A 55,693-nucleotide genomic window follows, 5' to 3' on the forward strand; every position below is an offset into this window, starting at 1 on the left:
TATTGCTGCTTTATTAATTTATTTTGAAGCTGATGTTGGCGTATCTTCAATTGCACACCCAATGGTTTGGGGTGAAGCAGAAAGCGCTTTTCGTCACGCGTTGTTTCAGGTGTTAACCGTAATTACTACAACCGGTTTTGTGTCTGCAGATTTTAGTTTATGGACGCCCTTTCTTACCATATTTTTCTTCGGAATGTTCTTCTTAGGCGGTTCTGCGGGTTCAACTTCAGGTGGAGTAAAAGTAGTGAGACATATCATCATGATTCGAAACGGAATTACAGAATTTAAACGAACCTTGCATCCTAACGCTATTTTGCCGGTTCGCTATAACGGAAGAAGCATTAAAGGAGAAATCGTATTTAATATTCTTGGTTTCTTTATTTTATATATGCTGGCATTTATTATCGGTGCGATTGGTTTAGCCTCGTTAGGTTTAGATTTTCCTACTTCTATTGGTGGTGCCGCATCTTCGTTAGGTAATATTGGTCCGGCGTTTGGGGCTTTAAGTCCGGTGAATAATTTTGATGCTTTGCCTTCTCCCGGAAAATGGTGGTGCGCATTTTTAATGCTTATCGGTCGTTTAGAACTCTTTACAGTTTTAATTATTCTAACTCCTTTCTTCTGGCGAAATAGATAATCGATGAGGTTAATAGTTTACTTTTTGCTGTTTATTTCTTTGGGTTTACAAGCGCAAGAAGTTTCAGGAATTGTAAAAGATAGCCTTACGCAAGAAACTTTGCTTTATGTGAATATTACGTATTTACATTCAGATGAAGGAACTAGTACAGATCAACAAGGCGTTTTTCAGCTTCAACTTTCAGAAGAAAACAAAACAGATACTTTGTTGATTTCTTACGTAGGTTATCGGTCAAAATTAATTCCTGTACATCAATTAAATTCTACTTCCGAAGAGATTTTACTTCAGCAAGAACGAGCAGAAATAGAAACCGTTCAACTTCAAGTTAAGAAAGCAAAATATACTTCAGCAAGAAAAATAGGATTTAAGCGTAAAGGCGATTACCGTCATTCGAAAGCTTATGGTACTGAAGTTTGCGTCTGGATAAAAAATGAAGAACGCCGAGCAGGAAAACTTACCGAAGTACAATTGTTTTTTAAGAAGAACAAGGAGCAGAATAAGAAATGGAAAAGTTATCAAGCTTATTTTTTAGTGAAGTTTTATGCTTTTGATGTTGAAAAAAGAAAACCGGGAAATCTGTTAGTGGCAGAACCTATTTTAATTCAGCCTAAAAATAAACGTAACACTGTAAAAATTGAAGTTGAAGATTTAAATATTCTTTATCCGGTTGAAGGAATTTGCATAGGTGTCGAAACCATAAAACCGGAACACATAAAACCTACAGAATCGATGTTTTCAACCTATCCGTATCAAGTTTACGCGCATTCCAAAGAAGCTTTAACTTGGGGGAGTTTTCGAGGAAAACCTTGGAAGAAACAACGCAGGCGTTCTTATTTTAAGCCTAATATGTTTACCAATCCTTTAGTAAAATTAAAAGTGAAATATAGAAAGTAAATTTTAATCATAAAAAAAGCCTTATCATTTCGATAAGGCTTTTTCAGTATAAATAATTTATGAACTTATGCTAAAGCTTCTTTAATCTGAGCGATGGCATTTTTAATATCATCTTCGCTGGCAGCGTAAGAAATTCGGATACAATCCGGGTTACCGAAAGCTTCACCGGTTACAGTAGCAACTTGTGCTTCTTCTAGTAAATACATCGAAAGATCGGTGGCATTTTCAATTTTGTTTCCTTTAAACGTTTTTCCGAATAAAGCAGAAACATTAGGAAATACATAAAAAGCACCTTCGGGTTCGTTACATTTAAAGCCTTCAACTTCATTTAATAAATCTAAAATTAGCGTACGACGCTCTTTAAATTTATCGATCATGTATTGAATTTTGCTAACCGGTGCTTTTAGTGCAGTAATCGTTGCACGTTGCGCGATACAGTTGGCACCGCTGGTAATTTGTCCTTGAATTTTATTACACGCTCTCGCGATATATTCTGGAGCGCCAATATAACCAATTCGCCATCCCGTCATGGCAAATGCTTTAGAAACACCGTTTACAGTAACGGTACGATCATACATATCGTCAAATTGTGCCATAGAAGCGTGACCACCGGAAAAATTAATATGCTCGTAAATCTCATCACTCACTACAATAATTTGCGGATGCTTTTGTAAAACATCGGCTAGAGCTCTTAATTCTTCAGTGCTGTAAAGTGAACCGCTAGGATTACAAGGAGAACTAAACCAAAGCATTTTTGTTTGCGGTGTAATCGCTTCTTCTAATTGCTGCGGAGTCATTTTAAAGTCGTTCTCGATTGAAGTTTTAACTTCTACCGGAGTTCCTTCAGCAATTTTTACGATATCTCGGTAACTTACCCAGTAAGGGCAAGGTAAAATCACTTCATCTCCCGGGTTAAGCATCACCATCGCAACGTTTGCTAATGATTGTTTTGCACCGGTAGAAACTACGATTTGAGAAGGTTTGTAAGTTAATTTATTATCTCTTTCAAATTTCTCGATGATGGCTTCTTTCAATTCAACATAACCATCAACCGGCGTGTACGAATTGTAATTATCGTTGATCGCCTGGATCGCCGCTTCTTTAATAAAATCTGGTGTGTTAAAATCGGGTTCACCTAAACTTAAGCCAATAATTTTTTTTCCTTCAGCTCTTAATTCGCGTGCTTTTGCTGCCATAGCTAAAGTTGCAGAAGTTTCTAGCTTGTTAATTCTTTCCGAGAGTTCTTGGTGTTGCATGGGTTTTTTAGATAGGTTTTAGTTTAAACAGTAATTGCCGGTTTTGTTCCCATTTCTTTTAAATGCTTGAAATGAGCAATAATTGCGGCGCGGGTTGTTTTATATTCGTGGTAAGGAAGGTTACATTCCTTAGCCGTTTCTTTAACGATTTTTGAAATTTTTGAATAGTGAATATGACTAATATTCGGGAAAATATGATGTTCTACCTGATGGTTTAAACCACCGGTAAACCAGTTGACAATTCTATTTTTTGTTGAAAAATTTACTGTGGTAAACAATTGATGAATTGCCCAAGTGTTTTTCATTGAACCTTTATCGTCAGGGAGTGGCATTTGTGTATTTTCGACCACGTGCGCTAATTGAAAAACGATGCTCAAAATAAGTCCGGCAGTATAATGCATAATAAAAAAGCCGAGTAAGATCTTCCACCAAGCAATATTCATAATGATCATAGGGAGAATGATCCAAATGGCAATATAAAGTGCTTTCGTGATCGCTAATGTACTCCATTGTCTTATTGGGCTAGGCATTTTACCGTACGCGAGTTTTCTTTTTAAATACCTGCGGGTTTGTTTAAAATCGGTAGTAATTACCCAATTAAACGTAAGTAAACCGTATAAGAAAACAGAATAATAATGCTGAAATTTATGAAAACGTCTCCACTTTGAATGTTCGCTAAAACGAATTACACGACCGGCTTCTAAATCTTCATCGTGACCGTGAATATTAGTGTAGGTATGGTGAAGTACATTGTGCTGTACTTGCCAATTGTAAACATTACCGGCAAGAATATACATGCTGCCGCCCATAATTTTATTTACCCATTTTTTTGAAGAATACGATCCGTGATTGGCATCGTGCATTACATTCATCCCAACTCCGGCCATCCCGACTCCCATCACGATAGTTAACAAAAGCATCCACCATTGTGAAATGTCTAAGGTAAGCATTATAAAATACGGAGTAAGAAATAGGGAGAACATGATAATGGTCTTTAAATGAAGTTTCCAATTACCGGTTCTCTTTATATTATTTTCTTTAAAGTAACTATTTACTCGTTTATTTAAAGTTCTGAAGAATTTTGCAGAGTCTACTCTAGAAAATTTTATGGCAGATTGTGTCATTGTTATAGATTCCTTAAATGTGTTCAAAGTTAAAAATTAATCGCTATAATAAACGCCTTTCTATTCATAAAGATTCAATTATCTATTTTTAAAACGAATTTTATTCTATTTTTAGTACTTCAGCGTTCACTCTAAATAAATTTACGCAGTTATGTTGGCGGCAGTTTCACTATTCGTAATAATTACACTTTCAGCTTTGGTCACCAAAGTGGCTGCCATTGCATTAATGCATACCGGTTTATCTACCGAGATTGCTAAGTTTCAAGCGCGTTCTGCTTACACGGGTTCTGGTTATACTTCACAAGAAAGTGAAAAATTAATGAACCATCCCGTACGTAGAAAAATTGTGTATATGCTCATGCTTATTGGTAATGCGGGGATCATTACTACTTTATCTTCGTTAATGTTAACTTTTTTACTGCCAAATAATCGTAGTTCATTAGTCTATAGTTTAATATTTATTGTGGTGGCACTTTCAGCCTTATGGTTTGCAATTAAAAGTAAGGTGGTCGATCGTTGGTTGTCGAAAATGATCGATAGAGCTTTAAAAAAATATACCAATATCGATGTAAAGGATTATGCGGCAATTTTGCATTTATCGGGAGAATATCAAATTTCAGAATTACGTGTACGTAAAACCAGTTGGTTAGCCGGGAAGACATTATTAGAGTTAGATTTAAAAAGTGAAGGGATAAATGTGTTGGGTATTCAGCAGAAAAAAGGCGAATATATTGGTGCTCCGGGTGGTGACGATGTTATTAATGCCGGCGATGTAATTACAATGTATGGTAAAGCTGAAATCTTTAAAAATATCGATGCGAGAGACGATGATTTTCTTGGCGATTGGAACCATCAAAAAATTGTAGAATTAGAAAAGAACGAAGAAAATAAAAATCAATTTTAGCATTAGAGATATTCCTTTAATTTTGTCAAAAAATATTCCCTTGAAAGAAGTACTTAAATATTTTCCCGATTTAACTGAAGATCAACTCGAGAAGTTCACGAAGTTAAAAGACCTTTATAAAGATTGGAACCTAAAGATCAATGTGGTTTCGCGTAAAGATATCGACGAGATCTATTTGCGTCACGTTTTGCATTCGTTGGGTATTGCAAAAGTGCAGCAATTTCAACCGGGTTCTACGGTGATGGATGTAGGAACCGGAGGTGGTTTTCCCGGTATTCCGTTAGCGATTCTTTTTCCTGAAACACAATTTCATTTAGTAGATAGTATCGGTAAAAAGATTAAAGTGGTAAATGAAGTAAAAGAAGGCTTGGGGTTAGAAAATGTAAAAACTTCTAATTGTCGAGTTGAAGAAATTGATGAGCAATATGATTTTATTGTAAGTCGTGCCGTAGCTCAAATGGAAACTTTTGTGCGTTGGGTAAAAGGAAAAATTAAAAAGAAAAGTAACCATGAACTCAAAAACGGAATTTTGTACTTGAAAGGCGGAGATCTTTCTGAAGAGTTAGCGAAATATGAAACCGCTAAAATTTATAATTTATCAGATTATTTTGAAGAAGACTTTTTTGAAACCAAAAAAGTAGTGCATCTTCCGATGAAGTTTAAAGGTTAATTAAAGTAATAATCATTTCATTTGAATTCATAAAAAAAGCCTCACTAAATTGTGAGGCTTTTTTGTTTTTCTTCAGAAAAGAAATTAGTCCATAAACGGATATCTATAATCGGTTGCCGGTACAAAAGTTTCTTTAATTAAGCGTTGAGATACCCAACGTTGTAAGTTTAATTTAGAACCTGCTTTGTCGTTAGTTCCGCTGGCTCTTGCTCCACCAAAAGGTTGTCTTCCAACCACAGCTCCGGTACATTTATCGTTAATGTAGAAGTTACCTGCAGAATTTTGTAACATATCGGTTGCTTGTGCAGCAGCGTAGCGATCTTTAGAGAAAACCGCTCCGGTTAATGCGTAAGCACTTGTATTATCTACTTCGACTAAAGTTTCTTCCCACTTTTCATCTTCGTAAACATAGATAGTCACCACAGGACCGAATAACTCAGTTTCCATGGTCGTGTAGTGTGGGTCTGTAGTTACGATTACCGTTGGTTCAACAAAATAACCTACAGATTTATCGTAGTTACCACCAATAATAATTTCTGCTTTCTTATCTTTTTTAGCTTGGTCGATATACTTCGCTAATTTATCGAAAGAACGCTCGTGAATCACCGCATTGATAAAGTTGCTCATATCTTCAGGAGAACCCATTTTAAACGATGAAATATCTTCGATCAGTTCTTCTTTAATCTGAGGCCATAAGCTTTTTGGTAAATATATTCTCGAAGCAGCACTACATTTCTGCCCTTGATATTCAAAAGCACCTCTAGAAATTGCGGTAGAAACTTCTTTAGGGTTTGCAGAAGGGTGAGCAATGATAAAATCTTTACCACCGGTTTCTCCTACAATTCTAGGGTAAGTTTTATAAGTGTGAATGTTGTTTCCGATTTTTGCCCAAATATCTTTAAATACTTCGGTACTTCCGGTATAATGAATTCCGGCAAAATCTGGACTTTTTAAGATGACATCGGTAATCATTGCAGGATCACCCATAACCATATTAATCACACCATCTGGTACACCTGCTTCTTTAAATACTTGCATTAAAATTTCCGCAGAAAATACTTGGCTGTCGCTAGGTTTCCAGATTGCAACATTCCCCATTAATGCCGGTGCAGAAGGTAAGTTACCGGCAATTGCGGTAAAGTTAAACGGAGTTACAGCATAAACAAACCCTTCTAATGGTCTGTGTTCAACACGGTTCCAAGCAGTTTCGTCAGATTCTGGTTGGTCGTTGTAGATCTCAGACATGTATTCTACGTTAAAACGTAAGAAATCTGCAATCTCACAAGCTGAATCAATTTCTGCCTGATAAATATTTTTAGACTGCCCGATCATTGTCGCTGCATTTAATTTATAACGGTAAGGACCAGAAATTAAATCGGCAGCTTTTAAAAATACCGCAGCGCGTTGTTCCCACTCTAATTTAGCCCATTTTTTACGAGCTTCTAAAGCAACATCGATCGCTTTTTCGATATGTTTTTTTTCAGCTAAATGATAAACACCTAAGTTGTGTTTATGATCGTGTGGCGGATGCATCGTTGCCGTTTTTTTAGTTCTAATTTCTTCAGAACCTATATAAAGTGGCACATCTACATTTTTGTTATATAAATCTTTATAAGTGAGTAATACTTCTTCTCTTTCCGGGGTTCCGGGTGCGTAACTTTTAACGGGTTCGTTGTTAGCCGGCGGAACGTGAAAAAATCCTTTCCCCATAATGTATTTTGGTTTTTTATTGTTAATAATTGTTTGGATAAAGATAGATAAAATCTAAGAACTTAAAACTCACAAGAATGTAAGGTTTTATTAATTTCTGTTAAGTTTTATTAAGGCTGAAGTAGTTATGTTATTTTTGAATATATGTGTACAATATCTTTTATTCCTTCCGTAGAAAATTCAACAGAATTTATTTTTACTTCTAATCGAGATGAAGCAAGTAACCGACCAACTTTAGCACCTGAAGTTTATACTGAAAATGGCATTCAACTTCTTTATCCGAAAGATGAAATTGCCGGCGGAACTTGGATCGCTGTTAGTGAACAACAAAAATTAATTTGTTTAATGAATGGAGCTGAAAAAGCACATCAACGACAAAAAGATTACCGAAAGAGTAGAGGCGTGGTTCTGAAAGATCTACTCTTGGCTTCAGATTTTAATAAAGCGGTTGAAAATTATGATTTTGTCGGAATCGAGCCATTTACCATGATCTATGTTTCTTGGCAAGAGAAATTAGAGCTTCAGCAATTAAGTTGGAATGGCGATGAGGTGAAACTTTCTAATTTACCAGTAAAACCTCATATTTGGTCGGCATCGATGACGTACACTTCAGCAATGAAAAAAGAACGGCATGAGTGGTTTGACGATTTTATTTCAAAACAAAATTTAGTAGAAATAACTTCAGAAAAAGTTTGGCAATTTCATCACGAAGCCGGTAAAAATGATAAAAATAACGGATTTATTATCGATCGTGGTTTACTAAAAACAACGAGTATCACACAAGTGAAATTTGAGGAAAATGAAATTAAAATGAAGTTTGAAAACCTTTTAAAAGGTGAAACGACAACGAAACTTTTAGTTTAAAGCAAACGGAGCGCGTAATATTCATCATTTGTCTAAGTCTTTATGTTGAAGTTGTAAATGAATTAAAAAATGAAAAATGTTCTATTTCTAATTATAGTAAGTCTTATTTGTGTAAAATCTTATTCGCAATCGTTTAAAATTTTGGATGTAGAATCTCATAGGCCGATTTCGTATGCTAGTATTTTCTACAACGGTAAAGGACTTTATGCGAATGGTAATGGAGAATTTCGAATACCTAATAATATTGAAGATGACACTGTAATTAGAATTGAAGCAATGGGATTTGAGGCTTACGAATCGTTGGTCAGTAACTTAAAGCCTGAGGTTTACTTGTCGCCAAAAATTGATGAGTTAAATGAAGTTGTAATCGAAAAAACGAGAGAGACGACAGTAGTTAAAGAAGAAAAGACAACTAAGAATTTTGGTAGCTTTCCACTAAGAGTTGAGCAAGAGTTTGTTAGTGTGTTGTTTCCTAATGAAAAGATTAAAAATAGTTTCTTTAATAAGATTACGATCTTTTTTAATAAAAGCAGGGGTTTTAATCACAAAAGAAAAGAACTGCAGGAGAAGCGTTCTGCAATGCGTTTAAATATTTATAAGTACGATGCTAAAAGCGAGGCGGTATTCGGGAAATTATTTAGTAGTGATGTCTTTTTTGTAAATCGTTATCATAAAGATGAAATATCTGTTGATATAAATAGCTATATACCTTTTTACGAAGAAGGAATTGCAATTGGAGTTGAGTTTTTAGGCGAGGTAAATGAGCAAATGGAATTTGTCGAAGACGATGAGTTTGCTAGAGGACCAGCATTAACGGAAAGGCAGAGTGATGATTATGAAGCAGAATCTTTTCTTCGCTATTTTTTAGCTGAAAATCCAGCGTATAAATCTTTTTCAGAAATATTTAACGAGCATGGGTATGATATGCGTAATCTTCAATTACGATTGGAACTTGTAAAATAAATACGAGAAAAAATTTTAGTTTAAAGCAAACGGAGCGCTCAATTTAAATGAAGGAATATTTACTTTAAACTTTCTTGTTGAAGTAAAATTAATCATATCGTAGTAGCCGCTCATAGCTCCAAACGGAGAGGTAAGTTGGCAACCACTGGTGTAAGTATGAGATTCACCGGGTTTTAAAACCGGTTTTTTACCAATAACTCCTTCGCCTTTAACAATTAGATTTTTGTTTAAAGAGTCTTTGATCTTCCAAAAACGTGAATTGAGTTGTACAGAATCGTTGCTTTGATTTTCGATAGTGATTTGGTAACCAAAGGCAAAATGAATTTGGTAGTTTTTCAAGAAAGTACCTTGAAAACTAGTCTTTACAGAAATTTTTATTCCTCTGGTAACTTGTTGAATCATTTTAATAAACTGCAAAGGAAGCCAAAATAGCTAAGCCTGTTGTTGTGATTGCTAATATAGCAAATATAACATTTAAAAACACAAATTTAAAGAGGGTTTTTAAAATGCCTTGTTTGTAAAATCCTCTCAAAGCAAAAAATAGATAGACGGCGTAACTTAAAATAAATAAAACAGTTAACCAGTTTGAATTGAAAAGATAATGAAAAAATACGCTAAAACACATTAAGAAAAAGAGCATCGTTTGTGAGTGGAAAGCAAATACCAAATGTTCCATATACGTGTAATTTGTTCGGCAAAAGTAAGCCATAAAATAAACGTGAATACCGGTATAAAAAAGAAGATAATAAATGGTAATTTGCCTATTGCATAACTGGTAAATGAGCCGGGTTCTGTCATTACTTTGTCAACTGCGATCGCTCTTTTAAATAATCAGCGGTTGTAAAAATTGTCTTTATGGTCAAGCTCTTCTAGAGATTTTGAAATGCTTTTTTCAGAATTTAATTTATCGAATGCTAAGTAAATTTCAATTTTCTTGGTCGATCTTTCAGTAAAACCAAGCGTGTCTAATTCGTTTTCAGCAAGTAGTTTGATCTTTTTGTAATCTTCAATGGTAGCGTTGTTTTGATTGCCAACATCAATAAACACATCATCTCTGTTGTTGTTTAAAGAGAGACCGTAAAGTAAAAAGAAAATAATTGAAACGCTTAGGTAAAACCGAAAAGGGTTTGCGTATTTAGCTCGCTTACCTTTAATGTATTCTAAAGAAATTTTACCGGGCTTAAAAATGAGTACATTTAACGTACGGTAAATTCTAGAATCGTAAGAAAAAATACTTCCGAAGAATTCATTGAAAAAATCGTTGAAACTCAGTTTTTTATTCGAGTTTAACTGTCCGCAATAACTGCAATATTATCTTCTTTCTCAAGAGGAGTTTCACAGTTAAGGCATTGGTGGCTTCGATACTTTTTTACGAACCTAGATTTCTCCGTAAAAATTAATTGCTAATATTTCTGCTGTTAGCGCTTCCAACTCCAACAATACGATCATAGCGACCACCGACTTCACGGTAATAAGCTAAGATGGTATATTGGTTTTCGGTTTCGTCGAAATTACCACTATTAAAACCTTCATCGATACTTCCGTCGGGCATTAATAAAACGTATTTGTAGTTATAAAAACCTTGTTTAAATAAACGTTTACCTTCAAAAACATCGCGTTTAGAATTGTAAGGGAGTTTGGTAGATTCATCTAAATTAAAATTGTTGAAATTTCCGTAGATATGAATTTCGCCACCTTTTAGTTTTTCATAATTCGCTAAAGAAAAGTGTACCCAAGTATATTCAGCTTCGATCGTGGGATCTTCTCCTTGAATTGTATTTACTCGAAACTGACCGTTAATGTCGGGATCGTAGGTGTACGGATCATAAGAACGATTTTTGTTGGTAAATAAGTAAGTATTGTAAATATCCTTAAGTTCGATACTTCTAATATTCATCGTTGCGGCCCTTACATCTTTATTATCAAATTCTAGGTATTCGTTACCGCCCCAGAAAGCAGCTTCTTGATCGTAACGATAAACCAGTTCATTCCCTAAAGAATATTGAGGTTTAAGATTGTAAATCGAAGTTTGTAAATTGTTATTCTGAATAATAAGCGTTTTCAAATTTTGATCGGGGTTTCTAAAAATGATTTGATCAGAACCATCGACCGAAAAATAAACCACCTGTTTGGTGTCGATAAATTTAAGATTTCTCGAACGTTTAATTTCAGCTTTTACCAAGGCAATATCTTCGTAAACCATAAATTTTCTGGAGAAGACCAACTCTTTATCGTCGTTAAAAATTTTCAGCATATAATTACCACTAACCTTAAGTCTTCGGGTGTTTCTGTTAGGAATGTTTAAGGTGTAATGCGAATATATCTGTAGGGTATTAAAAGAGTTTTGATAATTTAAAATTCTCATATTATCAAAACCTTCCATATATTCATTCTTAGCTAAGTTGGAAGGTTGCCAGTTAAAATCGTAATGTTCGATGGTGTAGTAATAATCGGCTTCATCACCAATTAAATCATCAAAAGAAATGCTTAGTGTTTCTCCTAGAGCAATAATGGGAGTTCCACTAAATTGTGAATTTCCCTGAAATTGTATAGTTCTAATATAATCTGGCGGAGTGGTTTCTAAAGCCTGAGAAATACCTGAATATGCAATAAGAAGAAAACAAATATTGTTGAATAGATTTTTCATGAAATATAACTACTGAAATTTGGCCTAAATATAATTAAAAACTTTTCGTAAATACTATTTTGCTTAAAACTGAAGCGTCTTTATTTAGAATTGGTATAAATAAATAACTTCCATTTAACAAGGCTATAACATGAGGATTTAATTATTAAATTTGCAACCGCGAATATTAACTTATAACAGAATTATGTCAAAAGACATTAAAGTTAAAAAAGGTCTTAATTTGCGATTTAAGGGTGAAGCAGAGCAAACGCTTGTTGAAGCTCCGAGATCAAAGACCTTTGCTATTAAGCCTCCAGATTTTCACGCTGTTGTTCCTAAGCTTGTTTTAAAAGAAGGAGCTAAAGTACAAGCAGGTGAAGTAATCTTCTTTTCAAAGTATAACGAAGCTGTTAAATTTTCTTCTCCTGTTAGTGGGACAATCGTAGAAGTTGTTCGAGGAGCAAAACGTCGTGTTTTAGAAATTGTTATTGAAGCAGATGCTGTTAATTCTTATAAAGAATACGGTACTATGAGCGCTGAATCTTCAGATGCTGAAGCTGTGAAAACGAGAATTTTTGAGAGCGGTTGTGGTGCTTTTATTAAGCAACGTCCTTACGATATTATCGCTAATCCGGAAGATGCTCCTAAAGCAATTTATATTTCAGTTTACAATACAGCTCCTTTAGCTGCAGATCCTGAATTTATTTTACAAGATCAAAAAGCAGAATTTCAAGAAGGTATAAAAGCTTTAAAGAAGCTTACTGCTGGTAAGGTTTATTTGGCGGTAAATAAAAAGTCGTCAAATTTAAAAGATATTCAAGACGTAGAGATTTTAAATGTTTCTGGTCCGCATCCGGCAGGTAATGTTGGGGTTCATGTTCATGAAACTGAGCCAATTAATGGCGGAGATCGTGTTTGGACGGTAGGTCCTGAAGATGTTGCGATTATTGGTCGTTTGTTCTTGACTGGTAAATTCGATGCAAAACGTACGATCGCTGTAGTTGGAGCAGATGCAAAAGATAAAAAATACTTTAGAACGCTTTTAGGTACTAACGTTTCTGCGTTAGTAGGTGAAGTGAACGAGTCTGCATCTCGTATTATTTCTGGAGATATGTTAACCGGTCTAAGATTAACAAATAATCAGTTTGTTGGTTTTTACGATAACACGGTAACTGTAATTCCTGAAGGAAATAATTACAGAATGTTTGGTTGGTTACCATTTACATATAACAATATTCACTCGATGTCTAAGACTTCACTTTCTTGGATGTTCCCGAATAAGAAATATGATGTGAATACCAACTTAAACGGTGAAGAGAGAGCATTAGTAGTGACTGGAGAAATGGAAGAGGTAATGCCTTTAGATGTTTATCCAATGCAATTACTAAAAGCTTGTATGACTGGTGATATCGAAAAAATGGAGAATCTTGGTATATATGAAGTAATACCGGAAGATTTTGCGTTGGTAGATTATGTGAATACATCTAAAATTGAGGCGCAAGAAATTATTCGTCTTGGTTTAGATTTAATGATTACTGAAGTAGGATAAAAGGATCATAATATTTATGAAGTGGATACGTCAAAGGCTCGATAAGATAAAAGAGCCATTTTCCAAAGGAAAAAAATACGAAAAGTTCGCACCCGCAATCAATGCGTTAGATACTTTTTTGTTTGTGCCTAATCACACAACCCAAAAAGGAGCTCACGTAAGAGATGCGGTAGATTTAAAAAGAGTGATGATTACAGTGGTAATTGCTTTAATTCCGGCATTAATTTTCGGGATTTGGAATGCAGGTTACCAATATTTAAGTCAGATTCAAGAACAAGTTGGTTTTTGGGAAGCTATGGGAGAAGGAGCAATCAAGGTTTTACCGATGGTTGCAGTTTCTTACGCGGTTGGTCTTGGTATAGAATTCGCATTTGCTGTTTTTAGAGGTCACGAAGTAAATGAAGGTTATTTAGTAACCGGTTTACTTATCCCAATGGTGATGCCGGTAGATATTCCATTATGGATGGTAGCGGTATCTGTTGTTTTTGCAGTATTAATCGGTAAAGAAGCGTTTGGTGGTACAGGAATGAATATTCTAAACCCTGCCCTTACCGCAAGAGCTTTTGCTTTCTTTGCATACCCAACTTATATGTCTGGTAACGGCGTTTGGGTGAGTGAAGCAAGTGAGTTAGATGCAGTTTCTGGTGAAACAATTTTAGGGAAGCTAGCAGCAGGAACCGATGTTCCTTATAATACTATGGATATGTTCTCTGGTTTAATACCGGGATCTATTGCAGAAACTTCTACAATTTGTATTCTAGCCGGAGCTTTATTGTTAGTATTAACAAAAGTTGGTAGCTGGAGAATTATCGTAAGTGGTTTCTTAGGGGCTGCTTGTATGGCATTTATCTTTAATTTGTTAGGTGGAAGTTATCCTAATAACGATTTAATGAATTTCCCTTGGTATAATCATTTAGTAATTGGTGGTCTTGCTTTCGGTGTTGTATTTATGGCAACAGATCCTGTATCTGCAGCTCAGACTTACAAAGGAAAATGGATTTACGGTTTCTTAATTGGTTTGTTCGCGGTAATGATTAGAATCTTTAACCCGGCTTACCCAGAAGGAATTATGTTAGCTATTTTATTAATGAATGTGTTTGCTCCTACCATCGATCATTATGTGATTCAAGGTAACATCAAGAAACGTAAGAAGAGAGTTAAAGCACAAGTTAAAACAGCAGTATAATGGATAAGAGTAGTAACGCATATACATTTATATTCGCTATCATTATGGTAATAGTGGTAGGGTCTGTATTAGCTTTTGCTTCTATATCTTTAAAAGATAGACAAAATGCTAATGTGAAGCAGGAGAAAATGCAAAACATCCTGTATACAGTTGGTGTAGATTCAATAGAACAAAATGGTGAGTTGGTTCCGTTAACGCGTCCATTAGCAGAAGCCAATTTTAAAAAATACATCACTAATCAAATTGCTTTAAATAATAAAGGTGAAGTTATTGCTGAAGGAGATAAAGCCTTCAATGTAGATTTAGCTAAAGAATTAGGTAAAGACGATAATGAGCAACAATTTCCTTTATATGAAGCTGAAGTAGACGGGGAGAAGTATTATATAATTCCGCTTCGTGGTACTGGTCTTTGGGATGCGATTTGGGGTTATATCTCTTTAAAAGATGATGTGAATACTGTAAAAGGTGTTGTTTTTGATCATAAAGGAGAAACAACCGGTCTTGGTGGTGAGATTACAAAGGCTTGGTTTCAGGAACGCTTTGCAGATGAGAAAATCTTTGATAGTTCTGGTAACTTAGTGGGTGTATCTGTCGTAAAAGGTTACGGTGGTGGTAACAATAAAGATGATAATGCTGTAGATGCTATTTCTGGAGCTACAATTACCGGAGACGGTGTTACCAAAATGATCTCAAAAAGGCTAAAATATTACCTGCCTTATTTTAAGCAACAAACTGATATGAAAGTAGCAGTAAAATAAAATTTTTATGGCTCAAGAAAATAATAATACACAAATGTCAGAGAAAGAAGCTAAGAAGAAAGAAATGATTCTTTTCCTTTCAAGTTCAGAAGAAAAAGAAAGCTTCTTATCTAAGCAAAACTTAAAGTTATTATCAGATCCTTTAAATGATGATAACCCAATTACAGTTCAGGTACTTGGTATTTGTTCTGCATTAGCAATTACAGTACAATTACAAGCGGCAGTGGTAATGTCGTTAGCAGTAATGGTAGTAATGGCTTTTAGTAACATGATCATTTCTTTAATGCGTAACTTAATTCCTAGCCGAATTAGAATTATCGTTCAGTTAGTAGTAGTGGCTGCTTTGGTAATTTTAGTAGATCAGGTTTTAAAAGCATTTTTATACGATTTAAGTAAACAGTTATCGGTATTCGTTGGTTTAATTATTACTAACTGTATTGTAATGGGGCGTTTAGAGGCGTTTGCCTTAGGTAACGGTATTTACAAATCATTCCTAGATGGTATTGGTAACGCTGCCGGTTACGGTATAATTCTTGTAATTGTAGCATTTTTTAGAGAACTATTAGGTTCTGGTAAACTTTGGGGTATCGAAGTGCTTGGTCATAAAGGCGCTACTATGGCAGAATCTACAGGTCTTTACGCTTTAGGATATGAGAATAATGGTTTAATGTTATTGGCTCCAATGGCATTAATTATTGTGGGTATCGTGATTTGGATTCAACGTTCTAGAAACAGAAAATTAATAGAAGAAGCATAGTCAATACTGCTTTAAAAAGATAAATTATGCAAGAGTATTTAAACTTATTTGTTAGAAGTATTTTCATAGAGAATATGATTTTTGCTTACTTCTTGGGAATGTGTTCTTATTTAGCAGTTTCCAAAACCGTAAAAACAGCGGTTGGTTTAGGAGCAGCAGTTATATTCGTATTAGCGATTACGGTACCTATTAACTTTTTAATGGATGCTTATTTATTGCAACCGGGAGCTTTATCTTGGTTAGGCGATGAATTTCTGGATGTTGATTTAAGTTTCTTAAGTTTCATTATGTTCATCGCGGTAATTGCATCGATGGTACAATTAGTAGAAATGATTGTTGAAAAATTTGCTCCGGCACTTTACGGTGCATTAGGTATTTTCTTACCACTTATCGCTGTAAACTGTGCGATTTTAGGAGGATCTTTATTTATGCAACAAAAAGATTTCGGAGGTATAGGAGAAGCAGTTACTTATGGTTTAGGTAGTGGTATCGGATGGTTTTTAGCAATTTTAGCAATTGCAGCTATTCGTGAGAAAATTGCTTACTCAAACGTTCCGGCTCCATTAAAAGGATTAGGAATTACTTTTATCATTACAGGTCTTATGGCAATTGGTTTTATGAGCTTTATGGGAATAAAATTAGATGGTCAAGAAGAAGCAGAAGCTGTTGAAACAGAAACTTCTTCAGTTGAAATGATCGAAGAAAAAGCAGATAATAATACTGAGCAAACATTGTCATCTATAGACAATACAAAATTTAATAAGTAAGATTATGACAGTTATCATTGCTAGTGTAGTAGTATTTTTAGCATTAATATTATTATTAGTTAGTGTTTTATTAGGTGCAAAAGCAAAACTTGTTCCTTCAGGACCGGTGAAAATTAATGTTAATGGAGAAAAGAACATTGAAGTAGGTTCCGGTGGAACGTTATTATCTACTTTAGGTGATAATAAATTATTTTTACCTTCTGCTTGTGGAGGAGGTGGTACTTGTATTCAGTGTAAATGTATCGTTAAAGAAGGTGGCGGAAGTATTTTACCAACAGAAGAACCACACTTTACAAGAAAAGAAATTGCTGAAGGTTGGCGTTTAGGTTGCCAGGTAAAAGTAAAGCAGAACATGGATATCCAAATACCGGAAGAAGTATTTGGAGTGAAGAAGTGGGAAGCAACTGTAGTAAGAAACTGGAACGTAGCATCATTCATTAAGGAATTTGTTGTTGAAATTCCGGAAGATATGGATTATGAAGCTGGAGGATATATTCAGATCGAAGTGCCAAAGTGTACTGTAAAATATGAAGATATCGATATTACGGCTCATCCGGAAGAACATCCTGGTGAACCAGATAAATTCAAAAAAGAGTGGGATAACTTTAAACTTTGGCCTTTAGTAATGAAGAATCCAGAGAAAGAAGAAAGAGCTTACTCGATGGCTTCTTACCCTGCAGAAGGACGTGAGATTATGTTGAATGTTCGTATTGCAACTCCTCCTTTCGATCGTGCTAAAAACGGTTGGATGGATGTAAATCCTGGTATTGCTTCTTCTTACATCTTCTCTAGAAAGAAAGGTGATAAGGTGACAATTTCAGGACCTTACGGTGAATTCTTCATCAACGAGAGTGAAGCAGAAATGCTTTATGTTGGTGGTGGGGCTGGTATGGCGCCAATGCGTTCTCACTTATACCACTTATTTAAAACCCTAAAAACGGGTAGAAAAGTTACTTATTGGTACGGTGGTCGTTCAAAAAGAGAATTATTCTACTTAGAGCATTTTAGAGAATTAGAAAGAGAATTCGATAACTTTAAATTTTTCTTAGTTCTTTCAGAGCCTTTAGAAGAAGATAATTGGAAAGAGAAAAAAGATATTCATGATGCTGAAGGAGACGGTTTCTTAGGTTTTGTTCACAATGCTGTGATCGATCAATACCTTTCTAAGCACGATGAGCCCGAAGAGATTGAACTTTATTTCTGTGGACCTCCATTAATGAATAAAGCTGTTCAGAAGATGGGAGAAGATTTTGGTATCCCAGATGAGAACATTCGATTTGATGATTTTGGAGGATAAAATCTAACAAAACAATAAATAAAAGTCTGATGTTAACCGCATCGGACTTTTTTTGTTTTTTATCTTCAGTTTTTACATTAGCAATACTCAAAGTTTTATTTTTGTTTTATGGCTAAACTATCAGAACAAGAATTACATAATCTGGCAATGAATATTGTTGGCAAAGATTTAGAGGCTAACGGTTATGAGTTTTTAGGTATTAACAGTACGCTTAAAAGAAACCCGCAATTTGTAGCTTTAAAAAATAAAAAGCTTCATTTTGTGATCGTACGTGCGGTACTTTATCCAGACGATCCTAAAAGTATAGATCACGTTTTAATGACGACGATTCGAGATCACGCTGTAAAATTTAAAGCGAAAGCCTTCTATGCAGGTGTTGGCATTGCAAATTCTTCAGACTTAGAAAAACCGGTTACTTCAGAAGATGATTATGTAGTTAATTATTCAGGAATACAAGCTTATGAATAACTTTAAATATTTACTAGTTGGTTTGGCGATTTTCAATTTTATTTCTTGCCAAAATAAACCAAGTCTTCAGTCGGAATATGTAGAAGGAAATGCTTTAGGAACATCTTATCATATCAATTTCTACAGTGATAAGTCAGAAAATTGGGAACAAGGTTTCGACTCTATTTTTGAAGCGGTCAATAAATCGATGAGTACTTATTTGCCGAATTCAGATATTTCAAAAATCAATAAGGGAAATAAGGACGTAAAAGTCGATCAAATGTTTCGAGAAGTATTTAATCTATCTAAAGAAATTTACGCTAACACAGACGGTTATTTTGACCCAACGGTTGGTAATTTAGTTAATGCTTACGGTTTTGGTGCAGAAGAATTAAATGAGCTTACCGAAAAAGATCTCGATTCTTTAGTGAGTTTAGTAGGTTTTAAAGATTTTTATTTAACTGAAGAAAACCAAGTTAAAAAACCTCATAAAAATAGTTATTTAGAATTCAATGCTATTGCGAAAGGCTATACGGTAGATCGTTTAGCAGTTTATTTAGAATCTCAAGGCGTAGAAAATTATTTAGTTGAATTGGGAGGTGAATTAAGAGCTAAAGGAATAAACCTTACCAAAGATAAATCGTGGAAAGTTGGCTTAGACGATCCTTACCAAGAAGATGGCAATCGTGAGATCATTGCTATTTTAGAACTTAAAGATCGTGCATTGGCAACTTCTGGTAACTACAGAAAATTTCGAGTAGACTCGGTGACCGGTCAAAAATTTGTACATACCATTAATCCAAAGACAGGAAAAGCAGAACGTAGCAATATTTTAAGCGCTTCTGTTCTTGCTGAAACTTGTGCTGAAGCAGATGCTTATGCTACAGGATTTATGGCTATGGGATTAGAAAAGTCGAAAAAAGTACTTCAGAATTTAGATAGGGTAGAAGCTTATTTAATTTATACTGAAAATGATAGTACAAAAATATTTACTACTCCAAAATTTAACGAATCACTCGTAGAAGATTAATTTGCCGGTTTTTGGCAAACTGGAATAATTTCACCTTTTGCTAATCTGTACTTATCAATTTCTTCCGCAGATAATTCTTTAGTATAATCAGCTTCAATAACGTTAAAACCTATACTTCTTAGTTTGTTGAAGTAATCTCTTCCGTAGATACGAACGTGATCATACTGCCCAAAGATTTTTGCTCGTTCTTTAGGATCTGTAATCGTATCATCTTCAAAGGTATGTTCTCTACTTAAATCTTGCGGAATTTGTAAAATAGCAACACCATTAGGTTTAAGAATTCGATACAATTCTTGCATAGCTTTAGTGTCGTTGGGGATATGTTCTAAAACGTGATTGCAAAGTATAAAATCGTATTGATTATCGTTAAATGGTAAATTACAAATATCAGCCTTTACATCGGCTAAAGGTGAATTTAAATCTGTAGTCGTATAATCAATATTCGAAAGTCTCCTGAAACGCTTGTAAAAAGCTTGTTCTGGAGCAAAATGTAAGACAGATTTCTTCGCAGTGAAAAAATCTGTCTTATTTTTTAAGTATAACCATAAAAGCCGATGCCTTTCTAACGATAACGTAGAAGGAGATAATACATTTTCTCGTTGCTGTTCGTAACCGTAAGGTAAAAACTTCGAAAAGCTTTTACCATCGATCGGGTCGGTGTATTTATTTCCTCTAAGAAAGGTTACTAAAAAAGGTTTAGCAATATAGCTAGCTTTAATTAATAAGGGTCTGGGAATGGTATTTAATACAGATTTAAATACTTTTTTAATCATATTATACCTTAAGATCTGCCCAGTTTTCTCCCGTTTTAATTCTGTGTAACTGCATTTCTGAAACACCAAACTGTTTGGCAAGTACTTTAAGTCTTGTCTTTCTGTTCGGATCTAATAATTTCTTTTTTAAAATTGTTGCTTCAGCATAAGAGAGTTTGGTATACGTTCTACGTTTACTTTGTCGCTTTGCAATTACTTTTGGGTTCTTGTCTTGGTGTTTCTCCCATTCTTTACGGTTAACCCAAGCAAGGTTGTTAATGTTGTTGTCTTTTTTATCGTAATTCTTATGAATTACAAAAAGACCGTCTTCTGGCTTGTCTAAAAAGGCAATCGCCATAACTTTGTGCAGGTAGAAGTTTTTACGTTTGCCATCTTTCATTTTCGTGTTGAAAACTTGATAGCCGTTAATAGAACTTCCTTTAAGAATGACACCGTTTTTGCTTTTTACAAAATTCATCACTCTACCTTTGCTGGAAATGGCTATTTCGTAGCCTTCTGCCCAGTCGTCTTCATAGTAATACCGCCATTCTTCAACGAAATTGTTGTCGCGGTAAAAGGACTCATTTTTTTCTAAATTCATCTTCTTCTTCGCTTTTAATTCCCAATGATTCATAAATATAATCGAAGGTAGAAAGCAATTGGGGGTTACCATCTACCAGGGCCACATCATGTTCAAAATGTGCACTGACTTTTCCATCTGCAGTAAGGATAGTCCAGCCATCACGAAGTTGTTTGATGCGTTTTGTTCCTAAATTAATCATGGGTTCTATGGCTACTGCCATACCCTCTACAAATTTTTTACCACGGCCTCTTTTACCGTAGTTGGGCATTTCTGGGTCTTCATGCATCTTGGTACCTAAACCATGACCTACAAGTTCTCTTACTACTCCGTAACCGTGATCTTCTGCGTGCTTTTGTATAGCATATCCTACATCTCCTACGCGGTTACCAAGTTTAAATTCTTTAATTCCCAGGTATAGTGACTCTTTAGTCACTTTTAAAAGCTGTTTAATCTCTGGCGATACTTCGCCAACTTCAAAAGTATAAGCATGATCACCGTAAAAGCCGTTTTTTACCGCTCCGCAGTCTACAGAAATGATATCACCATCTTCTAAAGGTTTATCATTGGGTATACCGTGAACTACTTGAGCATTTGGACTCATACATAGCGTATTAGGAAAATCGTACATGCCTAAAAAACCTGGGATTGCATCTTGAGATCGAATGTAATCTTCAGCTATTTTATCTAACTGAAGTGTTGTTACTCCCGGCTTTATTTCTTTTGCTATAACTCCTAATGTTCTAGATACGATTTGTGCGCTTTCACGCATTAACTCTAATTCTTCGCTAGTTTTGGTAATGATCATTAACTTATTATTCTATATTATTTAAAGAAAGAAAAAATACCTTTCTTTTTTTTACTTGTTTTCGGGATCTCTGGCTTAACATTGGTTAATTCATGATAGATTTCTCCCCATCCTAAAAATCCTCCTACATTTCTATCGTCAATAAAAATATCAGCATTAATCTTTCTGCTCAATTGAGGATCAAATTCTTCTTCAGGATAACTCATATTAACCGCATAGAACTCAAGACCGTTTTCTTTACAGAAATCTACAGCTGCTTGTAGGCGTTTGCCGTGTCTGTACGTCCATAAAATTAATCGGTGGCCTTCATTTTCTAATCGCTTAAGAGTTTCAAAAGCGAAAATTTTAGTTTCACCAATTCCCGGATATGCGTTTTCTACTATCGTGCCGTCAAAATCTACGGCTATGGTTAAAGACTTATCACTAATCATTCATTTTAATTTTATTCCTACTCTTCTGCGTAGGGATTTTGATATGATTGGTTGGTAACAATCTTTAAAATATCTTCTTCAAATGTTTCCTGCGGAAATTCAACAAACCTGTTGATTTCATTTCCTTTTTTGTCGAAAAAAATAATGGTTGGTACGTGATGTACATCTAAATCTTCTTCATAATTGGCTTCAGTAGATTTGTAATGATCCATCGCGTAAATCTCCAAATTCTTTTCTTTAAAGTTTACTTCATCTAACAATTTTAAAAGCTTAGGTGTTTCTCTTCTACTATCTGGACACCAGGTTCCCATAAATACCTTGATACGGTATTGCTTAATGGGCTTTTTTATTTGTTGAACTATTTCTTCATTTGGCTCGTAAGCTTTATAGGCTTTATTGAACCATTTTTTTGTATAGCCTGTTCTAAAATCTTCTTGCGTAATTAGACCAGTGTAATCTTTATCGTTAGGAGTTTTATCCTCTTGTGCAACTAATGTTAAATTTACAAATAAAATTATTAATGCACTATACTTTATTTTATTTAAAAAGCTGATATACATTATTTTAGGATAGATTTTTGCGTCATTAATTCAGGTTGGTCAATATCCATTAAATCTAAAATGGTTGGGGCAACATCACCTAAAATTCCGTCGTTAATTTCTTTTTTATCGGGGCTCACTAAAATAACAGGAACCGGGTTGGTGGTATGCGCGGTATTGGCACTACCGTCTTCATTAATCATCTTCTCACTATTTCCGTGATCTGCTAAAATGATCATGTTATAATTTTCTTTAGCCGCTTCGTAAATTTTGCCTAAACATTCATCTACGGTTTCGCAGGCTTTAACAGCTGCATCAAAATCTCCTGTATGACCAACCATATCTGGGTTAGCAAAGTTGATACAGAAAAAATCTATCGATGCTTTCGAAATTTCTTTCTCTAATTTCTCAGTTAACTCGTATGCACTCATTTCTGGTTGTAAATCGTAAGTAGCAACTTTTGGTGAGTTAACTAATATACGTTCTTCGCCTTTAAATGGTTTTTCTCTTCCGCCAGAAAAGAAAAATGTTACGTGCGGATATTTTTCTGTTTCAGCAGCTCTTAACTGCGTTTTGCCCGAATACTCTAAAGCTTCTCCTAAAGTAGCTTTAATATTATCTTTTTTATAAACCACATTTATACTTTCGAACGATTCATCGTAAGTAGTCATCGTTACAAAATACAGTGGGATTTTTTTCATTTCGTAATCACCAAAATCTTCTTGAGAAAGCGCTTGCGTTAATTGTCTACCACGGTCTGTTCTAAAATTAAAGAAAATGATTACATCACCTTTTTGAATAGTTGCTGTAGGTTCATTATTTTCGGTAACAACGATAGGTTCTATAAACTCATCGGTGGTATCGTTATCATAACTTTCTTGAATTGCTTCTGAAGGATTTTCGGTTTTTTTACCAACACCGTTCACAATAAGATCGTAAGCTTTCTTAGTACGTTCCCAACGTTTATCACGATCCATCGCAAAGTAACGACCAATTACAGAGGCTAGTTTTGCGTTGTTTTCTTCTAAAGAAGGAAGTAAATCTTCAATAAAACCTTTACCAGATTTTGGGTCAACATCACGACCATCTGTAAAAGCGTGAACGTATTTATTTTTTACACCGGCTTGGTCTGCAGCATGTACTAAACCTTTAAGGTGTTTTATATGTGAATGTACGCCGCCGTCACTTACTAAACCTAGAAAGTGAACTGCTTTGTCGTTAGTTGTGGCATAATTAAATGCTTCTTTTAAAACAGCTTCGTCTTTTAAAGTATCGTTATCAACCGCCATATTAATCTTAGCGAGATCTTGATAAACAATACGTCCGGCTCCCAAATTCATATGGCCAACCTCACTATTTCCCATTTGTCCTTCAGGTAAACCAACATTCATTCCGTCGGTACGAAGTTGAGCGTGAGGGTATTCGTTAAAAAGTTTGTCGAAATTTGGGGTATTTGCTTTGTAGATGGCAGATTCTTTCGGATCTTGAGTAGAACCCCATCCATCTAAAATCATTAAAATGGCTTTGTTGGGCATTATGTGAATTTTGGGGTAAAGATAATATCTATTAAAAGGCTAAATTATAATATTTTCCTAAAATTAGGTGTCATTTATCGGTAATTTATGCCAAAAGTGTGGGATTTATTTCTAAAACGTTTTCAGAAATGTATTTCTGAATAAATTTTTCAGAAAAGTTTTCATTCCCTAAAATCTGATTTGAACTTTGTAGCAATTCTTTTACTTCTAACTTTTGATACTTCTTTAGATAAGGAATTGAAAGTGGCGCATATGAAAAATGCCAAGGTTCATGTTTAAAGCCTTTTCGGTCTTCATTTTTGGTGTAAACCAATTGAAAATTGAATTTTTCAGCGTTTTGATCCATCCATTTTTTTAAAGGAGCATAAACACCATCGCCGTAATAGTTTTTAGGTTGAAGTAGAGAAGAAGGCGCACTTGGGTTAGCGTCGATAATATCGATATCGGTTCCCCAATGGTGACGCGAAGTTCCCGGAATGGTTGAATAATCGATAATTTTATGAATGGCCTGAGTAGGAGTTAAGCCTCGTTCTGTATAGCGTTTGTATTTGCCATTCCAGATGCGTTGTTGATGATCAAAACTGCGATAACTCGAAACGATTTGAATAGCGATCCCATCTGCTTGAGCCGCTTGCTGCATTTTTATAAAATCTTCATAAGCTGCTTTACGTAATTTGTAGCCGTTACCAAACAGTTCTGGCGAACCTTTACCAAGCAATTCTTGCGTAGAAATTTCTTCAGTAAAAAAAAATAAGCTTTGTAAAGGAATTAAACTTGCTGCAGAAGTTAGTAAAGAGAGGTTGATAAAGTTACGTCTGTTCATAATTTTTAAACATCAAAAAGTGGGGTCCAACATTAGGAATATCAAATTCCTTTCCAAAAACTTGAAAATTGTTTTTTTGATAAAACTCAATGGCAGTAGTTCTGGCGTTAAACCATAGCGTTGCCGGCGCTTTTTGCTGAATTAAATCTTCAGCATACAATAACAAATGCCTGCCATAACCTTTACTTTGCTGGTTGGGTACGACGGCCATACCGCGTAATCGGTATTGATTATTGGTAGCGATTTTTTCAGAAGCATCCTTTAAAACACTTGCAATAGCAATGAGTTCTTCGTTGTTGTAAAGTGCTAGATGAATCGTTTCTTCAGCTAAATCGCCTTCGAAAAAACATTCTTCCCGAGGCTTTCCGTTTCTTAAAACCGTTTGCCTTACGGGAAGAATCTCTTCAACGTTTACTTCTTCAATATGTATTTTCAAAAGAATTAAGCTTTTACGTCTTGGTAACTTTCGTTTTCGTCGAATTTTACTTCAGCAAAAGGACAAAGAGGATCGATTTTATAACCATTTTCTCGAGCATAATTTACGGTATGGTCAAGAATCTGACTCGCTAAACCTTTTCCCTCTAAAGATTTGCGAGTTTGCGTATGGTCGATCACTAAGACTTGATCTTTTTTTACATACGTAAGCTCACAAACTTTACCTTCAGCATCTTCCATATAAAACATACCGTTGGTATGATTTTCTTTGTGTAAGATCTCGTGGTTCATGGTTTTTTATTTTGAATATTGCTGATCTACGATCCCGTATTCCAGAGATTCTTCTGCATTCATCCAATAATCTCTGTTGAAGTCTTTCATCACTTTTTCAAAAGACTGCCCACAATTATCGGCAAGAATTTGAGCACTTAATTCTTTAGTTTTTAGAATTTCTTGTGCCTGAATTTCGATATTCGAAGCTTGTCCGCGTGCGCCACCGCTAGGTTGGTGAATCATTACTCGAGCGTGCGGCATAATAAAACGTTTGCCTTTTGTTCCTGCTGAAAGTAATATCGATCCCATTGATGCGGCTAAACCGGTACAAATTGTCGAAACGTCGCAAGAAAGTGATTGCATCGTGTCGTAAATAGAAAAACCGGAGGTTACGTAGCCTCCCGGACTGTTAATGTAAAACTGAATATCGCCTTTGCCTTGTGCGTCTAAATATAGAAAACGCTCTACAAGATGTTTGGCAGATTTGTCGTCTACTTGGCCCCAAAGAAAAACTTTGCGTTCTTCTAAAAATTTATGATCGATCAGGTCTTGAGATTTTCCTGGTTTATTACTCATAGTTTCAATTTTTTTATTTGTTTAAAAATAGAATTAATTTCAGAAAACTCATATCAAATTTTTTGAAATTTTATTTGGTAATTATGTCAAGCTTATATTATATTTGCCGTCGCTTTGCGGGAGTAGCTCAGTTGGTAGAGCGTCAGCCTTCCAAGCTGAATGTCGCCAGTTCGAACCTGGTCTCCCGCTCTAAAAACCTCATTAGTTTTCTAATGAGGTTTTTTATTTTTTAATGCGATAAGCAGCAACCGTATTTCCTGAGAAAGTTGGCACTAAAAGTAGATTTCTATCTTCAAAATACTGAATGTCTGCAGTGTTGAAACCTTCTTTTTGTGTATCTAATAAAAGTTTTTTGTTGAATTTTTGATCGATATGAAATAATTGTCCGTTCCAATCGGATACGATCAATTCATCTTTATTGAGTTTCGTAATTCCGTCGCCGGCACCAATGTCTTTGGTGAGCGTTGTGAGTTGTTCGTCTTTAGAAATTACTTTTAGATCTTGTGATTTGCTATTCATTACAAATAAAGAATCATTTCTAAAAAGCAATCCGTTAGGTCGAGATAAGCTTCCTTTGTAGGCTAATTGTAAACTGTCGTTTTCAATTTTATAGATACTTTTGGCATTGCAAGCTGAAATATATAGCGTTTCATCTTTTTTAACAATATCATTAAATTGAGGATCTTCAACATCTTCTAAAGCGAAACGCTTAATGATTTTTTTAGTATTCAAATCTATTTTTGCGATTTCTTTCGAATCTGCCACATATAAAGTATCGGCGATTAAAGCCATTCCTTTTGGGCTGCTTAAACCTTCAATAAGCTTTAAGGTTTTTATATTTCCGTCAAAATCTATTTCAGCAATAAAACCATCGCCATCCATTTTCCAACCGCCTTGATTACAATTAGAAACTAAGATTCGATCACGAGTTTTATCGTACAAAACAGATTCTGCCGTAGTTAAAAGCGTATCGGTTTCCCAAATTTTTTCAAGCTGAATTTCTTTAGGTTCTTTTTTATGAACAGAAGTAGTTTCTTTAGCGGTGTTATTTTCCTTGGCTTGCTCTTTACAAGCGATCATTCCTAAAAAACTCAATAAAATGAGACTAATTCTTTTCATCATATAAATAGTTTAAAAAATAGATAATCCGGTAAGTGAAGTAAGTTCTTCCAACGCTTTCATTCCTTTTTCAGAATTTCCTTTTTCATTTAAAAGCGGACTCCAAACTGCTACTGAATATTGCCCGGGATGTACAGCAACAATGCCACCGCCAACACCACTTTTGCCGGGTAAACCTACACGAAAACTAAACTCGCCGGCTTCATCGTAAAAGCCGCAAGTTTGCATAATCGCGTTAATACGTTTGGCGCTATTGGCACCGATCACTTTTTTATTAGTAATTAGTGTTTTTCCTTCATTGGCAAAAATGACGAATGCTTTCGCTAATTGGCAACAAGACATCGCGATCGAACATTGATGAAAGTAAAAATCTAAAATATCGTCAGCATCATTTTCAATATTACCAAGGGATTTCATATAATTTACTAAAGCTATATTGCGATAACCGTGTTGGTATTCTGAAGCAGCAACTTTCTCGTCATATTCGATCGTAGGATCGTCACTAATTTCTCTTACAAAGTCCAAAAGATATTCTTTCGGGTTTTCTAGTTCTGAAATTAAAATATCGGCAATCACCAGTGAACCGGCATTGATAAAAGGGTTACGCGGAATCCCGTTTTCTTTTTCTAGTTGAAGTAAAGAGTTGAACGGATCTCCCGATGGTTCTACATCTACACGTTTCCAGATCTTTTTGCCACCATGTTTTTTTGCTAAAGCTAAGGTGAAAACTTTCGAGATACTTTGTATCGAAAAACGTTCGTCATGGTCGCCGAAACTAAAGTTTTTTCCGTCTAAACAATATAAGTGCATCCCGAATTTATCTGCCGGTATTTTGGCAAGTTCAGGAATATAATCGGGTACTTTTCCGCCGGGATCAAAATGTTCCAGCTCCTTTTCGATCACATTTAAAATGGCTTGATAATCCATTATTTTAAATCTTTAAAAGAAGTGCCATTCTCAACTTCGTAAGCATCTTGGTCTTTTTCAAAAACACGAGCTTTTAGTCCGCCTTCCAGTACAATATCATTTTCGGTTACACAAAGCCAGCTGCCTTCTCGTAAACCAACCACCGGCATCGAATTTAAATGATGAAATTCTTTGATACGCGTTTCACGAGTTTCGCCTTTGTGAGTAGAATTAGGATCGGGATCTAAGTAATGTGGATTTAGGTTAAATTCTAAAATACCTAAGGTTTTAAAACTTGGTGGGTAAACAATTGGCATATCGTTGGTCGTACCCATTGTTTGTCCGCAAATATTACTTCCGGCGCTGGTACCTAAATACGGCGTACCGCTTTTTATAGCTTGTTGCAGAGGTTCCAACACTTTTTGATTGTAGAGTTGAGAAACCAGCAAAAATGTATTTCCGCCACCGGTAAATAAAGCTTGTGCATTTTTAAGCGCTTCCGCAGGATTTTCAAATTCGTGTAAGCCTTTTACTTCAGCATCTAAAAAAGCCAATCCTTCTTTAGCTTTTTGCGTGTATTGGTCGTGAGAAATTCCGCCGGGACGCGCGTATGGAATGAAAATTATCTCAGTTACATCTTTATATAAATCTTTAAGTGCTTCTTCTAAATAAGCGAGATATTCACTGCCGTGAATGGTAGAAGTGCTGGCTATAATACAATTCATTTTTCTAAGTTTTTCTGTAAATTTATAGCAAAGTCTTGCTTTAACAAAAGTTTACGCGCGTTTTAGGTTTTTTATAAGACAGTTATTGGTAACTTAACTAAAAATTTAACGATGAAAAAATTACTTATACTTCTCCCGGTTTTTTTACTCTCGATAGCTACTTCAGCACAAATCGATATTCGAACATTAATTAAAGGGAAAATTAATGTAAGTGCAGATGCTTCTGCTGAAGATATTAACGTTTATAATTCAAACACTACGAAAGGAACTGTTACTAATGAATATGGTGAATTTTATATTTCTGTAGATGAAGGAGACCAGCTGGTGTTTTCGGGGATTCAATACCAAGATTTTAATGTGATTATCGATGAAAATGTAATCAAAACAGGAAAACTGAATATTACTATCAACGAGTCTGTTACAGAGTTAGATGAAGTTACCGTGAGACCTTACGACTTATCGGGTAATGTTGAAGTAGATGTTGCTAAGATTAAAACTGTCGATGCTAACTTTCCGCAGCAATCGAGTATAGAAATGGCAAATACAAAAGATTATGAGTTTAGACCCGATAGCCATTCTAAAGTAGAAAACGATGCGATCGATAAAAGTTATTTAACCAACGGACTTAATTTTGCGAATATTTTTAGAGAGATTTTCAAGTCGAATAAAAATGAAGAAAAAGAAATTGTTAGAGACGAAATCGATGTGCAGATTAGAAAAGTGTACAATGACGATTTCTTTAGAAAAAATTTAGATATCGATCGTGAAAATATAAATGAATTTATTTATTATGCTGAAGAAAATGGTCTGCAAGATAATATGCTTCAGCAAGGCAATGAGTTGGCGCTTATCGAATTTTTAATCGATAAAAGCAAAACTTATAAGATGCAACAAGACTAAAATAAGCACGTCTTTTAGGGCAAGACGTGGCTTATGAAACACTTTTCGATTCTCATTTTTATACTTAGCGTAGCTGCTTTTTCACAACAGGAGCAATTTTCTGGAGTGATCGTAGCCGATTCAATATCGTTTACTCAGGTAAATATTGTTAATATCAATAAAGAACTTGGTACGGTAAATAATAAAAATGGAGAATTTGTGATCGATGCAGAAGTTGGCGACGAGATTGTATTTTCATCAGTGCAATATGAACCTTATCAAATTACCGTTACCAAAGAAAACATAAAAACTAATAATGTTATTTACCTTTTTCCTTTGGTAAATGAATTAGCCGAAGTAAAAATTAGCAATATCGATTTAACCGGTAATCTGGTTGAAGATGCCGCTACTATAGAAACTAAGCCATTTTTAAATTCAACCTCTTTTGGTTTTCCTAGCGTTGAACCTATGAGTGTAGAAGATCGAAGGTTGTATACCGCATCGACCGGAGGTGTTTTTACGATTATCGATATTCTTTCCGGTAGAATGGCAATGCTAAAACGGATGAAAGCAATTTCAGAATTTGAAGCTTTAATCGCTAGAGCTCAAGCCTTAGTTTCTAGAGAATATATTACTGAAGACCTTGAAATTCCTGAAGAATATGTAGATGATTTCTTTTATTTTTGTGCAGAGCAAGAAGGTTTCGAAAAGTTTATGAAAACGGCCGGTGAGTTAGAAATGATCGAATTTTTAACTGAAAAAAGAAAAGCTTACGCTATATTTAAAGAATGGGAATAACTACCAAACATATTTTTTTTGTTCTTCTGTTTTTATCGCTCGTTTCTCAGGGTTTTGCACAAAAATTTGAAGGAAAAATCGTAGCCGATTCAATTTCTTTTACGCAAGTAAATATTGTAAACTTAACTCAGAAACTCGGGACAGTGAATGCTAAAAGTGGTGAGTTTAGTATCGATGCAAAAGTAGGAGATGAGGTGATGTTTTCTTCTGTTCAATACGAATCTTATCAAATTACGATCAGTAAAGAATTACTTCAGCAAAAAAACAATACGATTTTCTTATTTAATTTGGTGAATGAGTTAGATGAAGTAAATATTAGCAACATCGATCTGTCGGGCGATCTCATCAAAGATGCCGATAACATAGAAACCAATGCTTATTTTAATCCTGCAGATCACGGCTTACCTGTAAATACCAAACCCAAACCCACAACTGCGCAACGCCGAATTTATACGGCAAGTACCGGTAGTGGAATTATTCCTATAGATCCCATTATCAATACGCTTTCCGGGAGAATGGCGATGCTTTACCGTCAACGCGATTACGAAAAAGAGCGAAATTTAATGATCAAAGCTTATAATTCTAGGCCGCTCGATTACTTTGTGACCGAATTAGAACTACCGGAAGAATACGTTGAAGATTTTTTATATTACTGCACAGAATTTAAACTTTTTAGAAATTTAGTAGTCAAAAAGGAAAATAACTTTAAATTGTCAGAATTTTTTGAAGAAAAAGTTATTGATTACAAGAATCTGAAAAATTTACCCTAAATGAAATTTCAACGAATAATTGTATTATTCACCTTAATTATCTCACTTTCCAGCTTCACTTCAGGAATTCATAAATATTATATGAGCGTTACTGAAATTGAATATGTGGAAGAAAAAAAATCACTTCAGATCATTAGCAGAATGTTTGTAGACGATTTTGAGAAATTATTGCAAACGCGTTACGACGAAAAAGCGCAACTTATTCGAGGAGAAAATAACCCACAAGTTAACAACTATATTAAAAGATATTTTGAAGATAAATTCAGCATAACTATTCACAATAACCAGTTGCCATTAAAATTTATAGGTAAACGCTATGAAGACGATTTGATAATTTGTTATTTTGAAGCTACAAATGTTGAAAATTTTAAACAAGCAACGATTTCAAACCTAGTTTTAACCGATTTATTTGAAGACCAAAAAAACTTAGTTCATTTTAAAAAAGATGGAGAAACCGAGAGTTTAATGTTACTGAAAGATAAATCTGAAGGAACGATCAAATTTTAAACCTAATCTAAAATCAAATATAATTCATGAAAAAAGTCAAGTTCTTATTTACTTTTCTTTTCGCTCTATTTTCTTTAGCGGTTTTGGCGCAGGAAGAAGAGCAAAAAGAAGAGGAGCCGCAACAAGGCCATATTAATCAAAATAAGTTTAGACAACTTTATCAGGAGTTTTCTACGCCTAACCAATATAGAACCGCTTCTGGAGCTCCGGGTCCTGCTTACTATCAAAACACAGCAGACTACGAGATGAATATTACGTTAGACGATGAAAACCAAAAATTGTATGGTGAAGAAACTATTACGTATACTAACAATTCTCCAGATCCGCTAACTTACGTTTGGGTGCAATTAGATCAAAATGTAAGAGCAAAAGATAGTAAATCTGCCTTGAAAGATGGTAATGGGATGAGTCCTGTAAGTCAACCGGGACGTTTTGTTTCTCAGTTCGTAGAAGAACCTTTTGATGGTGGTTTCAATATCGAAAAAGTAACTCAAGATGGTAAAGCTTTAAAATATACCATTAACCAAACGATGATGCGTGTAGATTTACCGGAAACTTTAGAATCTGGAGACGATTTTGAATTTTCGATCAAATGGTGGTATAATATTAATGATCACGTGGTAAATAGAGGTCGTTCTGGGTATGAGTATTTTCCTGAAGATGGAAATTATGCTTATGTAATTGCGCAATTCTTCCCAAGAATGGCGGTTTATAACGATGTTGAAGGATGGCAAAACTATCAATTTTGGGGTAGTGGCGAGTTTGCTTTACCATTTGGTGATTATAAAGTAAGTATTACCGTTCCTGCAGATCACGTATTAGATGCGACAGGAAAACTTCAGAATAGAAAGAAAGTATTCTCAAAAACGATGATGGATCGTTATGAGCAGGCGAAACAATCTTTCGATAAGCCGGTTTTAATTGTCACTCAAGAAGAAGCTGAAAAAGCCGAAAAAAGTTCTACTTCAAAAACTAAAACTTGGGAGTTTGAAGCAGAAATGGTAAGAGATTTCGCTTTCACTACTTCAAGAAAATACATCTGGGATATGCAGAATGTAAAAGTAGGAAACAAAAACGTAATGGCGGTTTCTTTATATCCAAAAGAAGGAAATCCGCTTTGGGAAGAGTATTCAACAAAAGCAGTGGCACATACCTTAAAATCTTATAGTGAGCACACCTTCGATTATCCTTACCACAAAGCAATTTCGGTTCACGCAAAAAATCAAGGGATGGAATATCCAATGATTTGCTGGAACTACGGAAGACCAAATCCTGATGGTTCTTATACCGATAGAACAAAATTCGGGATGATTAGTGTAATTATTCACGAAGTTGGGCATAACTTTTTCCCAATGATCGTGAACAGTGACGAGCGTCAATGGGGTTGGATGGACGAAGGTTTAAACAGTTTTGTAGAGTTTATGGCAGAGCAAGAGTTTGGTGAAAAATATCCTGAAGCCATCGCGCCTTTAGAGAAATATCCATCTCGTCGTGGAGAGCCAACAAAGATCACAAGTTACATGAAAGGGAGCCAAGAATATATTGCTCCGATTATGAGTAACCCAGAGAATGTTTACCAATTAGGAAATAACGCTTACGGTAAACCGGCAACGGCTTTAAATATTCTTAGAGAAACTGTAATGGGAAGAGAATTATTTGACCACGCTTTTGCTACTTATTCTAAACGTTGGATGTTTAAACACCCAACTCCTGAAGATTTCTTTAGAACGATGGAAGATGCTTCTGGTGTAGATTTAGATTGGTATTGGAGAGGTTGGTTCTATACTACCGATTATGTAGATATCGGAGTAAAAGACGTAAAATCTTACTTTGTAACCGATAAGCCAACAAAAGAAGGAAAAGAAATATTAAAGCGTTACGGTATCGACGACCCAAGTCAGATTCCTGCGGTTTATGTGGTTGAAGAAGCAAGCGAAGAATATTCCGAAGATTTAAAAACTAAATCTCCGTTAGAAAACGCTTCTACGTTGAAAGAATATATGATGGATAATTTTAGCGAGCAAGAACGTCGCTCGATGGAAGTTCCTAAGCATTTCTATCAAATTACTTTTAACAAGCCGGGAGGTTTAGTAATGCCATTAATTGTAGAATATAAATACAAAGATGGTACTTCAGAAAGAATCACTTATCCGCCACAGATCTGGAGAAAAAACGATCAAGAAGTAAGCAGAGTTTTGGCTACCAATAAAGAATTAGAAAGTGTAGTAGTAGATCCAGATATGGAAACTGCCGATGTGAACACCGACAATAATTCTTGGCCACAAAAAGAAGAGCCTAACGAGTTTGAGCAATTCAAAGAAAATCAAACCAAAGATTAATCTTTAAAATAAAGGTTTAATTTTTAAGCTGACTTTAACGAGTCAGCTTTTTTTATACTACTTTTGCTTATTATATTTGTTATATGCTCACATTACCATTATTTATTAGCGGCGCAGAAATAGCTTTCATTATGTTTATCTTAGTGATGGTTTTTGGTGCCGATAAAATTCCTGAAATTGCCAGAGGTCTTGGTAAAGGCATGCGCACATTAAAAGATGCCACGAACGATATCAAATCTGAAATTACCAGTAGTGCTGAAAAACATTTGGAGAATACAGGTGGCGACGATATTAAAAAGGAAGTCGATCAGGTAAAAGATGATATCGAAGAAATTACCGGCTCCATTAGAAGAAAGCGTTAATTCACGTAAATGTTCGAACAATTAAAAGAATGGGATAGAGAACTATTTATTTACTTAAATGGTTTAGGTATCGAGCGTCTCGACTCTTTTTGGATATTTATCACTCAAGAAGAAAACTGGATTCCGCTTTACCTAATTTTCATCATTCTTATTTTTTTAGCTTACAAAAAGAAACAAGCCTTTATTGTTCTTATAGGTTTTCTTTGTAGTTTTTTAGTTACATTCGGGGTAACACGTATTATCAAAGCTTCTGTAGCGAGAGTGCGACCCAATAATGTTGAAAGTCTTCAGGAAGTTATTAGAATTCTTCAAGAACCCACTTATTATAGTTTCGTTTCCGGTCATACGTCTACTTCGATGGCAATCACCACTTTTATGGTATTAATTTTAAGGCATCGCTATAAATGGGTTTACATTTTCTACTTATGGCCCATTTTATTTGCGACGAGTCGAGTCTATGTAGGAGTGCATTATCCTTCAGATTTAGCAGCAGGAGCTTTTGTAGGAGTTATTATCGCAATAATTATTTACAAAATTTGTAAGAAAATGCTGGCGAAAGGCGATCGAGAATTCGACGAATTATAAAACTCTAGTCACTGTTAAACCATCTCGAATAGGAAGTAAAACCGTTTCTACGCGATCCTCAGTAGCTAATTTTTTATTGTATGCTAGTAAGACTTCGGTATCTTTATCTCCGGCTTTAAGTTCTTCAACTACTTTACCGCTCCAAAGTACATTGTCAGAAAGAATAATACCGCCTTTATTCATCTTCGGAAGAATGATCTCAAAATAATTTAAGTAATTGCGTTTATCGGCATCAATAAAAACCAAGTCGAATTTCTCTTCTAGCTGCGGAATAATCTCTAAAGCTTTCCCAACGTGCTGATGCATTTGCGTTCCCCAACCCGATTTATCAAAATATTTTCGTTGCAGGTCGTATAATTCTTCATTTTTATCGATCGTGTGCAAACTTCCATTTTCTTGAATTCCTTCCATCAAACACAACGCAGAATAACCGGTATATGTTCCAATTTCTAAAATATGTTGAGGTCGAATTAATTTTGAAAGCATACTCAACACGCGACCTTGAAAATGACCACTCAACATTCTGGGTTGCAACACTTTTTGATGCGTTTCGCGGTTAAGAGCTGCTAAAAGTTGAGGTTCTGCCTGCGAATGCTCTTCAGCATATTGATCGATAGATTGCGGTAAAAAATGCATTAGCCTAAAATTCTGTTTACTAAATCTTGTTTTGCTTGTTCATCATCGCCACAAAGCCATTTAATCGTATTATGTTCCCAGATATCATCATATTGTTCCGGAGTGATAATTTTACGTTCTTTAGCGAGGTCTAAGATTTTTCCAGGGTAAGAAGATTGCGGAGCGCTTTCCATTTCACCTAATGGGTAAGGATCATCCAATCCCATAATGATCTGTTGCGGTTTCTGGTTTTCGACCAAAAGTTTTAAAGATCCTGTATCGTGAACCAACGTATCAAAGAAAATATTCTTATGACCCACCGATTTTCTTGGGTGTACTTTGCCTTCAAATAAATCTGGGCGGCCATCAAAACCTTGTATTCTTCGGCCTAAATTAATTTGCGCCAATTGCCCGCCGTGCGCAAAACAAACGCGCATATTTGGGTATTTATCAGGATAACCATTTAGCGTTAAAAAGTGGTAGGCATCAGCACATTGTGCTAACATCCAAATTAAATGAAATCGCCAAGCCGTATTTTCTAATTTTATGAATTTCTCGCCGTCGTAAGGATGCACTTCTACCGCCAAATTGTACTTGCTCGCCATTTCAAAAATCGGCTCATTTTCTTCATCAAAAATACAACGCCAGGTCCCGATGCTATCCATATAATGCGTTGGCAAACACAACAAACGCATGCCTAATTCTTCTACACAACGCTCAATTTCCCACAAAGCACCGCGTACAAAGCCGGGATGTACCACAAAACCACAAGTAAATTTAGAAGGATGATCGTGTTGTATGCGCGCATTAAAGTCATTCTGAAATCGCAACGCCTGCTTCATTTCTTCCACACGCAAACCATTCCCGTAAAGTTGCGAAAGGTTTAAAACTACGGCGTGATCTAGATTATAACGCTCCATCCATTCCAGCTTTTCTTTCAAGAAAAAACTCGAATCGGTTACCGGTCGTCGCCAATTTTTCTGAAGCATAAATTTACGTTCCTCATCTACCCAAAAAATCTCCTTGTCTTTCATGAACTGCGGAATTTCTTCCGGATAAGGCAATAAATGAGAATGGCCGTTGATACGTAATTTCTTTGTCATAGTTGTGTTTGTTGTTGGTTTGTGGCGTGTTTTGAGTTTTTATTTTTACCAAAATAAAAACTCAAAACCGGGCTATTCGCTATATCTTTTTTGTTATTCACTCCAAACCTAATCGAGAAGTTTTGAATAACAAAAAAGGATGCCGCTGCTATCCCTCACGCGAGCGAAATTACAAACTTTTTGTTCTTCCACCATCTACCGGAACGTTAATTCCGTTAATATAACTTGCAGCTTCGCTGGCTAAAAAAGTAACCGCATTTGCCAATTCTTCCGGTTGTCCAAATCGTTTAGCAGGTACTGCGCTTTGCATCGCTTGTGTTACTTCTTCTTCCGTTTTGCCTGTCTTATGGGCTTTGTTTTTAATAATATCGGTTAATCTTCCGGTGGCTGTTGCTCCCGGTAAAATATTGTTCACCGTAATTCCGAATTCACCTAATTCATTCGCCATGGTTTTACTCCAATTTGCCACCGCACCACGAATTGTGTTCGAAACGCCCAAACCATCTAAAGGTTGCTTCACTGAAGTAGAAATTACATTGATTACCCGACCGTAACCACGCTCTTTCATTCCTGGTAACAACGCCTGAACCAAAATATGATTACAAATTAAGTGCTGCGTAAAAGCTGCTTCAAATTCTTCGGTTTTAGCTTCAGAAATTTTACCGCCCGGAGGTCCGCCGGTATTATTAAGTAAAATATGATAGGCTTTAGTTTTTGTAGCTTCTTCTACTTTTTCTTTTAAGCTCTTCGGATTCGAAAAATCGGCGACCAAAAACGTGTGACTTTGACCTTGGTTTTGGTCTAATTCTTCTAAAACCTTTTTTAGTTTATCTTCGTTTCTGGCAACAAGTGTAACATTCACACCTTCTTCAGCAAGTGCTAAAGCCGAGGCTTTTCCGATACCACCGGTCGCTCCGCAAATGAGCGCGTTTTTATTTTTTAAATTTAAATTCATCAATTTTTATTTTAGGTTTCTATAATTATTTAAAATCGTCATTCGCAATTTATTTTAAGGTCTCATCTAGTTTATTTCTCATCTGGATGAGATTCTGAGTCAAGTTCAGAATGACGCTGATAAATCATTTCAAAAATTATAGAAGACATTTATTTTTTATATTTTCAATTTGAGTTTCTAATTCGATTTCAACTTCAACTTCAGTTTTTATACTGAATACACACATTCTTAGGTTCGGTAAAAAAGCGTAAAGCTTCAAAACCTCCTTCGCGACCAACGCCGCTGTCTTTAGTCCCACCAAATGGAGTTCTTAGATCGCGATTTAACCACGTGTTTACCCAAATAATGCCGGCTTCTAAAGTATTACTTAATCGCATCGCCCGATCTAAATTGCTCGTCCAAACCGTAGCTGAAAGTCCGTAGCGAACATCGTTCGCCATTTCTAGCGCTTGTTCTTCCGTTTTAAAAGGCATTATCGTCACCACCGGACCAAATATTTCTTCTTGATTTAATTGACAACGATTCGATTTCACTTCAATAATCGTCGGTTCTAAATAATAACCATTTTCGTGGTCTTTTACTTCTACACGTTTTCCGCCTGTTAGAATTTTAGCGTCTTGTTTTTCAGCTTGATCAATATATCCTAAGATCTTTTGAATATGTGCTTCAGAAACCACCGCACCCAAATCTGATGAAGCTTCCGAAGGAATACCAACTTTCAGTTTTTTTGTTTCCGCAATAAAATCGATTTTAAATTTTTCGTAAATCGATTCTTCCACAAAAATTCGTGAACCACATAAACAAATTTGTCCTTGATTGGCAAAAGAAGATTTAACTGTAGTTTTTAGCATTTGCTCATAATCGCAATCGGCAAAAATTAAATTCGGGTTTTTACCACCTAATTCTAGCGATAACTTTTTAAACATCGGCGCAGCCGTTCTTGCCAAATGCTCTCCGGTTTTGGTGCCTCCGGTAAACGAGATCGCTTTGATCTGCGGATGCTCTACAATGGCTTGCCCAACTTCATTTCCCAGTCCGTGAACAATATTTAAAACGCCTTTTGGTAAACCGGCCTCGATGCAAATTTCACTCAGTAAATAGGCAGTCATCGGCGTGATTTCACTCGGTTTGGCGACTACGCAATTTCCTGCGGCTAGGGCAGGAGCGATCTTCCAAGAGAAAAGGTAAAGCGGTAGATTCCACGGAGAAATACAGCCGACAACACCAATGGGTTTGCGAAGGGTAAAATTAATCGTGTTTTTACCTACGCTTTCGTGAGCTTCGCTTCCAAATTGAGTGAGTGCGTGCGCGTAAAATTCAAAATTACTAACCGCTCGCGGAATATCGATATTCAAAGCCAAAGCAAGCGGTTTCCCGTTATCTTTAGATTCGGCTTTCGCAAAATCGACTAATTTTTGTTGAAGTAAATTCGCAATTTTTAGAAGCACTTTGCTGCGTTCTTCTAAAGTGGTGTTGCTCCACACTGGTAAGGCTTTTTTGGCTGCATCAAAAGCGAGTTCTATGTCTTCTTTTTTACTTCTGGGAATTTGACTGTAAACTTCTCCTTTTGAAGGATCGAAATTGTCGATCCATTCTGAAGAAAGAGGTGAGATCAATTCACCGTTAATATAATTTTGTAATTGTTGCATGGGTTGAAAAATTGTAGAATTCTGAAAAAATTCCACTCAAATATAACGCATGTTGAAAAATTGATTCCATAGAATTAGAAAAATTATTTATAGGAATTTTTCTAATTGATTTTAATGGTAGAAAGTTTTGTAAATAGGGGAAGATAAAACCTTTCCGTCTTTTTCAACTTGCGTTGAAAAATCCACCTTCCCTTACTAAGGGAAGGAACTTTTTTTAATTCCCCTCCGTTGAAGGGTTAGGGGGAATTTTTAATGCGTAGCGTATTGCTGCTTTTTGTAAGCGATCACTTTAATCTCGATCAATAAATGCGGATGGGGTAATTGATGCACGGCAATCGTAGTTCGAGTCGGGCCAGTTTCCGGTTCAAAAAACTTTCCGTAGGTTTCATTGTAACCACCAAAATCGTTCATGTTGACTAAAAAAGTCGTCACATCGACCACATCTTTTAACGAAGCGCCTTCTTCGTGTAAAATACTGTCGATATTTTCTAGAACCGCTGCGGTTTGTTTCTTGATATCAAGATTGGTGGTTCCCATCTCATCAACTTCAACACCTTCAAAAGTGTTGTCGGGTCTGCGAGAACTAGTTCCTGAAACATAGATAAAATCGCCCACGCGTTTTACGTGCGGATATTTTCCTCTTGGGGTTGCTTTTCCTTCAATTACTTTTCCTGTGCTCATAGTTTATTTTTTGTTTTTACCCTTCTGTCTTTTTTCGCTATCGCTTAAAAGCCACCTTCCCTTTTTAAGGGAAGGCATAAGTATAGTTTTTTATTTCGTTTTAAAACTGACTTTTCCTAATTTTTCAATTTGTGCTTCGATACTTTGATTAGCTGAAAAATGAACCGAAGCAGTTGCCGCACCGGCCAATACAATTTGCCCTTTTTTGATCACCGTTTTGGCTTTAGAAGCAAGTCGGCTTAGTTCTACCACCGATTGTAATGGGTTAGAAAGTATGGCGTTGGTTTTACCTTCAGCTAAAGTTTCTCGGTTAACTTTTAAATGAATTTGTAAGTCGTCGATGTCTTCTTCTAAATCTATCCAATCCCCTAAAACATAAGCGGAAGCAGAACAATTATCGGCCACCATATCTTCTAAGGAGAATTTGAAATTTTCATAGCGGCTATCCACAATTTCGATTGCCAGAGCCATTTTATCGATATAACTAGTAATATCTTTTAAGCCGACAGATTCTTCAATATCTTTAGAAATTCTGAAGGCGATTTCAACTTCTGCGCGAGGTAAAATCCAACGTTTGGCATCGACCTCTTCCTGGTTTAATATTTCCATCGAATTGGTGAGCACGCCCCAAATAAGGTCGTGAACGCCCATTTCTTCCATTCTTGCTCGGTTAGTAAAACCGAGTTTGTAGCCCGTAATATATTCGCCACGGTCTAATTTTTTGCCAACGCAAAGATTTTGTATTCGGTAAGCTGCATCTAAATCGATTTGATGCGTGGCTGCCAATTGTGTGGTGGGTCTAGCATGCCTTGCGGCCTGATCTAAAATCTCTGCTATCTCCTGATGATTCATTTTATTTAGTTTATTATTTGTAAAAAGTCATCCTGAACCTGCCCGTCCGGCAGGCGGGCTTGTTTAACTCCGTTGAATCTTCAATTTCAGGATCACATTTTTATTATGTTTTAAATTATTATCCTGATGAGATTCCGTGTCAAGCACGGAATGACGAAAATATTCACCGAATTTAGCGAACAATTCGTTGATTCTATCATCTTAATAAGCAACGGTATCTTCTTCTAAAATAGTTTTAGTTTCTTCTTTTACTAATTTCAGTTTTTCTTCTAAACTTAAATCGTCTGTAATTTTCTCTTCAGAAATCAAACGCAGCATCGCTTTGTCTTGGGCTCGACCACGTCGCATTGCTTCAGCATAACCAATTTGCTCCTGAAAGGTGACTAATCGGTATTTTGAAGCATATTCTGCCGGAAATTCTTGTTCTAATGCCGTTTCTAATTTTCTTTTCTGCTGAAAAATAGGAGCAGCCGTGTGTTCTTTCATCTCGTAAAAATTATCGATCGCTAAATCTGCAATTGCATCGGTATCTTTTTTACGCGCTTTTTGGTAAGCTTTAAAAGTAGTTTCCCAATCGCCGGTATGATTTTCTAAAGCTTCATCGAAAACCACAACATCTTCAAAAGAAGCGTTCATTCCTTGTCCGTAAAACGGAACAATCGCGTGAGCAGCATCTCCCATTAGGAGACTTTTTCCGTGGCTATACCAAGGTGAACATTTAACGGTTCCTAAAGCACCAGTGGGATTTTCAAAAAATTCTTCCCCTAAATTCGGCATCAATTTTAAAGCGTCTGGATAATATTTTTCAAAATACTCTTCTGCTTTTGCTGCGGAAGTAATATTGTTGAAGTTATAATCACCTTCGGCATAGGACATAAATAGTGTAACTGTAAAACTTCCGTCTAAATTAGGAAGTGCGATGAGCATATTTTCTCCTCTTGGCCAAATGTGTAAAGCATTTTTGTAAAGTTGAAAGTCTCCTTCAACAGAAGGCTCGATCGTTAATTCTTTATAGCCGTGTTGCAAATAGTCTTGTGAAAAACTAAATAGAAAACTACGATCGTTCATCATACTTTTTCGTAAAGCAGAACCTGCGCCATCGGTACCAAAAATAAGATCGGCAACGATGGTCGTTTCTTCACCTGAATGATAATTTTTAAATGTTGCCGTCGCTTTTTCAGAATTTACGTCTAAACATTCTTGATTGAATTGAATAGAAACATTTTCCATTTTTTCAGCTTCGTCTAACATCAAGGCGTTTAAATCTGTTCGAGAAATAGAATTGATGTATTCATGTTCTAAACCACTATATGGCGAAAGGAAAGTGTTTTCTTCTTGATCGTGAATCATTCGCCCATTCATCGGGATGCAAATTTTTAAAGCTTTTTGCTCTAAACCGACGAGTTTCATCGCTTTGATACCGCGATTTGAAAATGCCAAGTTAATTGACCTTCCTGCTGAAATATCTGTTTTTCTTAAATCGGGACGTTTTTCAATAAGCTGAACTTGATAACCGCGTTGTGCCATTCTTAAAGCCAATAAAGATCCGCAAAGACCGGCGCCGATAATGAGTATATTTTCTTTGTTTTTCATTACAACAGCGCTTTTAAACGTTCGACCATTTTATAAACATCTTCAAAAGAATTGTAGAGTGGAGCAGGAGCTACACGAATTACATTAGGCTCACGCCAGTCTGAAATTACTCCTACAGCCATTAATTTATCGAATAAGACTTTGTTAGCGTTTTTCACTTTGATTGAAAGTTGACAACCGCGTTCTTCCGGATTTTGAGGAGTGATAATTTCAATTTGATCACCTTCAATTTCCTTCAACAGATATTCTAAGTAGTTGGTGATTTTAACCGATTTGGCTCTAATATTTTCAAAACCGGCTTCATCGAAAATCGCTAACGAAGCTCGAATGGCGGCTAACGATAAGATCGGCGGATTACTTAATTGCCAACCTTCTGCTCCCGGAATTGGGTCAAACTCGTGACGCATATTAAAACGTGTTTGTTTGTTATGACCCCACCAACCGGTAAAGCGTTTTAATTCTTTATTGTTGGCGTGACGCTCGTGTACAAAGCAGCCGCCAACACTTCCCGGGCCACTGTTTAAATATTTATAAGAACACCAAACGGCAAAATCTGGTCCTGTTTCGTGTAAATTAGGCTGAATATTTCCTGCGCCGTGAGCAAGATCGAAACCAACTTTTGCTCCGTGACGATGGCCCAATTCGGTGATTTTTTTTAATGGGAAAGATTGTCCCGTATAATAATTGGTCGAGCCGATAAGCAATAGCGCTACTTGATCGCCTTCGGTCTCCATAATTTTTTCTAAATCTTCAAAATGGCAAAGTTCTTCACCTTCTCGAGGTTCCCATAAAATTAGGGAATCCTTAGGATCGTGACCGTGAAATTTAAGCTGAGATTCTACGGCATATTTATCTGATGGGAAAGCGTCACTTTCTATAATAATTTTGAAACGCTCTGAAGTAGGTTGGTAAAACGAAATCATCATTAAATGTAGGTTAACGCTTAAGGTATTCATCATTACTACTTCTGATGGTTTTGCACCGACGATTTTCGCCATTTTTTCGGTTAAAAATTCGTGGTAAGGCATCCAAGGGTTTTTCGCTTCAGTATGACCTTCAACCCCTAAATTACTCCAGTCTTCTAATTCTTGCTGAATGTATTCTAGGGTAAGTTTTGGTTGTAAGCCTAAAGAGTTTCCGCAGAGATAAACCTGTTCTTCTCCGTTTTTATCTTTAGGAATATGAAATTGACTTCTAAAGCGCCTTAACGGATCGTTTTGGTCTTGCTCTTTCGCAAATTCTAGGGTGTTTTTATGTTGGGTTGTTTGCATTTTTGTGTTCTAAAAAATGAGTTTTCCACAAATTTAGCAATAATTCATGAGTTGTTTTTGATTAATTGAAAGGTTTGAAGGATTGTTTTGTAGGAATTTGAGAAGAAATCTTCAAATATATTTCAACTTTAATAATTTCAACAGGAATTATTCCACCTTAATATTGGTGAAATAGAGCTTAAAACTTCCTTCTTTGTTTTGATGAGTTGTTGCAATTTTGAGTCCGTTGTAGGTTTGGTAATTCTCCCAAGTTGTTGAAAGATTGGGTTCTTTGTTTCCGGAAGCGATATAAGACCATTCTCGAATGATAAAATCTTTGTCGATATAGATTTTATACGTGTCGCCCGGTGTGTAACCATCTTCATTATCATAAGCAATGGTAATTTCTGTCATCGGTTTTTCACTAATTGGTGCTTTTACATTTTCTTTTACAACATGTTCAAAACTTTGATCCCAAACCAACTGAAACGGAAATAATAACCAATATTTATCGTTTATAAAAGCTTGATCTGCCTTTTGCTGAAGACTATCGATCTCTTTTCTTACATATGCTACCGTGTCTTTTGCCGAGAGCATTTTTACCTTCTCTTTTTGCGGTTGCCACTGCCAAGATCGTTCGAAATGGCTGGAGTCGCGATCTACATTAAAGGTGTAATTAAGTTTTTCTATTTTACTCCAGTTTTTGAATCCGTGCGCATTGGCTATTTTTTCTAGAACAGAAATTTCTTTTTCAGAAGAAGTTTCTGTAATAGTTTTTTCAGCATTCTTTTTACAATTAACAGCAGTTAAGATGACCAAGGCGAGAAGTAGTAATTTTTTCATCATAAAATATTTATGTATTAAAAATAAAAAAACCTCTTGAAGTTCTCAAGAGGTTTTAACTATTATAAAAAATGAAGATTAATCTACAGCGTCTTCAACGTCGTCTGCAGCATCTTCCATAGAATCTCCTACATCTTCTGCAGCGTCTTCTACTTTATCTCCCGTACTTTTTTCTTCTCTACAACTTGTGAATGTTGTTGCTAAAGTTCCTACTAAAAATAGTGATAAAAATAATTTTCTCATAATTCTAATTTTAAATTGATTCGTTAATTAATTTACGGCCTCCTGCCGGTTGCAAGTCTATATAATATTCCGATAATGGCAAGTACTAGAAGGATGTGTATTAAACTTCCTACCGCTTCACCAAAACCAAAATAACCTATGAGCCATCCTATGATTAGGATTACTACGATAAGCCAAATTAAATCTCTCATAGTTTTTATTTTTTGTTAGTTGAAGTAAATGTAGAAAATATGCATTTTCGATTGTTGGCGTTTAACTATCAATTAACTAAGAATTAATACTTATTTGGGTTTTTGAGAATGTCTGCCGCATGCTCTTTATGATTTTTTAAGGTTTCAGGATTCATTTTATTTAATAAACTCATCATCATATTCATACGTTGATTGTCTTTAAAATGTTCTCGTTTATCGTCTAAGAAATTCCAGTAAAGAGAATTGAAAGGGCAAGCTTCTTCGCCTTCTTTTTTATTTACATTGTAATGGCAATCTTTGCAATAATTGCTCATTTTATTAATGTAACTTCCGCTAGAAACGTAGGGTTTGGTAGCAACGATACCACCGTCGGCAAACTGACTCATACCACGAGTGTTGGGCATTTCTACCCATTCGATCGCGTCGATATAGATGCCTAAATACCAAGCGTCGACTTCATCTGGATGAATTTGAGCCAGCAACGCAAAATTCCCCGTGATCATTAACCGCTGAATGTGATGTGCGTAAGCTTCGTCTAAACTTTGCTTGATCGAATGATGAAGACAGTTCATTTTTGTTTTTGCATTCCAGTAAAAATCGGGGAGTTGATGTTGATTGTCAAGCTTGTTACTTCTGCGGTAACCCGGCATTTCTTTCCAATAGATACCGCGCATATATTCACGCCAGCCTAAAATTTGCCGAACAAAACCTTCTACTTGAGAAATATCGATCTCACTTTTGTTTTCGTGATAAGTATCGACCACTTTTTCGATGACTTCTTGCGGAGAAAGCATTTTCGAATTCATCGCAAAAGAAAGGCGAGAATGAAATAAGTAGATCTGCTCGGTATGCATTGCATCTTGATAATCGCCAAAATGAATCAACAAATTTTCGCAAAAATAATTAAGTATTTTTAAGCAATCGGGTCGAGAAGTTGGCCAGTTGAAGTTTTTCTCCTGAATACTTCCCATCGTTTTAATGTCTTGTTGCTTGATTTGCTCTACAATTTTTGAAACATCTTTTCTGAAGCCTTTTTCGTGCGGAATCTCGGGTTGACCTTTCCATTTTTTGCGATTGCTTTTATCGAAATTCCATTTACCACCTTCCGGATTTTTTTCATTTTGCATTAAAATAGAATGCTTTTTGCGCATATTGCGGTAAAAATATTCCATCGTCATTTCTTTCTTGCCTTCATAAAATTGAGCTAGATCGGTTCGAGACGTATAAAAATGTTCGGTGTCGAAAGCTTCTGTTTCAATTTCGAGATTTGAGCAAAAATCTTTGAGTTGTTCATCTAAACGATATTCATCAGGAAGTTGATATTCAAGCTTTTCAATTTCATATTTATCGATCAATTGCTGAAGATTTTTTAGAAGATCTTGTTTGTTTTCTTCAGCATCAATTTCATAATAAATTACTTGATGGTCTTTACTTTTTAAATGCTCATAAAAATTACGCATCGATGCAAAAAAGGCAACCACTTTCTGGATATGATGAACGGTATAATCGGTTTCTTGACGCATTTCTGCCATAAAATAAATGGTGTTTTTATCTGCGGAAGAAAACCAAGAATGTTTGTGATTAAGCTGATCGCCAAGTAAAAATCGAAGTTTTTTCATAATTTTTATGATTGATTTGTGTAACAAAAGCAGCTTTTGATCTTCATATAATAAATGACTATTATGAAAAAATCTATTTACTATTCTTTACTTGTAGTTTGGTTGTTGAGTCTTGCTGTTTGCGCTTTTGTTTTAAAGTTAGAGAAAAACACGTTAATTTATATTTACGTGGCTACTCAAGGTTTGATGATTAGTTTACACCCAAGTATTTTTAAGAAAAAATCGTGTTCTAAATCTTAGAACAGTTCTTTTTGACCACCTAACCAGGTTTGTTGATATTTTTGATCGGGATCGTAGCGTTTTGCCTGCGATTGAATATTAAATTTTCGATCTCGCGGATCGTTACCAACACCGCTATTGTACATCCAATTGCCCCAATTGCTGTGTACATCGTAATCGATAAGCATGCTTTCTAGATACGCCGCGCCAATTCGCCAATCTTGTTTTAACTCTTTTGCCCAAAAGCTATTTACGTTTTGGCGACCGCGATTGCTCATAAACCCGGTGGCGGCAATTTCTTTCATATTCGCATTTACAAAAGGTTCTTCAGTTTCGCCTTTAATCCAGTTTTGTAGAGTTTCTTCATCTTGATTCCAGTCGAGATTTTTATTTAGAATACCACCAAGTTGAAATATCTTATTACCGTGTTTTAAAGAAATGTATTTAAAATAATCACGCCAAATCAATTCAAAAATAAGCCAATACGTACTATCGTTTTTCACGACTTGTTTCTCGAACTTTTTTACTTCCCAATAAATTTTTCTAGCTGAAATACTTCCATTCGCCAACCAAGCTGAAAGTTTAGAGCTATAATCTGATCCTAGAAGTCCGTTGCGGGTTTCTTTATAATGCTGAAGTTGACAAGTATCCCAGAAATAATGCTGAATGCGTCGGTCTGCTTCTTCTTCACCTCCGTGAAATGGGAAAGCAGATCGCGAATCTTTTTCAACTTCATCTAAACCTAAATCTTTTAGTTTTGGTACTTGGGTCGTATGTTCTACTAAATATTCTTCTGGTTGAGGTAGTGGTAAATTTGCCGGAGGTCTTACGTTTACGTGATATTCTGCTTTTTTTCTGAATTGCGTATAAACTTCAGGAATATTTTTGAAAGACTCGTAAGGAATATCTTCCGGATGAAATAAAAACTGATCGTAGGTTTCGATAAATTCGACTTCCGGTAAGTGATAATGTACATTTTTTTGAACTTCAACTTCTTCTTGCGTCCATTCTTTTTGAAGAAATAGTTGCTGAAAATGATATTTTTCTGAAAGCTTAGGGAAAACACTTTCGGGATAGTCGTTAAAAACCAACAAACTAATATTGAGTTTGTCTTTTAAATTTTTCTGAAGGTTTTGGACGGTTTCGATAAGAAATTGTCCTCGGTATTTTTCAGTTTTTTTAAAGCCGAATTTTGTGGTTTCAAAATGTCTGGGATCAAAACAATAAACCGCTAAAATAGGATGGTTTTCTTTACAGGCTTTTTCTATAGAATAATTATCAAAAACACGTAAATCGTTTCTGAACCAAATTACATTGTATGTTTGTTTTTCGCGCATTTTTTACTGCAATATTTTACATTTTCCCAATCGCGTTCCCATTTTTTTCGCCAAGAGAATGGGCGTTGACAAACCGGGCAAATTTTAGTGGGAAGTTCACTTTTCTTCATCTAAAATAGAATTCACGTCTTTATTGGGCTTGGCGTGATCAAAGCGATCGATTAAGTGTGTTTCTGCATAAGCATCTAGTCCATTTATAGCAACGGTATCTGCTTTTTCTAAATTTAGCCAGCCGTCTTTTTCTTCAATATGATCATCGAAAAACAAATGTTCAACTTCACCAATAATCATTCTGCATTGGTTCTCTTTAATGTAGTAGTAATTCACCAATTTACAGCCAATTTTAATTTTTGCCTCTTTTACAAATGGCGGGTAGAAACCTTGTAGGTATTCTTCTGTTAAATTAGTTTTATCGAATTCTGAAATTTCACCATCGTATTTTGCAGAAGTATGATGCGCATCTTTTATAATACCTTTATGAATATGGTTTACCGTAAATTCACCGGTAGTAACCAAATTATCATAAGTGTTTCTTTCTGTAGAAGTTGGGCGCAAAATAAAACCTAGTAATGGTGGATTACTGCCTAGATGAATTACCGAACTGTAAATAGCCACGTTTGTAATCTCATCTTTAGATTTGGTCGCAATAAGATTAGCAGACTTGTAGCCGCTTAAACTATTTATGAGGTTAATTCTAAATTGTTTGTCTAAGTCTTCAATATGTTTTCTGGTATAGTAGCTCATTAGGGAATTTTTTTAAAGGTAAAGTTTGTTTAACTTTTATCAGATAAATATTGAACAAATTTTGATTTGTCATTTAAAAAAGCTGTCAGTTAAGACAGCTTTCTAATGGTTGATTTTATGTAGGGCTTAAAACCAATTATTCTTTATTTTCTTGTTCTTTAATGGTCGAGTCGTCAAAATCTACTTTATTCGTATTTTGTTTACGATCTCCAAAATTTCCTAAAACACTCTCGGTATCTTTATGTTTTCTTTTTCTATGATTGTCTTCAATAAATCCCATAACATTAATATTTTTTAATTCATCACTAAATTAGATAAATACCAACTTGTTTTGTATTAAAGACTTAATAAAATCTTGTTAAGCGTTTTCTAATTTTTTGTCTAAAGACTTTACCCAATTCACCGCTTCGAAGAGATTATAAAACTGTAAAACTTTACCTCGGTAAAACATTTTTTCAAACTTGAGGTTAAATATAGAAGAGCGATGCTTGTGTACCAAAATGTAAGAGCTTAGCGTGTGACCCATTTTAAAAAAATTAAGCCAATCTGCCGGGTTTACATGGTATTTGTGAATTCGGTGAGAAATGTAGTGTGGCATTGCCATTTTACCGTAAAAGGCTTCCGCTAAATCGATAACGATCAATGCTTTTTTCCAATCATAAAAAACTCCTTCAGCAACTTCAGCAATGATATAATTTTCATAGAAATAGAAGTTTCCGAAATAAAGTTGATGCTTCACCAGAGCCATTTTATATATTTCTTGATCGCTAATAACTCTAATTTTTGTTTCTAAGTTATTGAATAAAAAATCTCGTTTTATGAAAGAAAAGTTAATAAAACCTCCTAGAGATTAAAATTTCTGCAAATAAAATCTTTTTTTCTATTTCAAGCAATAGGATGTTAAATAAAAAAAAACCTTCTGATTAAGAAGGTTTTAGTAGACACAAATATTTTTTAGATGGAAGAATTAACCAGCCGAATAAACTCGGCGCGATAACCTTGTTCATCTTTTCCTTTTCCGGCTTGAGCAAGTTCAATTATATTTTCTTTAGAGATGTTTTTAGCGTATTCAGATTCTCGAAGTTGCATCCCGAACATAGCAAGTGCAGCACTAAATTTCAAATCTGTAGAAGCATTTTTAAGTTGAATGTCTTCATCTTTGACCACTTTCGTAATAAGTTTACTTTTATCACCATCTGGTTTTTTATAACGGAATTTTACGGTTAATAGGTCTTCAGAATTTCCTTTTACTTTTTTATCTGAATATTTTAAATCGTCGATATCTTTTAACCATTCACTTTTTACACCCACCGGAATAATTTCGTAAAGCGCTGTTACGGTGTGACCGCTTCCTAATTCACCGGCATCTTTTTTATCGTCGTTAAAATCTTCCGCATTCAGTAAACGATTTTCATAACCAATTAAACGGTACGCCTGTACTTTTGCCGGATTAAATTCTACCTGAATTTTTACATCTTTAGCGATCGTATACAAAGTGCCGCCAAACTCTGTTCCTAAAACGCGTTGCGCTTCTTGCATCGTATCGATATAAGCGTGGTTACCGTTACCTTTATCGGCTAAAGTTTCCATTTTAGAATCTTGATAATTTCCTGTTCCAAAACCTAAACACGTAAGAAAAACGCCACTTTCTCTTTTTTCAACAATGAGGTCTTCCATCGCTTGATCGCTACTTGCGCCTACGTTAAAATCGCCATCGGTGGCTAAGATCACACGGTTATTTCCTTTTTTAATAAAGTTTTCTTCAGCAATTTTATAGGCGAGTTTTATTCCTTGTCCGCCCGCAGTTGAGCCGCCGGCATTTAAGTTATTTAAAGCTTCTAAGATTTTATTTTTATCAGATGTTGGTTTTAAAGCCAATCCTGCTGCACCGGCATAAGTCACGATGCTAATTTTATCTTCATCGCGAAGTTGGTTCACCAATAATTTTAAAGCCGATTTTAAAAGCGGAAGTTTGTTAGTAGAATTCATTGAACCTGAGACATCGATCAGAAAAACTAAGTTAGAAGGCGGAATGTCGTCTAGCGGAACTTCTTTTCCCTGCAAGCCGATTTTAACGAGTTTGGTGTCTTTATTCCAAGGCGATTGCGCCACTTCGGTATTGATCGAAAACGGATCTACGCCCGTAGGTTGCGGATAGTCGTAGTCAAAATAATTGATGAATTCTTCAATTTTAACGGCGTCTTTTGGGACTTCTTGTCCGTTATTAATCATTCTTCGCACGTTACTGTAACTCGCTTTATCTACATCTATTGAAAAAGTTGAAAGCGGAGAAGCATTCACCATTTTAAAAGTGTTTTCTTCAATTTCTTGATACGATTCTCGGTTTTCTTGAGGAGCAGGAATTGTATGAATATTATTGGAAGTACTTATTGCTTCTGTTTTTCTTTCTAATAAAGATGGTGCTTCAAGAGCTTCTACATCGTTATAATCTAAAGTTTCAACATCTTCTTCTAGAATTTGTGGAACTTGATTGGTTTGAGTTTTTTGATCTTTTTGTTGAATAGAATTCTTTATATCTCTATTACAAGAAAATAAGCATAAAGCAATTGCTGCTAATAAAATGTTGAAGTTTTTCATAATAAAAGGTTTAAGTTGAAAAAGACATTTACAAACAACTTGCCAAAAAAATCAATAGTTTTACAAAATCACTGTTTTTCTATAAATAATTTAACCGAAATTTTAAAGATGAGTCAAAAATATGTGGCCTTGTTGCGAGGAATAAATGTAGGCGGAAAGCGAAAATTAAAAATGGCCGATTTGCGTGAATCGGTTTTGAAGATTGGTTTTACGCAAGTTTCAACATACATCCAAAGCGGAAATTTGTTTTTTACTGCGGAAGAAAAAAATACTGCAATCCTTGAAGAAAAATTAGCGCAACATTTATTAGAAGAATATACTTACGACATTCCGGTGATTATTAGAACTTCGGAAGAAATCGAAAAAGTTATTGCTCAAAATCCGTTTCCTGAAGCGGAAGATTTTAAGCAATTGCATCTTATTTTTCTCAAAGAAAAACCTTCAGAAACTTCCATTGAAGATTTTGAAAAACTCGAATTTCCTTCAGAAGAATTTAAAATTGAAGCGCAACATCTTTACGTGAATTATACCGATGGGGTTCGAAATTCAAAACTTTCAACTACGCTTATCGAGAAAAAATTAAACACCAAAGCTACCGCTCGAAACTGGAAAACGCTTTTAAAAATAGAAAGTCTTTTAAAAGATTAATTAGACTTCCTAATTTGATCAACAAACGAATTAATGTTTTGCGTTCCGTTTTCGGTGAGGTGTTTGATGAAAGCTGAACCAATAATGGCTCCTTTTGCAAATTGAGTCGCTTTTTCGAAAGTTTTGGCATTGCCAATACCAAACCCAACAATTTGCGGATGCTGAAGTTTCATTTGATCAATTCTTTCAAAATAGGCTTGTTGCGCGTCACCAAAACTATTTTTAGCTCCGGTTATACTTGCAGAACTCACCATATAAATAAATCCTTCTGAAGCTTCATCGATCTGTCGAATGCGTTTTTCTGAAGTTTGTGGCGTGATCAAAAAGATATTTTGTAAACCATATTGCTGAAATATCACTTGATATTCTTCGATATAAACTTCCATTGGAAGATCCGGAATAATAAGTCCGTCGATACCAATTTCAGCGCATTTTTTGCAAAACTTTTCAATTCCATATTGTAACATCGGGTTGAAATAGCCCATGATGATTAACGGAATAGAAACTATTTTTCGAATATCTTCGAGTTGCTCAAAAAGTTTTTCGGTGGTCATACCATTTTTTAAAGCTTTTGTAGAGCTTGCTTGTATCGTTGGGCCGTCGGCTAAGGGATCGCTAAACGGTAAACCGATCTCCACCAAATCTACACCCGATTTTTCTAATTGTTCAAGAATAGTTTTAGTGTCATCAAGTTGAGGATAACCGGCTGTAAAATAAATAGAAAGTAATTTTTTGTTTTCTTGTAATTTATGAGAGATGCGATTCATTGTGTTTAGTTTTAATATTTTAAAGGTTCCTTCCCTTGTAAGGGAAGGTGTATTTCGTTTTAACGAAATACGGAAGGGTTAACCACCCTACAAGCAAAGCTTGTTTTCCCTCCTTCAAAAGGAGGGAAGCAATTTCTATAAATCAAAATATTTCATATAGGTTTCTAGATCTTTATCGCCACGACCGGAAAGGTTGATTACCACAACGTCATCAGGTTGAAATTTTTTTTGCTTTAAAGCGGCCAACGCGTGTGCACTTTCGATAGCGGGAATTATGCCTTCGAGTTTGGTGAGCTCAGCTCCGGCTTGCATCGCTTGATCGTCGGTAACCGACAAAAATTCTGCTCGTTTACTGCTGAATAAATGCGCGTGCATCGGCCCGACACCGGGATAATCTAATCCTGCCGAAATTGAATAAGGCTCGGTAATTTGCCCATCTTTGCTTTGCATCAAAAGTGTTTTGCTTCCGTGAATAATTCCGTTGTTTCCTAGTTGCGAAGTGGCGGCACTTTCTCCGCTATGAATACCTTTTCCCGCAGCTTCTACAGCGATAAGGTTCACATTTTCTTCATCTAAATAATGATAAAAAGCCCCGGCGGCGTTGCTGCCACCACCAACACAAGCAATAATATGATCGGGTTGGGTTCGTTTCTCTTTTTCTTGCAATTGTAGTTTTATTTCTTGTGAAATAATGCTTTGCAAACGTGCCACCATATCGGGATAAGGATGCGGACCAACCACCGAACCAATAATGTAATGGGTTTCTTCGGGATTGTTGATCCAATCTCGAATAGCATCGTTTGTGGCGTCTTTAAGTGTTTTACTTCCTGAAGTTGAAGGGATCACTTCGGCGCCCAACATTTTCATTCGAGCTACATTGGGTGCTTGTCGTTTCATATCGATTTCTCCCATATACACAAAGCACGGCATTCCCATTAAGGCGCAAACTGTTGCGGTAGCGACACCGTGTTGCCCGGCGCCGGTTTCGGCGATAATTCGTTTTTTACCCAAGCGTTTGGCAAGTAGAATCTGCCCGACCGTATTGTTCACTTTGTGTGCTCCGGTATGGCAAAGATCTTCTCGTTTGAGGTAGATTTTTGTGTTGTATTTTTCGCTTAGTCGATTGGCAAAATAGAGTGGAGTAGGGCGACCTACATAATCTCTCAATAATTGCTGATATTCTTCTTGAAACGAAGCATCACCTATGATCTTTAGGTATTGCTCTTTTAATTGATCGATATTCGGGTAAAGCATTTCTGGAATATACGCGCCGCCGTATTCACCGTAATAGCCTTTTTTGTTGATTTGATGTGTTGTCATTTCTTTAAAATTTGTAGGATGTGATGCTGAATCAAGTTCAGCATGACGCTATTGAAAAAAATTCGTCATTCCGGACTTGATCCGGAATCTCATCAACTGTTTATTTTCTTTGTAAAAAAAATTAAATCTTCTATATTTTTTCTTCCGGGTTCGGTTTCGAATTTACTGTTCACGTCGATAGCGTAAAGCGGTAAATTAAGCTGTTGAAATTCTTTGATTTTTTCAACTTCGTTTAATCCAATTCCGCCGCTTAAAAAAAACGGTTTTTGAAACGGATACTCTTTTAAAACTCGCCAATCGAAAGTGAAACCATTACCACCGGGATTTTGTCCTTTAGTGTCGAATAAAAAATAATCGACCACCGGAAGGTATTTTTCTAATTCTTGAAAGTTGAATTGATCTTTAATTGAAAACGCTTTGATGATTTCAATGGGATTTGATTTGGTTTGATGTGATGCTGTCCCTCGACTCCGCTCGGGATGTCCGACAAGTTCAGCATGACGCGATTGGTTGTATTCGTCATCCCGGACTTGATCCGGGATCTCATCTCGCTTATTTTTAAATAAATTTCTTAATTCTTGACAATACTCCGCACTTTCGTTTCCGTGAAGCTGAACAGCTTGTAAGTTATTTGCTTCAACTTTTTGTTGAATAAAACTTAGTTCTGCATCTACAAAAACGCCTGTTTTTTTTATGGCTGAATTGAGCTGCGGAATTTGTTCTTCAACAAATCGCGGAGATTTTTCATAAAAAATAAAACCCATGTAATCGGGCTGAAGTTGAGCCAACTCCAGTATATTTTCTTCGTATTTCATTCCGCAGACTTTCAGTTTCATATTTTTATTTTTTGCCATTCCGTGCTTGACACGGAATCTCATCTTATTTTTTCCCTTCAATTTCTTCGATAAATTGCTGAGCGCTTTTACCGGGGTTTTCAGTTTTCATAAACGTTTCTCCAATTAAGAATCCGCGATATCCAAATTCTCTTAACTCAATAATATCATTGGCAGATTTTAGTCCGCTTTCTGATATTTTGACGATTTCCTTCGGAATTAATGTGGAAAGTTGCTTGCTGATTTCAGTTGAAACTTCAAAAGTTTTTAAGTTGCGATTGTTCACCCCGATTAGCTGAACTTCTGCGTTGAAGTTGGCTTGCAATTCTTCTTCGTTATGAACTTCCAGTAAAACTTCCATTCCTAAATCGTTGGCTAGTTTTGAAAACTTCTTCACCTGCTGTGCATTTAAAATTGCAGCGATCAATAAAATCACATCGGCACCACTGGCT

At 35.6% G+C, this 55,693-nt stretch carries 65 protein-coding genes, 1 tRNA gene and 1 pseudogene (2 of these 67 running past the window's edge); 24 read left to right on the forward strand and 43 right to left on the reverse strand.

The genetic code is table 11. The annotated features are described in order from the left end of the window. Both G551_RS0114060 and G551_RS0114065 read left to right on the forward strand, forming a co-directional pair. Positions 1-637, forward strand: the 3' portion of a protein-coding gene (locus G551_RS0114060) for a TrkH family potassium uptake protein (protein ID WP_027886155.1). It extends 860 nt beyond the left edge of the window; only the last 637 of its 1,497 coding nucleotides appear in the window; the start codon falls outside the window, past its left edge; it ends in the stop codon at positions 635-637. A gap of 3 nt (positions 638-640) precedes the next feature. Next, positions 641-1,531, forward strand: a complete 891-nt coding sequence (locus G551_RS0114065; protein ID WP_084626420.1) for a carboxypeptidase-like regulatory domain-containing protein — start codon at positions 641-643, stop codon at positions 1,529-1,531. 65 nt (positions 1,532-1,596) lie between these two features. On the opposite strand, the gene G551_RS0114070 is transcribed toward G551_RS0114065, so the two are convergent. Further along, on the reverse strand, positions 1,597-2,787 hold the full coding sequence (locus G551_RS0114070) for a pyridoxal phosphate-dependent aminotransferase (RefSeq protein ID WP_027886157.1): 1,191 nt from the start codon (positions 2,785-2,787) through the stop codon (positions 1,597-1,599). Between the two features lie 23 nt (positions 2,788-2,810). Beyond that, positions 2,811-3,911, reverse strand: coding sequence for a fatty acid desaturase family protein (locus G551_RS0114075; protein WP_027886158.1), 1,101 nt, complete (start codon positions 3,909-3,911; stop codon positions 2,811-2,813). 151 nt (positions 3,912-4,062) lie between these two features. Between G551_RS0114075 and G551_RS0114080 the strand changes: the two genes are divergently transcribed. After that, positions 4,063-4,815 carry a cation:proton antiporter regulatory subunit gene (locus G551_RS0114080; protein WP_027886159.1) on the forward strand — a complete coding sequence of 251 codons (753 nt, stop codon included), beginning with the start codon at positions 4,063-4,065 and terminating at the stop codon, positions 4,813-4,815. Positions 4,816-4,855: 40 nt separating this feature from the next. Continuing rightward, positions 4,856-5,485: a 16S rRNA (guanine(527)-N(7))-methyltransferase RsmG gene (rsmG, locus tag G551_RS0114085; protein ID WP_027886160.1), complete on the forward strand. Its 630-nt coding sequence runs from the start codon at positions 4,856-4,858 to the stop codon at positions 5,483-5,485. Positions 5,486-5,569: 84 nt separating this feature from the next. Here the strand turns inward: rsmG and pruA are convergent, their stop codons facing one another. Next, positions 5,570-7,195 carry an L-glutamate gamma-semialdehyde dehydrogenase gene (gene pruA, locus G551_RS0114090; protein ID WP_027886161.1) on the reverse strand — a complete coding sequence of 542 codons (1,626 nt, stop codon included), beginning with the start codon at positions 7,193-7,195 and terminating at the stop codon, positions 5,570-5,572. 144 nt (positions 7,196-7,339) lie between these two features. Here pruA and G551_RS0114095 point away from each other — a divergent pair, with 144 nt between their 5' ends. Together G551_RS0114095 and G551_RS0114100 are read left to right on the forward strand one after the other, a co-directional pair. Continuing rightward, positions 7,340-8,059: an NRDE family protein gene (locus tag G551_RS0114095; protein ID WP_027886162.1), complete on the forward strand. Its 720-nt coding sequence runs from the start codon at positions 7,340-7,342 to the stop codon at positions 8,057-8,059. Between the two features lie 141 nt (positions 8,060-8,200). Continuing rightward, positions 8,201-9,022 (forward strand): peptidase associated/transthyretin-like domain-containing protein, encoded by an 822-nt coding sequence (locus tag G551_RS0114100; RefSeq protein ID WP_027886163.1) that lies wholly within the window; start codon positions 8,201-8,203, stop codon positions 9,020-9,022. A gap of 15 nt (positions 9,023-9,037) precedes the next feature. Here G551_RS0114100 and apaG read toward each other — a convergent pair whose 3' ends face one another. The 5 genes and pseudogenes from apaG to G551_RS0114120 all read right to left on the reverse strand — a co-directional run bounded on the left by apaG (position 9,038) and on the right by G551_RS0114120 (position 11,669). Beyond that, complete coding sequence (gene apaG, locus G551_RS0114105; RefSeq protein ID WP_027886164.1) at positions 9,038-9,424, reverse strand: Co2+/Mg2+ efflux protein ApaG; 387 nt, start codon at positions 9,422-9,424, stop codon at positions 9,038-9,040. Between the two features lies 1 nt (position 9,425). Next, a complete protein-coding gene (locus G551_RS0114110; RefSeq protein ID WP_027886165.1) occupies positions 9,426-9,698 on the reverse strand; it encodes a hypothetical protein in 273 nt (90 codons plus the stop codon). Between the two features lie 155 nt (positions 9,699-9,853). Continuing rightward, positions 9,854-10,069: a hypothetical protein gene (locus G551_RS16860; RefSeq protein WP_027886166.1), complete on the reverse strand. Its 216-nt coding sequence runs from the start codon at positions 10,067-10,069 to the stop codon at positions 9,854-9,856. 99 nt (positions 10,070-10,168) lie between these two features. Further along, positions 10,169-10,294, reverse strand: a pseudogene (locus G551_RS17000) (DUF3667 domain-containing protein); the annotation flags it as partial. A 124-nt stretch (positions 10,295-10,418) separates the two neighbouring features. Further along, the gene (locus G551_RS0114120; RefSeq protein WP_027886167.1) at positions 10,419-11,669 is read right to left on the reverse strand and encodes a type IX secretion system plug protein; all 1,251 of its coding nucleotides are present in this window, start codon (positions 11,667-11,669) and stop codon (positions 10,419-10,421) included. Positions 11,670-11,853: 184 nt separating this feature from the next. Between G551_RS0114120 and G551_RS0114125 the strand changes: the two genes are divergently transcribed. The 8 genes from G551_RS0114125 to G551_RS0114160 all read left to right on the forward strand — a co-directional run bounded on the left by G551_RS0114125 (position 11,854) and on the right by G551_RS0114160 (position 19,439). Beyond that, positions 11,854-13,197, forward strand: a complete 1,344-nt coding sequence (locus tag G551_RS0114125) for a Na(+)-translocating NADH-quinone reductase subunit A (protein WP_027886168.1) — start codon at positions 11,854-11,856, stop codon at positions 13,195-13,197. Between the two features lie 16 nt (positions 13,198-13,213). Beyond that, positions 13,214-14,383, forward strand: a complete 1,170-nt coding sequence (locus tag G551_RS0114130; protein WP_027886169.1) for an NADH:ubiquinone reductase (Na(+)-transporting) subunit B — start codon at positions 13,214-13,216, stop codon at positions 14,381-14,383. Then, on the forward strand, positions 14,383-15,141 hold the full coding sequence (locus tag G551_RS0114135) for a Na(+)-translocating NADH-quinone reductase subunit C (protein ID WP_027886170.1): 759 nt from the start codon (positions 14,383-14,385) through the stop codon (positions 15,139-15,141). The genes G551_RS0114130 and G551_RS0114135 overlap by 1 nt, the downstream gene beginning before the upstream one ends. A 34-nt stretch (positions 15,142-15,175) precedes the next feature. Beyond that, complete coding sequence (locus tag G551_RS0114140; RefSeq protein ID WP_373294425.1) at positions 15,176-15,898, forward strand: NADH:ubiquinone reductase (Na(+)-transporting) subunit D; 723 nt, start codon at positions 15,176-15,178, stop codon at positions 15,896-15,898. A gap of 26 nt (positions 15,899-15,924) precedes the next feature. Further along, on the forward strand, positions 15,925-16,665 hold the full coding sequence (gene nqrE, locus G551_RS15995; RefSeq protein WP_051191416.1) for an NADH:ubiquinone reductase (Na(+)-transporting) subunit E: 741 nt from the start codon (positions 15,925-15,927) through the stop codon (positions 16,663-16,665). Positions 16,666-16,669: 4 nt separating this feature from the next. Further along, a complete protein-coding gene (gene nqrF, locus G551_RS0114150; protein ID WP_027886172.1) occupies positions 16,670-17,962 on the forward strand; it encodes an NADH:ubiquinone reductase (Na(+)-transporting) subunit F in 1,293 nt (430 codons plus the stop codon). A 108-nt stretch (positions 17,963-18,070) separates the two neighbouring features. Beyond that, positions 18,071-18,430 (forward strand): hypothetical protein, encoded by a 360-nt coding sequence (locus tag G551_RS0114155; RefSeq protein WP_027886173.1) that lies wholly within the window; start codon positions 18,071-18,073, stop codon positions 18,428-18,430. After that, positions 18,423-19,439, forward strand: coding sequence for an FAD:protein FMN transferase (locus G551_RS0114160; RefSeq protein ID WP_036243978.1), 1,017 nt, complete (start codon positions 18,423-18,425; stop codon positions 19,437-19,439). The genes G551_RS0114155 and G551_RS0114160 overlap by 8 nt, the downstream gene beginning before the upstream one ends. Here the strand turns inward: G551_RS0114160 and G551_RS0114165 are convergent. The 10 genes from G551_RS0114165 to G551_RS0114210 form a co-directional block, all read right to left on the reverse strand. Then, positions 19,436-20,209, reverse strand: coding sequence for a class I SAM-dependent methyltransferase (locus G551_RS0114165; protein WP_027886175.1), 774 nt, complete (start codon positions 20,207-20,209; stop codon positions 19,436-19,438). The two genes, G551_RS0114160 and G551_RS0114165, sit on opposite strands and share 4 nt — an antisense overlap. Before the next feature lie 4 nt (positions 20,210-20,213). Next, positions 20,214-20,792 carry an HNH endonuclease gene (locus G551_RS0114170; protein WP_027886176.1) on the reverse strand — a complete coding sequence of 193 codons (579 nt, stop codon included), beginning with the start codon at positions 20,790-20,792 and terminating at the stop codon, positions 20,214-20,216. Next, the gene (gene map / locus G551_RS0114175; protein WP_027886177.1) at positions 20,773-21,579 is read right to left on the reverse strand and encodes a type I methionyl aminopeptidase; all 807 of its coding nucleotides are present in this window, start codon (positions 21,577-21,579) and stop codon (positions 20,773-20,775) included. The genes G551_RS0114170 and map overlap by 20 nt, the downstream gene beginning before the upstream one ends. 17 nt (positions 21,580-21,596) lie before the next feature. Beyond that, positions 21,597-22,010: a BT0820 family HAD-type phosphatase gene (locus tag G551_RS0114180; protein WP_027886178.1), complete on the reverse strand. Its 414-nt coding sequence runs from the start codon at positions 22,008-22,010 to the stop codon at positions 21,597-21,599. Between the two features lie 17 nt (positions 22,011-22,027). Further along, the gene (locus tag G551_RS16000) at positions 22,028-22,570 is read right to left on the reverse strand and encodes a thioredoxin family protein (protein ID WP_051191417.1); all 543 of its coding nucleotides are present in this window, start codon (positions 22,568-22,570) and stop codon (positions 22,028-22,030) included. After that, positions 22,570-24,084 carry a 2,3-bisphosphoglycerate-independent phosphoglycerate mutase gene (gene gpmI, locus G551_RS0114190; protein WP_027886179.1) on the reverse strand — a complete coding sequence of 505 codons (1,515 nt, stop codon included), beginning with the start codon at positions 24,082-24,084 and terminating at the stop codon, positions 22,570-22,572. Before gpmI ends, G551_RS16000 begins: the two co-directional genes overlap by 1 nt. An 85-nt stretch (positions 24,085-24,169) precedes the next feature. Further along, positions 24,170-24,907, reverse strand: a complete 738-nt coding sequence (locus G551_RS0114195; RefSeq protein ID WP_027886180.1) for a M15 family metallopeptidase — start codon at positions 24,905-24,907, stop codon at positions 24,170-24,172. After that, on the reverse strand, positions 24,894-25,343 hold the full coding sequence (locus G551_RS0114200) for a GNAT family N-acetyltransferase (protein ID WP_036243981.1): 450 nt from the start codon (positions 25,341-25,343) through the stop codon (positions 24,894-24,896). Before G551_RS0114200 ends, G551_RS0114195 begins: the two co-directional genes overlap by 14 nt. A gap of 5 nt (positions 25,344-25,348) precedes the next feature. Next, complete coding sequence (locus G551_RS0114205) at positions 25,349-25,633, reverse strand: GNAT family N-acetyltransferase (protein ID WP_027886182.1); 285 nt, start codon at positions 25,631-25,633, stop codon at positions 25,349-25,351. Positions 25,634-25,639: 6 nt separating this feature from the next. Further along, positions 25,640-26,191, reverse strand: a complete 552-nt coding sequence (locus tag G551_RS0114210) for a ClpP family protease (protein ID WP_027886183.1) — start codon at positions 26,189-26,191, stop codon at positions 25,640-25,642. Between the two features lie 116 nt (positions 26,192-26,307). Here G551_RS0114210 and G551_RS0114215 point away from each other — a divergent pair. Continuing rightward, positions 26,308-26,380: transfer RNA gene (locus tag G551_RS0114215), tRNA-Gly, on the forward strand. A 33-nt stretch (positions 26,381-26,413) separates the two neighbouring features. Here the strand turns inward: G551_RS0114215 and G551_RS0114220 are convergent. The 3 genes from G551_RS0114220 to pepE are packed head-to-tail and all read right to left on the reverse strand — an operon-like array spanning position 26,414 to position 28,941. Beyond that, entirely contained in the window at positions 26,414-27,310 is an 897-nt protein-coding gene (locus tag G551_RS0114220; RefSeq protein ID WP_027886184.1) for an NHL repeat-containing protein, read from the reverse strand. 12 nt (positions 27,311-27,322) lie between these two features. Then, the gene (locus G551_RS0114225; RefSeq protein WP_027886185.1) at positions 27,323-28,237 is read right to left on the reverse strand and encodes a glutaminase; all 915 of its coding nucleotides are present in this window, start codon (positions 28,235-28,237) and stop codon (positions 27,323-27,325) included. Further along, positions 28,237-28,941 (reverse strand): dipeptidase PepE, encoded by a 705-nt coding sequence (gene pepE, locus G551_RS0114230; protein ID WP_027886186.1) that lies wholly within the window; start codon positions 28,939-28,941, stop codon positions 28,237-28,239. The genes G551_RS0114225 and pepE overlap by 1 nt, the downstream gene beginning before the upstream one ends. Before the next feature lie 111 nt (positions 28,942-29,052). On the opposite strand from pepE, the gene G551_RS0114235 reads away from it, so the two are divergent. The 7 genes from G551_RS0114235 (at position 29,053) to G551_RS0114265 (ending at position 35,181) form a co-directional block, all read left to right on the forward strand. Beyond that, on the forward strand, positions 29,053-29,841 hold the full coding sequence (locus G551_RS0114235; RefSeq protein ID WP_027886187.1) for a carboxypeptidase-like regulatory domain-containing protein: 789 nt from the start codon (positions 29,053-29,055) through the stop codon (positions 29,839-29,841). Positions 29,842-29,874: 33 nt separating this feature from the next. Further along, positions 29,875-30,618 carry a peptidase associated/transthyretin-like domain-containing protein gene (locus G551_RS16005; protein ID WP_051191418.1) on the forward strand — a complete coding sequence of 248 codons (744 nt, stop codon included), beginning with the start codon at positions 29,875-29,877 and terminating at the stop codon, positions 30,616-30,618. Continuing rightward, on the forward strand, positions 30,609-31,388 hold the full coding sequence (locus G551_RS0114245) for a hypothetical protein (protein ID WP_027886188.1): 780 nt from the start codon (positions 30,609-30,611) through the stop codon (positions 31,386-31,388). Before G551_RS16005 ends, G551_RS0114245 begins: the two co-directional genes overlap by 10 nt. Continuing rightward, positions 31,389-31,895, forward strand: a complete 507-nt coding sequence (locus G551_RS0114250) for a DUF6702 family protein (protein WP_027886189.1) — start codon at positions 31,389-31,391, stop codon at positions 31,893-31,895. 26 nt (positions 31,896-31,921) lie between these two features. After that, positions 31,922-34,234 (forward strand): M1 family metallopeptidase, encoded by a 2,313-nt coding sequence (locus tag G551_RS0114255; RefSeq protein ID WP_027886190.1) that lies wholly within the window; start codon positions 31,922-31,924, stop codon positions 34,232-34,234. Positions 34,235-34,317: 83 nt separating this feature from the next. After that, a complete protein-coding gene (locus tag G551_RS0114260; RefSeq protein WP_027886191.1) occupies positions 34,318-34,596 on the forward strand; it encodes a Sec-independent protein translocase subunit TatA/TatB in 279 nt (92 codons plus the stop codon). Between the two features lie 9 nt (positions 34,597-34,605). Beyond that, positions 34,606-35,181 (forward strand): phosphatase PAP2 family protein, encoded by a 576-nt coding sequence (locus G551_RS0114265; protein ID WP_027886192.1) that lies wholly within the window; start codon positions 34,606-34,608, stop codon positions 35,179-35,181. Here the strand turns inward: G551_RS0114265 and G551_RS0114270 are convergent. The 12 genes from G551_RS0114270 to G551_RS0114330 form a co-directional block, all read right to left on the reverse strand. Continuing rightward, the gene (locus tag G551_RS0114270; protein WP_027886193.1) at positions 35,176-35,817 is read right to left on the reverse strand and encodes an O-methyltransferase; all 642 of its coding nucleotides are present in this window, start codon (positions 35,815-35,817) and stop codon (positions 35,176-35,178) included. The genes G551_RS0114265 and G551_RS0114270 overlap by 6 nt on opposite strands. Continuing rightward, on the reverse strand, positions 35,817-36,899 hold the full coding sequence (locus G551_RS0114275; RefSeq protein ID WP_027886194.1) for an amidohydrolase family protein: 1,083 nt from the start codon (positions 36,897-36,899) through the stop codon (positions 35,817-35,819). Before G551_RS0114275 ends, G551_RS0114270 begins: the two co-directional genes overlap by 1 nt. 169 nt (positions 36,900-37,068) lie before the next feature. After that, positions 37,069-37,854: an SDR family oxidoreductase gene (locus G551_RS0114285; protein WP_027886195.1), complete on the reverse strand. Its 786-nt coding sequence runs from the start codon at positions 37,852-37,854 to the stop codon at positions 37,069-37,071. A gap of 200 nt (positions 37,855-38,054) precedes the next feature. Next, a complete protein-coding gene (locus tag G551_RS0114290) occupies positions 38,055-39,503 on the reverse strand; it encodes an aldehyde dehydrogenase (RefSeq protein WP_027886196.1) in 1,449 nt (482 codons plus the stop codon). Between the two features lie 249 nt (positions 39,504-39,752). After that, positions 39,753-40,184 (reverse strand): RidA family protein, encoded by a 432-nt coding sequence (locus tag G551_RS0114295; protein ID WP_027886197.1) that lies wholly within the window; start codon positions 40,182-40,184, stop codon positions 39,753-39,755. 90 nt (positions 40,185-40,274) lie between these two features. After that, complete coding sequence (locus G551_RS0114300; protein WP_027886198.1) at positions 40,275-41,036, reverse strand: 2-keto-4-pentenoate hydratase; 762 nt, start codon at positions 41,034-41,036, stop codon at positions 40,275-40,277. Between the two features lie 201 nt (positions 41,037-41,237). Beyond that, a complete protein-coding gene (locus G551_RS0114305) occupies positions 41,238-42,629 on the reverse strand; it encodes an FAD-dependent oxidoreductase (RefSeq protein WP_027886199.1) in 1,392 nt (463 codons plus the stop codon). Continuing rightward, positions 42,629-43,900 carry a kynureninase gene (gene kynU, locus G551_RS0114310; protein WP_027886200.1) on the reverse strand — a complete coding sequence of 424 codons (1,272 nt, stop codon included), beginning with the start codon at positions 43,898-43,900 and terminating at the stop codon, positions 42,629-42,631. The genes G551_RS0114305 and kynU overlap by 1 nt, the downstream gene beginning before the upstream one ends. Before the next feature lie 147 nt (positions 43,901-44,047). Further along, on the reverse strand, positions 44,048-44,722 hold the full coding sequence (locus G551_RS0114315) for a hypothetical protein (RefSeq protein WP_027886201.1): 675 nt from the start codon (positions 44,720-44,722) through the stop codon (positions 44,048-44,050). A gap of 78 nt (positions 44,723-44,800) precedes the next feature. After that, a complete protein-coding gene (locus G551_RS16700) occupies positions 44,801-44,965 on the reverse strand; it encodes a hypothetical protein (RefSeq protein ID WP_169558822.1) in 165 nt (54 codons plus the stop codon). A 32-nt stretch (positions 44,966-44,997) separates the two neighbouring features. Further along, positions 44,998-45,156 (reverse strand): lmo0937 family membrane protein, encoded by a 159-nt coding sequence (locus G551_RS16590; protein WP_027886202.1) that lies wholly within the window; start codon positions 45,154-45,156, stop codon positions 44,998-45,000. An 83-nt stretch (positions 45,157-45,239) separates the two neighbouring features. Further along, on the reverse strand, positions 45,240-46,775 hold the full coding sequence (locus G551_RS0114330) for a cryptochrome/photolyase family protein (RefSeq protein ID WP_189394867.1): 1,536 nt from the start codon (positions 46,773-46,775) through the stop codon (positions 45,240-45,242). A 63-nt stretch (positions 46,776-46,838) separates the two neighbouring features. Here G551_RS0114330 and G551_RS16595 point away from each other — a divergent pair, with 63 nt between their 5' ends. Next, on the forward strand, positions 46,839-47,015 hold the full coding sequence (locus G551_RS16595; protein ID WP_156876809.1) for a hypothetical protein: 177 nt from the start codon (positions 46,839-46,841) through the stop codon (positions 47,013-47,015). Here G551_RS16595 and G551_RS0114340 read toward each other — a convergent pair. From G551_RS0114340 to G551_RS16015, 6 genes are all read right to left on the reverse strand, one after another. After that, positions 47,012-48,331 carry a DASH family cryptochrome gene (locus G551_RS0114340; protein WP_027886204.1) on the reverse strand — a complete coding sequence of 440 codons (1,320 nt, stop codon included), beginning with the start codon at positions 48,329-48,331 and terminating at the stop codon, positions 47,012-47,014. The two genes, G551_RS16595 and G551_RS0114340, sit on opposite strands and share 4 nt — an antisense overlap. Then, positions 48,304-48,441 (reverse strand): DUF2256 domain-containing protein, encoded by a 138-nt coding sequence (locus tag G551_RS16505; RefSeq protein WP_084626422.1) that lies wholly within the window; start codon positions 48,439-48,441, stop codon positions 48,304-48,306. Before G551_RS16505 ends, G551_RS0114340 begins: the two co-directional genes overlap by 28 nt. Then, positions 48,428-49,075, reverse strand: coding sequence for a flavin reductase family protein (locus G551_RS0114345; protein WP_027886205.1), 648 nt, complete (start codon positions 49,073-49,075; stop codon positions 48,428-48,430). Before G551_RS0114345 ends, G551_RS16505 begins: the two co-directional genes overlap by 14 nt. Before the next feature lie 136 nt (positions 49,076-49,211). Next, positions 49,212-49,355, reverse strand: a complete 144-nt coding sequence (locus G551_RS16600) for a hypothetical protein (protein ID WP_156876810.1) — start codon at positions 49,353-49,355, stop codon at positions 49,212-49,214. Between the two features lie 78 nt (positions 49,356-49,433). Beyond that, on the reverse strand, positions 49,434-49,823 hold the full coding sequence (locus G551_RS16305; RefSeq protein ID WP_051191420.1) for a hypothetical protein: 390 nt from the start codon (positions 49,821-49,823) through the stop codon (positions 49,434-49,436). Between the two features lie 206 nt (positions 49,824-50,029). Next, on the reverse strand, positions 50,030-51,673 hold the full coding sequence (locus G551_RS16015; protein WP_084626423.1) for a vWA domain-containing protein: 1,644 nt from the start codon (positions 51,671-51,673) through the stop codon (positions 50,030-50,032). A gap of 108 nt (positions 51,674-51,781) precedes the next feature. On the opposite strand from G551_RS16015, the gene G551_RS0114365 reads away from it, so the two are divergent. Continuing rightward, positions 51,782-52,321, forward strand: coding sequence for a DUF1697 domain-containing protein (locus G551_RS0114365; protein WP_027886206.1), 540 nt, complete (start codon positions 51,782-51,784; stop codon positions 52,319-52,321). On the opposite strand, the gene trpA is transcribed toward G551_RS0114365, so the two are convergent. The 4 genes from trpA to trpC form a co-directional block, all read right to left on the reverse strand. Then, a complete protein-coding gene (gene trpA, locus G551_RS0114370; RefSeq protein WP_027886207.1) occupies positions 52,318-53,088 on the reverse strand; it encodes a tryptophan synthase subunit alpha in 771 nt (256 codons plus the stop codon). The two genes, G551_RS0114365 and trpA, sit on opposite strands and share 4 nt — an antisense overlap. Before the next feature lie 135 nt (positions 53,089-53,223). Further along, a complete protein-coding gene (gene trpB, locus G551_RS0114375; protein ID WP_027886208.1) occupies positions 53,224-54,408 on the reverse strand; it encodes a tryptophan synthase subunit beta in 1,185 nt (394 codons plus the stop codon). A gap of 92 nt (positions 54,409-54,500) precedes the next feature. Next, a complete protein-coding gene (locus G551_RS0114380) occupies positions 54,501-55,286 on the reverse strand; it encodes a phosphoribosylanthranilate isomerase (RefSeq protein ID WP_240470479.1) in 786 nt (261 codons plus the stop codon). Between the two features lies 1 nt (position 55,287). After that, on the reverse strand, positions 55,288-55,693 hold the 3' portion of the coding sequence (trpC, locus tag G551_RS0114385) for an indole-3-glycerol phosphate synthase TrpC (RefSeq protein WP_036243984.1). It continues 389 nt past the right edge of the window; the window shows 406 of its 795 coding nt (coding positions 390-795); its start codon lies off the right edge, out of view; it ends in the stop codon at positions 55,288-55,290.

The organism is Mesonia mobilis DSM 19841, from assembly GCF_000423405.1.
In the GTDB taxonomy this organism is placed as follows: domain Bacteria; phylum Bacteroidota; class Bacteroidia; order Flavobacteriales; family Flavobacteriaceae; genus Mesonia; species Mesonia mobilis.

What these genes read in the sequence shown, in the direction of transcription:
- G551_RS0114095 (WP_027886162.1), top strand. Translation starts at nt 7,340, where the DNA reads ATGTGTACAATATCTTTTATTCCTTCCGTAGAAAATTCAACAGAATTT.
- nqrF (WP_027886172.1), top strand. Translation starts at nt 16,670, where the DNA reads ATGACAGTTATCATTGCTAGTGTAGTAGTATTTTTAGCATTAATATTA.
- trpA (WP_027886207.1), bottom strand. Translation starts at nt 53,088, where the DNA reads ATGAATCGCATCTCTCATAAATTACAAGAAAACAAAAAATTACTTTCT.
- G551_RS0114260 (WP_027886191.1), top strand. Translation starts at nt 34,318, where the DNA reads ATGCTCACATTACCATTATTTATTAGCGGCGCAGAAATAGCTTTCATT.
- pepE (WP_027886186.1), bottom strand. Translation starts at nt 28,941, where the DNA reads ATGAATTGTATTATAGCCAGCACTTCTACCATTCACGGCAGTGAATAT.
- G551_RS0114070 (WP_027886157.1), bottom strand. Translation starts at nt 2,787, where the DNA reads ATGCAACACCAAGAACTCTCGGAAAGAATTAACAAGCTAGAAACTTCT.
- G551_RS0114205 (WP_027886182.1), bottom strand. Translation starts at nt 25,633, where the DNA reads ATGAACCACGAGATCTTACACAAAGAAAATCATACCAACGGTATGTTT.
- G551_RS16005 (WP_051191418.1), top strand. Translation starts at nt 29,875, where the DNA reads ATGAAACACTTTTCGATTCTCATTTTTATACTTAGCGTAGCTGCTTTT.
- G551_RS0114290 (WP_027886196.1), bottom strand. Translation starts at nt 39,503, where the DNA reads ATGCAACAATTACAAAATTATATTAACGGTGAATTGATCTCACCTCTT.
- G551_RS0114275 (WP_027886194.1), bottom strand. Translation starts at nt 36,899, where the DNA reads ATGACAAAGAAATTACGTATCAACGGCCATTCTCATTTATTGCCTTAT.
- G551_RS0114195 (WP_027886180.1), bottom strand. Translation starts at nt 24,907, where the DNA reads ATGAACAGACGTAACTTTATCAACCTCTCTTTACTAACTTCTGCAGCA.
- G551_RS16700 (WP_169558822.1), bottom strand. Translation starts at nt 44,965, where the DNA reads ATGAGAAAATTATTTTTATCACTATTTTTAGTAGGAACTTTAGCAACA.
- kynU (WP_027886200.1), bottom strand. Translation starts at nt 43,900, where the DNA reads ATGCAAACAACCCAACATAAAAACACCCTAGAATTTGCGAAAGAGCAA.
- G551_RS0114305 (WP_027886199.1), bottom strand. Translation starts at nt 42,629, where the DNA reads ATGAAAAACAAAGAAAATATACTCATTATCGGCGCCGGTCTTTGCGGA.
- gpmI (WP_027886179.1), bottom strand. Translation starts at nt 24,084, where the DNA reads ATGCCCAACAAAGCCATTTTAATGATTTTAGATGGATGGGGTTCTACT.
- G551_RS0114125 (WP_027886168.1), top strand. Translation starts at nt 11,854, where the DNA reads ATGTCAAAAGACATTAAAGTTAAAAAAGGTCTTAATTTGCGATTTAAG.
- G551_RS0114120 (WP_027886167.1), bottom strand. Translation starts at nt 11,669, where the DNA reads ATGAAAAATCTATTCAACAATATTTGTTTTCTTCTTATTGCATATTCA.
- G551_RS0114365 (WP_027886206.1), top strand. Translation starts at nt 51,782, where the DNA reads ATGAGTCAAAAATATGTGGCCTTGTTGCGAGGAATAAATGTAGGCGGA.
- G551_RS0114235 (WP_027886187.1), top strand. Translation starts at nt 29,053, where the DNA reads ATGAAAAAATTACTTATACTTCTCCCGGTTTTTTTACTCTCGATAGCT.
- G551_RS0114300 (WP_027886198.1), bottom strand. Translation starts at nt 41,036, where the DNA reads ATGAATCATCAGGAGATAGCAGAGATTTTAGATCAGGCCGCAAGGCAT.
- G551_RS0114345 (WP_027886205.1), bottom strand. Translation starts at nt 49,075, where the DNA reads ATGAGCTACTATACCAGAAAACATATTGAAGACTTAGACAAACAATTT.
- G551_RS0114135 (WP_027886170.1), top strand. Translation starts at nt 14,383, where the DNA reads ATGGATAAGAGTAGTAACGCATATACATTTATATTCGCTATCATTATG.
- G551_RS0114315 (WP_027886201.1), bottom strand. Translation starts at nt 44,722, where the DNA reads ATGAAAAAATTACTACTTCTCGCCTTGGTCATCTTAACTGCTGTTAAT.
- G551_RS0114075 (WP_027886158.1), bottom strand. Translation starts at nt 3,911, where the DNA reads ATGACACAATCTGCCATAAAATTTTCTAGAGTAGACTCTGCAAAATTC.
- G551_RS0114080 (WP_027886159.1), top strand. Translation starts at nt 4,063, where the DNA reads ATGTTGGCGGCAGTTTCACTATTCGTAATAATTACACTTTCAGCTTTG.
- G551_RS0114110 (WP_027886165.1), bottom strand. Translation starts at nt 9,698, where the DNA reads ATGGAACATTTGGTATTTGCTTTCCACTCACAAACGATGCTCTTTTTC.
- G551_RS0114270 (WP_027886193.1), bottom strand. Translation starts at nt 35,817, where the DNA reads ATGCATTTTTTACCGCAATCTATCGATCAATATGCTGAAGAGCATTCG.
- G551_RS0114065 (WP_084626420.1), top strand. Translation starts at nt 641, where the DNA reads ATGAGGTTAATAGTTTACTTTTTGCTGTTTATTTCTTTGGGTTTACAA.
- G551_RS0114210 (WP_027886183.1), bottom strand. Translation starts at nt 26,191, where the DNA reads ATGAGTAATAAACCAGGAAAATCTCAAGACCTGATCGATCATAAATTT.
- G551_RS0114255 (WP_027886190.1), top strand. Translation starts at nt 31,922, where the DNA reads ATGAAAAAAGTCAAGTTCTTATTTACTTTTCTTTTCGCTCTATTTTCT.
- G551_RS16590 (WP_027886202.1), bottom strand. Translation starts at nt 45,156, where the DNA reads ATGAGAGATTTAATTTGGCTTATCGTAGTAATCCTAATCATAGGATGG.
- G551_RS16505 (WP_084626422.1), bottom strand. Translation starts at nt 48,441, where the DNA reads ATGAAGAAAAGTGAACTTCCCACTAAAATTTGCCCGGTTTGTCAACGC.
- apaG (WP_027886164.1), bottom strand. Translation starts at nt 9,424, where the DNA reads ATGATTCAACAAGTTACCAGAGGAATAAAAATTTCTGTAAAGACTAGT.
- G551_RS0114285 (WP_027886195.1), bottom strand. Translation starts at nt 37,854, where the DNA reads ATGAATTTAAATTTAAAAAATAAAAACGCGCTCATTTGCGGAGCGACC.
- G551_RS0114140 (WP_373294425.1), top strand. Translation starts at nt 15,176, where the DNA reads ATGTCAGAGAAAGAAGCTAAGAAGAAAGAAATGATTCTTTTCCTTTCA.
- G551_RS0114180 (WP_027886178.1), bottom strand. Translation starts at nt 22,010, where the DNA reads ATGATTAGTGATAAGTCTTTAACCATAGCCGTAGATTTTGACGGCACG.
- G551_RS0114225 (WP_027886185.1), bottom strand. Translation starts at nt 28,237, where the DNA reads ATGGATTATCAAGCCATTTTAAATGTGATCGAAAAGGAGCTGGAACAT.
- G551_RS0114330 (WP_189394867.1), bottom strand. Translation starts at nt 46,775, where the DNA reads ATGAAAAAACTTCGATTTTTACTTGGCGATCAGCTTAATCACAAACAT.
- G551_RS16000 (WP_051191417.1), bottom strand. Translation starts at nt 22,570, where the DNA reads ATGTATATCAGCTTTTTAAATAAAATAAAGTATAGTGCATTAATAATT.
- map (WP_027886177.1), bottom strand. Translation starts at nt 21,579, where the DNA reads ATGATCATTACCAAAACTAGCGAAGAATTAGAGTTAATGCGTGAAAGC.
- nqrE (WP_051191416.1), top strand. Translation starts at nt 15,925, where the DNA reads ATGCAAGAGTATTTAAACTTATTTGTTAGAAGTATTTTCATAGAGAAT.
- G551_RS0114250 (WP_027886189.1), top strand. Translation starts at nt 31,389, where the DNA reads ATGAAATTTCAACGAATAATTGTATTATTCACCTTAATTATCTCACTT.
- trpB (WP_027886208.1), bottom strand. Translation starts at nt 54,408, where the DNA reads ATGACAACACATCAAATCAACAAAAAAGGCTATTACGGTGAATACGGC.
- pruA (WP_027886161.1), bottom strand. Translation starts at nt 7,195, where the DNA reads ATGGGGAAAGGATTTTTTCACGTTCCGCCGGCTAACAACGAACCCGTT.
- G551_RS0114160 (WP_036243978.1), top strand. Translation starts at nt 18,423, where the DNA reads ATGAATAACTTTAAATATTTACTAGTTGGTTTGGCGATTTTCAATTTT.
- G551_RS0114380 (WP_240470479.1), bottom strand. Translation starts at nt 55,286, where the DNA reads ATGAGATTCCGTGTCAAGCACGGAATGGCAAAAAATAAAAATATGAAA.
- G551_RS0114220 (WP_027886184.1), bottom strand. Translation starts at nt 27,310, where the DNA reads ATGAAAAGAATTAGTCTCATTTTATTGAGTTTTTTAGGAATGATCGCT.
- G551_RS16600 (WP_156876810.1), bottom strand. Translation starts at nt 49,355, where the DNA reads ATGGGATTTATTGAAGACAATCATAGAAAAAGAAAACATAAAGATACC.
- G551_RS16595 (WP_156876809.1), top strand. Translation starts at nt 46,839, where the DNA reads ATGAAAAAATCTATTTACTATTCTTTACTTGTAGTTTGGTTGTTGAGT.
- G551_RS0114265 (WP_027886192.1), top strand. Translation starts at nt 34,606, where the DNA reads ATGTTCGAACAATTAAAAGAATGGGATAGAGAACTATTTATTTACTTA.
- G551_RS16305 (WP_051191420.1), bottom strand. Translation starts at nt 49,823, where the DNA reads ATGGCTCTGGTGAAGCATCAACTTTATTTCGGAAACTTCTATTTCTAT.
- G551_RS0114130 (WP_027886169.1), top strand. Translation starts at nt 13,214, where the DNA reads ATGAAGTGGATACGTCAAAGGCTCGATAAGATAAAAGAGCCATTTTCC.
- G551_RS0114340 (WP_027886204.1), bottom strand. Translation starts at nt 48,331, where the DNA reads ATGCGCGAAAAACAAACATACAATGTAATTTGGTTCAGAAACGATTTA.
- G551_RS16015 (WP_084626423.1), bottom strand. Translation starts at nt 51,673, where the DNA reads ATGAAAAACTTCAACATTTTATTAGCAGCAATTGCTTTATGCTTATTT.
- G551_RS0114170 (WP_027886176.1), bottom strand. Translation starts at nt 20,792, where the DNA reads ATGAATTTAGAAAAAAATGAGTCCTTTTACCGCGACAACAATTTCGTT.
- G551_RS0114155 (WP_027886173.1), top strand. Translation starts at nt 18,071, where the DNA reads ATGGCTAAACTATCAGAACAAGAATTACATAATCTGGCAATGAATATT.
- G551_RS0114245 (WP_027886188.1), top strand. Translation starts at nt 30,609, where the DNA reads ATGGGAATAACTACCAAACATATTTTTTTTGTTCTTCTGTTTTTATCG.
- G551_RS0114295 (WP_027886197.1), bottom strand. Translation starts at nt 40,184, where the DNA reads ATGAGCACAGGAAAAGTAATTGAAGGAAAAGCAACCCCAAGAGGAAAA.